The organism is Oceanobacillus sp. J11TS1, assembly GCF_018333215.1.
In the GTDB taxonomy this organism is placed as follows: domain Bacteria; phylum Bacillota; class Bacilli; order Bacillales; family Amphibacillaceae; genus Oceanobacillus.
The window spans coordinates 1-57,671 of the sequence record NZ_BORO01000018.1 but is presented as its reverse complement, the minus strand read 5'-3'; the positions used below and the strand labels follow the sequence as shown (position 1 = coordinate 57,671).

Below are 57,671 nucleotides of genomic sequence, written 5' to 3'. Positions count from 1 at the left end.
GAAATGGCCCTGTATTCTAAAAAAGAGGCACCTACAGGAGTCTAAGTATATTTCCTACGCTCTATTAGCATATTGTTGGCTTCTAGACGATACACTTTCTTTTTTGTTCCACCCTCTAAAAAGGAGGAAAATTATTTCAAATAAACCTGTAAGGAAATCTTGTTATTTGCATTTGACCACACGGTGTTCTCTATTTTTAGGTTGGCGCTAAATTTTTCAATCCATACTTGTTTAGCGTGCAGCAACGCCGTTAATTCAGCTGATGTAAGTAGGATTTCTTCTGTTTGTTCTTTTTTTGGGAACACAAATACAACGGTTACCAAATCTGCTTGATTGGTTGAAGTACGCATTTTATAGCCTCCTTTTTTAGAAGATAAAAATATAACTACTTTCTCTGCATACGTGCCACAAAAACATACCCTAAAGGTTTGGCGTATGCCACGTTTTCTAATATGATATGGAATACGAAAAGCAGTTTAAAAAAGTTTCAATTTATTTCTGTCATTATTTTTATCACGAAACATGGGAAACATTTGTCTAAAAAAGCCAAGGCTGGGAGTTCTGGTTAGTGAACTCCCCTATATTCAAGAGTCTTTAGGGCATGCCCTTCAATTACAACCCGCAGTCAGTCTAAGGAAGAAGCACAAAAACCGCTTAGGCGAAATCCCATTTTACAAAACCATTGCTGCAATAACTCCAAAAATAAATAACGGAATATTATAATGTAAAAATGAAGGTACACAAGTTTCCCATATATGATCATGCTTCCCATCTGCATTTAACCCGGCTGTAGGTCCAAGGGTGCTATCAGAAGCAGGAGAACCTGCATCACCTAATGCTCCTGCTGTTCCAATAAGCGCCGCAGTTGCAAGTGGAGACAAGCCGGCAGCAACACAAATTGGCACATATAGCGCTGCTAAAACGGGTATAGTACCAAACGAAGTTCCAATACCCATCGTGACAAATAATCCGACAAGCAACATACTAACAGCAACAACGAATGGCGATGTGCCAATAATGGACGTTGTCTGTTCAACAAGCTGTTCAATATCTCCTGTTTCCTTTAACACAGAGGCATAACCAGAAGCAACAAGCATCACAAAAGCAATCATCCCCATCATTCCAACCCCATCTTGGACAACCTTTTCACTCTTATTTATTTTCACCACTCTAGTAGCAAAGAGTACAATAATCCCAGCTAGCGCTCCAAGTACAAGCGATTCCGTAATAAGTTGCGTCGTCAACGCTGCGATAATTCCTACGATTGTCATCCACTGGTAGAACCCCCATCTTACTTCTTCTCTCTTTTCATCTTGTGTGGCAGCAACTTCCTTATCAGCCTCATCCGATCCCCTGCCCTGGGAAACACGGTCTTTACGATAAGTGATAAAAATAGCAATAAGCAAACCAGTAATCATTCCCAGGCCTGGTATCAGCATCGATATTGTCACTTGATTTAAACTGATCGGCATATTATTGGCAATCATTTCATCACGAATGATTCCTTGGAAGATTAAGCCGAAACCTATCGGAATTGTCATATATGGTGCTTTAAGTCCGAAAGTCAATGCAGTTGCCACTGCTCTCCTGTCTAATTTAAGCTTATGAAATAGACTTAATAATGGTGGAATTAAAATTGGTATAAACGCAATGTGTACAGGTATCGCATTTTGTGATAAACAAGCAATGCCTGCAATCGACAACACGAGTGCTCTTTTTTTACCTTTAAAAATGGACAGCATCTTATTGACGAGTGTCGTTGTAATCCCTGACAAACCAATCATCACTGCAAATATACCGAGCAAGATATAACTTAACGCTGTATTCGCCTGCCCACCCATCCCGGATATCATCACTTCCACCGCTTCCACCAGTCCCATCCCAGACACTAAACCGGCTGTTAATGCAGCAAGAATAATTGCGAACAAGACATTAACACGCAATAAACTTACAACGACCATAACAATTACACTAATTAAAACTGCATTTGTAAGCATCTCCCAACCTCCCCCCTTTGTTTCCCACTATTTTATTGGGCTATCCTCTTGTTTATGCCTCGTACGAATGAATATTGATAAACCTAATGATAACGCTAACATTTTTTATACTAACCTGAGGGACAACGCTCTTATTCTTAGCTAAACGTTGAGTGCTGTCCCCCTTCCCTCTAGGAAACATAAAACGCTTTCGCAAAGCTACCTGCACTATTTAATGGATTTAACGCTTGATTCACCTTCTCAATATCCTCTGAAAAGATTCTGTCTTTCGTGATACTCGGAACGACATTTCGCATTTCCATCCATTTTTCTCTTAATTTTGGGGATATTTTATCCACTCCTTGATATTCCGCAGCCTGCAAAGCACAAATACATTCAATTGCCAACACGCGCCTTGCATTTTGAATAATCATACTTGCATGCCGTGATGCAGTTGTACCCATACTTACATGGTCCTCTTGGTTTGCAGAAGAAGGGATGGAATCCACACTGGCTGGATGTGCTAATGTTTTATTTTCTGAAACAAGGGATGCTGCTGCATATTGCATAATCATGGCACCAGATTGTAAACCAGGCTCAGGGCTTAAAAAGGCTGGCAATTCATTTAATTGCGGATTCACTAAGCGTTCAATACGGCGTTCTGAGATATTCGCTAGTTCTGCGACGGCAATTTTCATAAAGTCCATAGCAAATGCAATTGGCTGGCCATGAAAGTTCCCACCAGAGATAACTAAATTACCGCCATCAAAAATAAGTGGATTATCTGTTGCTGCATTCATTTCTATCTCCAGTTTTTCTTTCACATAATCAAGTGCTTGCCAGGATGCACCATGTACCTGTGGAATACAACGTAAGGAATAAGCATCTTGTACCCGCTTTTCACCTTGTTGTGTAACCAGCCTGCTACCCTCCAACCATTCACGCATTCTTTCTGCAACATCCATCTGTTGCGGATAGCCCCTTGCTTCATGTACTGCTGGATGAAAAGCATCGATGATTCCTTCCAAACCTTCCATCGTCATGGCAGCTATCCATTCACTATCAAAGGCGAGCTGTTCTGCCTCCATATAATTCACTACTCCTTGTGCAACCATAGCCTGGGTCCCATTTATAAGGGCAAGCCCTTCCTTCGCTTGCAGGACAATTGGATGAATATCTTTAGCCGCCAAAACAAGAGCGGAATCAACCGCATTCCCTGACTCATCAAAAACTTTTCCCTCTCCAATTAACACAAGTGCCAGATGAGCCAGCGGCGCCAAGTCTCCAGACGCACCCAAGGAACCTTGTTGCGGGATAACTGGATGGACCCTTTTATTGATCAGCTCTGCCAATAATTCAACTAAAACGACGCGTACACCTGAAAATCCTTTCAGTAAAGCGTTTAAGCGCAGAACCATCATCGCACGTGAAACAATCTCTGGAAAAGGCTCTCCAATACCACAGGCATGAGAACGGATTAAATTCAACTGCAAGTTTTCTACATTCGCTTGATCAATGATAACGTCACTAAATTTCCCGAAACCTGTATTAATCCCATATACTGTTTCTTTATCTGCTACAATTTGATCGACCGCACATCTGCTGTCATGAACCTTTTGCATACTTTCTCCTGAAATCATAATTTTTTCATTATCCACAAGAATTCTCTTTAATTGATCCATTGTTAAAGAATGACCAGTTAACTCAATCATGGACGATTCCTCCTTTTATAAATAAAAAGGAGGCGATAACGGCATACTTAAGTAAGCCATCATCACCTCCTAACAACTCGTTACTATAGGTCATGAATTTATCACGGAGAAGTGCCCGTAAAACTCCCCTCAAAAAGAGTGAAAATATATTTATTTAGGCCTTAACTCCCTGAATCACTCAACTAATCATTCAGAGGGAGAAAGCCAAAAACCCCCACTGAATGAAGTTTCGTTTTATATTTAATTATTAAATGTGGTTAATACCAAGACCAATCGCTTCATGCTCCAGTCCTTTTATAGGCGCTCCAATTGTCCCGTAAAAAGCGACAGCAATCCACTCTCCTTCCTTTTCTTCTGTATATGGTTTACCGCGCACAACGGCAAAACGAAGGCCTACTGTCCGCATTGTCTCTCCAATTGCCAACTGCCCTCTCGTTACCCCCTCAAGCGCCTCCACAATCGTGTGATATAATGCATGTGTTTCTCGATATATGCCCTCTTCAATTAATTCGCTTCGTTTAACTGCCGTTTCCACTGCGGATATAACCTTTTGCATGTTCATGGAACCTACTTTTCCAAGACATGTATCTACTTCATTAAATAAAGATTCAAAGGAGCTGTATTCACTTTCATCTAACATAGCAAGTAACGTTGCAATTTTTCCAATTCTAATTTTCTGCGACATGTAAGCGCTCCCTTTTTATTTCAAAAATAACCCTAGCCACTACTAACTACCTACAATTATAATCTGAATAGTGGTAATAGTCAATTACTTTTTTCAATTTTAACGACCAGACTTCATTAATGTTTTCTGGCATCCTATTCTAAATTTCCATTTAACCTTCAACTATTCTACAATAATAGATATGCAATTGGTGTTACGATAATAATCGTTAATATGGTACGCTCCATCCAAATGACAATTAGTTTTGGAATACTAATAGGTATTTCAGTAGATAAGATACATGGAATCAAAGCTGAAAAGAAAAGAATCGCTGATACAGACAAGACGGCAATTACAAATTTCGAAATTAATGGCGCATCCGTAATAAGCAATGACGGTAAAAACATTTCGGCAATTTCAGAAGCTGCAGCCTTTGCAGCTAGTAATGGTTCTGGAACTTGCATCATCCATGTAAATGGGTAAAAGATATAACCTACGATATCAAATACAGGGGTATACTCCGCTAGAACTAGCCCTAGCAGACCGACCGACATAATTGACGGTAAAATTGCCATCGTCATGATTAATCCGTCCTTAAAATTAACCCCTATATTTTTTAATATTGCCGGTGATTTATCAGCTACTTCCATCGCTAGTGACCATGCAACTTTTATTCGGTTCTTTTTAATAATTTCTTCTGGCTGTCCTTCTTCAACATAATATGCATGACTCATTTTGTTCAGAGGCCATATCCTTACCGTTATTGCGGTCACAGTGAACGTAACGAATAATGTAACCCAAAAATACGTATTCCACACTTCCATTAAATCAAGGGTATTCGCTATTACCACCATAAAGGTAACAGAAACAGTTGAAAAACCAGTTGCAATAATAGTAGCTTCTTTTATCGTGTACTTCCCTTCTTTAAAAACCCGATTTGTAATTAATAGGCCAATAGAATAGCTTCCAACAAACGAAGCCACTGCATCAATAGCAGATCTTCCTGGTATTTTCCAAATCGGACGCATAACAGGCTGAAGGAGAACCCCAATAAACTCTAATAATCCGTAACTTACAAGCAAAGCAAGAAATACCGCTCCAATCGGCACCAGCACTCCAACCGGAATAACTAACTTTTCAAAAAGATACGGCCCGATATTTGGATCAAATAACCAATTAGGTCCAAAATCAAAAATTAACATCGTTGTAGCCACTGCACCTAGAATCTTAAATAAAGATAAAATGATGTTCACCATATCTTTATTCCAAGTCCGACTTATAAATGGATAGACCGCACCGAAAACAATAATAATAAGAGCATAATAGGGAATAGCAGCGGAAAAAGTAGTCCGTACATAGGTTACAATATGATCAAGCGGAATAGACGACACACCATTTATTGTAACCGGAATAAAAAAAGTGAAAATCCCAATCAAACTAAACACAAAAAACTTCAGCAAGTTATTACTGCGAGATGGTTCAGCCTCCTTAACCGTTACATCTTGTGGAGCATGGTTCACTTTATTCACCTCTTTTATTATTTTTAGACACTGCTTCAAGATGACTATCCCATCATCTTCCCCTTTTACAATATCCCGTTAAAAAGGACAGCATCGTATGGACGGCATTTTTCACCGTTATTTGCCCCACATCTTTTCTCGGGTCTAGACAAACGATATCCATCGCTTTTACTTTCGGATGTTCTCCAGCAATCTGCACAGCATCAAATAATTCTTCTGTATACATGCCGCCTGGCGCTGCAGCTGGTGTCCCAGGACCGTGGACGATATCTAATACATCCATATCCACGGTTAAATAAATGGTGTCTACTTGCTGATTCAACTCTTCTAATGCGCCTTCTATAACTTGTTCTATCCCCTTTTTACGCGCTTGTTTCATGGTCGTATAATGTACGCCTTCTTGATCTGCATAGTCTTTTAATTCCTTTGCGTTGAAGAAGCCATGCAGACCAATGGTTTGTACATGGTCTCCTTTCACCGTACCGCTCTCAATGATATTTCGTATGGGGGTGCCATTGGCAGGACCAAATGTCTCCAAATCGCGCAAATCAAAATGGGAATCGATTTGTAAAATACCAATCGTCTCGTCCGGGTGCGCATCTTTCCAACCCTTTACCAGCATGGCAGTGATGGAATGGTCCCCGCCAACAGTAATCGGTAATGTATGCGGGTGATGACTGCGCATGGCAGCCATCGCCCCTCTTATTTGCCGGTGTGTATATTCGATATCGGTGACATGTTGTTTCACATCCCCTAAATCAATTACCTTTAACGATGCCAAATCCAAATCTTCATCCAAATTATACGTTCCAAACGACTTCCACGCTTGCCGCATCGCATCAGGGTTATCACTGGCTGCTGATGTGCTGATGGAAGATTTGGAAAGGGGAACACCAAGGATTGTTACATCATAATCCGACCAGTTCACCTTTGTATCTCCAACCGTTTCAATCCATTCATGCACTTTTATATCATGCGCTTGATCGGTTTGTTTTGTCCATATCATACTTGGTCTATTTAACATCGGGTATGGATAGTTACTCATTGCAGCTGTCCCCCCGCTACAAGCTGTTTTCCAGATTTTATAACCGTATCGACATGATTCATGCCATATTGATAAGATAACGTTAAATAATTTGGCACATCAAAAATGGTTATATCTGCCTTCTTCCCCGCTTCTAAACTACCTATTTTATCCGCACATCCGATTGCATGGGCTGCATTGATGGTTGTTGCCGTTAAAACTTCTTCCGGTGTCATTTCCATCTTCAGGCAACCTAAATTCATTATAAACGGCAAGGAAATCGTAGGAGACGATCCTGGATTTTGATCCGTTGATAAGGCGACAGCGACCCCTGCATCAATCATTTTCCTGCCCCGAGCAAATTCTGCCATTAAGAAGAATGCGGTACCAGGCAATAAAACACCCACAACTCCCTTCTCCGCCATCGCTTTTATTCCTGCATCGGATGCTTTCAGCAAATGGTCGGCTGAAATAGCCCCAACCTCCGCTGCTAATTCCGCACCAGCATACGGTTCAATCTCATCCGCATGAATCTTTGGAATAAGCCCATGTTCTTTACCAGCTTCAAGTATTCTCTTTGATTGTTCCGGTGTGAAAACGCCGCGCTCACAAAATACATCATTAAATGTAGCTAAGTTTCGTTTTGCCACCTCTGGAATCATTTCTTCAATCACACGTGTTACAAAATTTTCAGGATTCTCTTTTTCGTCCATTGGTACAGCATGTGCACCCATAAAAGTAGAAACGATGTCTACGGCATGATTTTTTTGCAGTTGTTCTGCCACTTCCAGCTGCTTTAATTCATGCTCTAACGTTAATCCATAGCCACTTTTCGCTTCCACAGTTGTCACACCATGTAATAAAAACTTATCTAAACGTTTTTTAGATTCTTCATATAACGCTTCGTGACTTGCTTCTTGTGTGGCACGCGTGGTGGCATGAATTCCTCCGCCTGCCTCCATAATTTCCATATATGTTTTTCCTTGAAGGCGCATGGCATATTCATTCTCACGCGTACCAGCATGGACAAGGTGCGTATGCGGATCAACCAGTCCAGGGGTTACAATTTTTCCAGTCGCGTCAACTTGGGTCGCTGCATTGAGCTGTACTTTATACTTTTCCCGAATTTCCGCATCCGTACCTATATCCACAATCTTCCCGTCTTCAATCCAAATACTTCCGTTTTCAATGACCGTTATTTCCGACATTCGCTCTTTGGTAGCGGGCTTATCAGAGTGTCCAGCCATGGTAATTACTTGATTCGCATTTGAAATATACATCCTTTGTGTCAATGTTTCTGCCTCCCAGTATCAAAAATTTCGTCTGCTGTTTGAATCACTCGACTATAAAACGCCGGTCCCCCGGAAAAGAACTCCCTTTCCTGGGGGATGGGCGATTGATCAAGCTTTATTTGTTTTCTAACATTGGAATATTCACATTCTTTTTACTTGCTGTTTCCTGCGCCAGCTCATAACCTGCATCCGCATGGCGAGCAATTCCCATGCCAGGGTCTGTCGTCAATACACGTTCTAGACGTTTTTCAGCATCCTTCGTACCGTCCGCGACAATGACCATACCGGCATGAAGGGAATACCCCATTCCGACACCGCCTCCATGGTGAACACTGACCCAGCTTGCTCCACCGACACTATTAATTAACGCATTTAATATCGGCCAGTCGGCAACTGCATCACTGCCGTCTTTCATGGATTCTGTTTCCCGGTTAGGAGAAGCGACTGAACCGGAATCAAGATGGTCACGGCCAATAACAATGGGAGCACTTAATTCTCCGCTGGCCACCATATCATTAATGATTTTCCCGAATCTCGCACGCTCTCCGTAGCCAAGCCAGCAAATCCGTGACGGCAGCCCTTGGAAACTCACTTTGTCGCGTGCCATGCGAATCCAATTACATAAATGCGTATTATCGCTAAACTCACGTAAAATAACTTCATCTGTTTTATAGATATCTTCCGGGTCTCCGGATAACGCTACCCAACGGAATGGTCCCTTCCCTTCACAAAATTGCGGGCGGATATAGGCTGGAACGAAACCAGGGAAGTTAAAGGCATTTTCTACTCCTTCGTCTTTTGCTACCTGACGGATGTTATTTCCATAATCAAATGTAACAGCACCCTGCTTTTGCATCTCCAGCATGGCTTCTACATGTTTAGCAATACTTGCTTTGGATAGAATGGTATATTCTTCGCCATCCTTTTCCCGTAAATCCGCAGCTTTTTCAAGCGTAAACCCTTCAGGAACATACCCATTCAGCGGGTCATGTGCCGATGTTTGATCGGTTAACACATCTGGGATAAATCCTTTTTCAATCATTTTTGGTAACATTTCTGCTGCATTTCCTAATAGACCAATAGATAGTGCTTCTTTCTTATCACGCGCTTCGTAAGCAAGACAAATAGCTTCATCAACGTTATCTGTATACGTATCTAAATAGTTCGTTTCGATTCGTCGATTAATTCGATGCAGGTCCACTTCCATCGCAATGCAAACACCGCCATTCAACGTTACAGCGAGCGGTTGCGCACCACCCATCCCCCCAAGTCCAGCAGTTACGGAAATCGTACCAGCTAAATCACCGCCGAAATGCTGTTTTGCACATTCGGCAAACGTTTCATAAGTGCCTTGCAGAATCCCCTGACTCCCAATATAAATCCAGCTCCCCGCCGTCATTTGTCCATACATCATTAACCCTTTTCGGTCCAGCTCCTGAAAATGATCCCAATTGGCCCAAGCCGGTACAAAATTGGAATTCGCAATCAAAACCTTTGGTGCATCTTTATGAGATGGAAAGACAGCTACTGGTTTACCAGATTGAATTAATAACGTCTCGTCCTCTTCCAATGCTTTTAAGGCTTCCACAATCGCATCATAACAATCCCAGTTTCTTGCTGCCCTACCAATGCCGCCATAAACCACTAAATCATCTGGATTTTCTGCTACATCAGGATGAAGGTTATTATTTAACATGCGTAATGCCGCTTCTTGAATCCAGCCCTTCGTGTTTAATTCCGTACCTCTATATTGTTTGACTGCTCTCGATTTCGTCTCTGACATCCTTTATTCACTCCCTGTTTATCTCTTCTGATAATTCTTATTTTATCAACAAGGGCCCGCGGAATATAGATAACCCGCTTTCGAAAAGTGATAAAAATGACAGATTAGGATAACGCAACATGTAAAACGCTTACATTTTATAGTAATAATATTTGATTATGATAAAAATAAACGGTTATTCCCGTTTTTCTTCCTATCTATGAATAGTCCTAGCATTTATTGCCCCCTCCATCCGCGTGGAGTCACTCCCGTATGCGATTTAAACACCCGGCTGAAATAATTCGGATTGCGAAAACCAACAGCGACGGCAATATTTTGAATGGGCTCATCTGTTGACCCAAGCAATTCTTTCGCTTTTTGCAATCGAATATAAGTCAACATATCCCGAAATGATTGATGATACCTTTTGGCTAGAATATGACTCAGGTGCGACGGGCTGCGGCCAACATGTGCAGCTACTTCTGTCAGCGATAGATTTGTATCGTTATAGTGATTTTCCATATAATTAATTGCCGCTTCAATGACATCTGCCTTCGCATATATGTTTTGCTCTTTAACCAATTGAAATAAATAACGAATAAACAAAATAAGTTCTTGAACGATCCGGTAAAGAACAGGACTATATAATATACTTTCAAATATTCGTTTATAATAAGCTTCACTATCTTTATTTTTCAGCCCTTTTCGAAACATAAACCGGCGTATCTGCGCAAGAATACTTGTTAAGCGCGTACGGAGCAGGCCCGGCTCAGGATATGGCGATTGCAGATCAAAAAATTCCTCATACAACCACGTTTTCAGCTTGTCCCCTTGCCCTTCATCTAGCATATAGACCCAATTTCTTTGCTCTTCCACTGTCAAGAAAGGATCGATATCTATCCAATCCTGTATATCTTCTGCATTCAACACTTGCTTGTAACCTGTAAAAAAAGTTGTTTCCATCATCCGAAGCAATTTCATATAAATTTGATGAAGCGAATCGGCACTCCCTGTATGTACAACCATCGCAATAGAATTTCCTTCCGCATGCCCCCATTCTCTTAAAAACCGCTGTGCTTGTTTTAAAGGGGAGGGGAAATCATGTTGAAACACGAGAACAAAGCAATCAGGAGTTGGAAATACCAATGGCTTATAATCAAAATCAAATTGATCGATAAAAGCCCGTAAATCGTCCAGAGTTTCCCGCTGTTCAGCCTCCACTAAATATACCGGGTAAGAAAAAGGAGCATCATCATGCCTAAATAAAGCCTCATATCGAATATCATGTCCGGATTCTGTGTCAGCACCTCGCTCACTAACCGCTGATAGATTTCCAATAGCCTGTTGTAAGGAATGCTTCACACGCGAAGGAGAAATCGGCTTCACCCACAAATCCACAGCCTTCATAGACATCGCCTGCATTGCCCGCTCAAATGTAGCCTCTGCAGTAATTGCGATAACCTGCCCCGCATAACGGTGAATAAATGATTTAACCATCTCCCACTTCTCCGCGGGTACCATGTCTAATTCCATACACAAAATATCAGGAAGTTCATTTTCAAGGGTTGTTAGAACTTCAGTTACTTGATCAGCCAAGCTAATATCCGTTATTGGAAATGAATATTTGGACAGTAACCAACGAATGCCCTCAAGTTCCTCTCGATCGCGATCAGCTATGAATAGTTTATAGATGATAAAGACCTCCCTTAGATAGACTTGTCTGTTTATATATTCTTATTGTATTATAAGCGTCTATTGTTTGATATGATTTTTGATTCTTTGGAGAATAGATTAAATTATTCTGGAAGGTTGAAGAAGGGGGCTCTGAGGTAAGTATCCTAGTATTACGTGGAATTTTGTAAATGAATGAAATAACCTTCTGCAAGATAAAAAATTAATTCATGGCAGTACATAAGCACTTCTGTTGGGCTCAGGTATTAAAAATGTGCACAAGAAAAAACTGCTAAGAGTATTAAAGAAACAATTGTTATAACTGTTTTATAGTTGTTCTGATTGATGAGCAATCCAAATCTCTAAAGAGAGCGTACTAGGTTCATGATTACTCCCGACAGCAAATATGAAAATAGGATTCGGTTTATGAACCAAATCAGTTGAACATCATTTTTCCTCAGCCATTTGAAGCTTTTGTGGTTTTGAACCTTCCATACGTTTGATTATACCCCTTGCCTCTAAATCCAACTTAACCGCAGTACAGTACCAGGATGGAGAACCATCAAAACTAGTGGATAGTTGATGTGCCACTTCACCCATTAATTCCTTAAAAGCAATTGTACCCCTTTCGTCGATAATGTTTAATATGGTTTCTTTTACTATTTCATACTTATAATGATCTATTACTGCACCTTTTTTGGAAGGGTCAGGATTTAATAGTTGAATTTTATTCTCCATCTCTAACACCCCGTTATTGTTTAATACGATTATTTATTAAAAGCAGCCCCTGCCTCTGCAATCACTGCAAGGATGAGAGCTGCTTCTTTAGCCAATCTACCCGTGTATTTTTTGCACACATTCACTTCACAGTATAAATGTAAAATTTTTCTTAACAAAATGCTATCCCATCTCCAGTTTTTTATATATTCATTTAAAATATCTTATCCACACCCAGCTTTAATCCCTTAAAACAAATTGATTCCAGCGTATCTTCCCCTGAATAGAAAAGTGGCTTTCTATATAGGTCATGATTATCTAAAGAATAAACTTCAATAAGTTCATTTTGCGGATCGACTATCCAATATTCCTTTACAAGCGCCTTCTCATATAAATTACGTTTCATCATTTTATCCATTTTTGCACTAGAAGGTGATAGAATTTCGACGATCAAGTCAGGTAAACCGGCACAGCCTTTATCATCTAGTTTATTTTTATCACAAATCACAGAAAGATCTGGCTGGACAACATTAAAAACGTCATTGGCATCTTTCCCTTCAGAGAAAAGCCGAACATCGAATGGCGCTGCAAATACCTGGCATTCTTTTGCTTTAAAAAAGTCCATCAGCTGATAAGATAAGTTCATTGATACTTGTTGATGTTTCGTTGATGGTGCAAGAGACATGCTATATGGAATTCCATCGATAATTTCTATTGGTTCATCATTAGACCAACCTAAATAATCTGAATAGGAAAGTTTCTTATCATATGGTGGAATGCTCATAAGTTTAGCCACCTTTAACCTTTTAGTAAATTATTCCAGATACTTACATTTGATCAAATATTTCATTGGTCCTGCTCAAAGTCCTTAAGCTGAAGTGTATTCAAAATAGGACTGAACTCATTTTTCAATTTTGAATATATCCTCTTTGTTTTCATTGAATTGATTAGCTATATAATTTCTTATTATCTCTTCCGTTACTGTTCCAACTGTGGAGCAGAAGTAACCTCTTTCCCATAAATGCTGTCCCCAATATCTTTTTAGTTCTGGAAATTCATCCTGTAATAACCTTGATGATCTTCCTTTTAGATATTGCATGATTTTACTCGGGGCGATGCTTAGGGAAGCGGATACCGTCTAAAGACGGTGAAGTTAGACCACGCATTTGTAAATTAAATTATTCTGGAAGGTTTAAGAAGGAAGGGGCTCTATGGGAGGTAAGTATCCTAGTATTAAGTGGAATTTTAAAAATGAATGAAATAATGGTAATAACAGTCTGCAGGATAATAGATTAATTCGTGGCAGTGTATGAAAACTTATGTTGGACTCAAGTATTCAAAACGTGCAAAAGAAAAAACTGCTCTTACTCAAACATTAAGAGTTACAATGATCAATTACCGCACCTTTTTTGGAAGGGGCAGGATTTAATAATTGAATTTTATTTCCCATCTCCAACACCCCATTATTGTTTAATATGATTATTTGTTTGAACGAATTAAATGAGCAACAATTAGCCTTAATTGGCTAGACATTATATAAAATTTTATCATAAGCCGTGCTGCATAGCATCTTTTTATAGACATCAGCAGCCACCTGTGAATCTTATTGTGTAAAACTCATAATAATTCGCTTTCACAGAAATACACTGAAAAGAGCACCCTCTCACTATTTAAATTGAATATACTTGTTTGGGTGGATTGGCTGATTTAGTAAGGATATAGAGCCGTTGAAAAAGGTTTTTGATTTTTATTATTTTTTGATAAGGTATAAGGAGTACTGAAAAATCATCACCGACCCGTATCAGCAATGAAACATCTTAGAAAGCAACTCCCGTCTACGAAACGTTTTAAGAATGAGAGTTACTTCTTAAGTTGATTCATGTTTATGTCTTCTTTTTCTGTATCTCGAAAGCCTCTCCCGGAATACTATCGACAAGTTCATTGATCGCAAAGGCAGTGTCGTTTTCTTCCATCTAATTTCTAAATCTAGCGGCAAAACTACTTGATTAATGGTGCAATGTTTAAACATAAGCACACCTCCTAAATTATTGTTTGGTCACTTTAGTTTTATCAAAAGGTGTCCTTTTTGTTTACTAAAATAATGTCAAAAAGGCGTGGGGTCTACACTTTATTAGTATAAGCTCCAACGCCTTCATTTTTATTTACCGGAGTTTTGTCCCAGCCTCTATTTATTTTTACTCACACCTGCTAAAATCGTTAAATTACTTACTCAATATCTGTCGATACATCTGACTCTATAATAGCCATTCTTTCCAGTTTATCAAACTCAGCTAAATAAACACTATATGGAATCGCATGTTTAGCTACCTCAAATTCATAATAAATAATACCAGGCTTATTAACATTGACCTCGATTAAATAAACAAAAGTATTTTTATCTATTGCTAAATCCAGAGCTAACTCACTTAATTCATTATTATATAACATTTCGAAACTTGTAGCAATATTTAGGGATATTTCCTCTATTCTTTGCTTTATTTTTACTTTTTTATCATTGAAATTCCTATTTAAAAATCCCTCTAATCCACCAATATATCCGCCATTTCCAGTACTTGAAATGGTGGCATAATTAACACCAATTCTGGGATAACAATTAACAAAAGACCACTCTCCATGTCCATCCTTCATCAAATGAACTCTTATATCAAATGGATTTCCTTCTTTCGTTCTTGTTTCTATATATCGTTGAACAACAAAAGTTCCTTTTTTAATCATGCTTCTTAAATAATCTGATAAAGAAAATTCACTATGATAGGTTTCTTTATCTCCATCTACTACAAAGTACTCGTTCATTCTAACCTTTTGAATAAAATGTACTCCTTTAGCAAAAGATCCCACCTCCGGTTTAACAATAACTGTTCCATATCTTTCAATAAAACGAAATACATCTCGTGGTTTAGTAACTTTTTGATAGGGAATAATCACATCGTCAACTGATTTAGTTTCTGTTAACTTATCATAAACCTCTAACTTACTGATTGAATTCCCGTAAAATTCATTGGTAAAAGGAATCCCTTCTAATTCTTCATATACGGTATTATGACCTTTTACCCCTCTTAATCTGAGACGATCATAAATGACGTCTGGATAGCCGACTACTTTAGGAATCCATTCTTTATCTTCATAAAAATATCCTTTGATAAACATTTCATCGTAATCTATATCCTTCGGTGAAAAGTAAAAGAAGTCAACATTCTCATATTTTGCTACATAAGCACAAGCAATAGCTAACTCATCTTCCCCTTGTTCCGGTACAAGCATGCCAACACTTGTTTTTTTACTTAGCTCAATCCAAGGTAATTTCGTATTCCTAGCATTAAATTGCCCTTTATTAGTTAATCGTTGCGAGCTATTGGTTAAGTAAATTCCATTTTCTGCAATATACTTTGCATACCCAATAGTATTCACTGCACGTTCTTTCTCATGATAAGTAGATTGTGGTCCCATATTCACTTCATGCAGCCAGAAACGTCCTGTTTTATCAATGGTTATATCTAATCCTAGTTCATCGAGTACTAATCCATATATTTTATCTAAATGCTGTGTTAAATCTAATGATAGTTGTTTCAAATCTTTATTGTACTGTTTTCCTTTTTCTCCAAATTCATTGATTAAAAACGGCTCTAAATCACCTGTTTTACCCCCACGGCTAATATTACTTAGTATACTCTTTTTATTTCCAATACGTGGATATATTTTTGTGATTTGCCATTTTCCTTCTGCATTTTTTTGGACATGGGATCGAATATCAAATGGCTCTCCATTTTTTGTACGAGTTTCAACGTATTGTTGAATCATGTAATGGCGCCCTTTATACAAAGCAATTTCATATACCCAGTTTTTTAATTCCGATTGATTAAATCTAAGTTCCTTTGTATCATCTTGAACAATAAAATGGTTTTTATTTTTTATAATAAAATAAATGTTTAACCCTCGTCTTCCTACAACAGGTTTTAATACGGCTCTTCCATTCTTATTTACAAAGTCCAATACAATGGATTCATCTGTAACCATTTTAAAAGGGACCAATAAATCGGCAAACTTCAAATATTGAAGCATCTTCTTAGGTAGATGCAATTTATTTTCGACACCGAAACTCGTAAAAGGCAATTTTCGTCTTAATTTTCTTTCTGTTAACGTTTGTCTTACCCTCGGAGTAATACCAATATTATGAATAACATTAGGAAAAGAGCTCAAGACAGTTTCCCATGAATTATTTATGTACATATCACCTTTTATTTGTTCTGTTTCAAAGTTTACATCTTCCGAAGAAAAAAATAACAAGTTTGCTTCTTGTTTTTTCGCCTCTTCTACAAGTGCCTTAATTCTAGCTTCAGGGTAGCTTTTTCTTGGATTGTTCTGGTCAAGATAAACACCAATTGTTATTTTCTGATTAGAATGGTCGCCATTACTTTCCTGAAAAATCCTTTTCAGTTTTCTTAATTGTGGCTGTAAAGAAAAACGGGTTATTTCAGATACCTTTGAAAAATTGCTTTTTTCCATTTCCCGAGCAATGAATAATAATGGCTTATTAATTTTTTCTGTTTTTATATCGTCTATTTTTATTTCCGCTCTATTAAGCAAATTATCAATAGTTGTTACTCCTTCTACAATAGAATTAAATATAAATATACTTTGATGGAGCTCTTTTTCCTTAATCAATTTAGAAAAATGATCTGTAGCTTCTAATAGTGTATCAATAATATTATTCAGTTGAAATATTTGTTTTTCTTCTAATTTACGCATTATGAAAACTCCTTTACTATCTACATAGCATACAAAATAGCTATTTATAATATCGGACAAAAAGTCTACTTTATGAAGTTAATCATAAAACAAAAAAAGACCCCGGCAGGGATCTTTTTTAATAATTTTTTCTTATTGAAGCAACTGAAGTACACCTTGAGGAACCTGGTTTGCTTGTGCCAGCATGCTCTGAGCCGCTTGTGAAAGGATATTGTTCTTAGTGAACTCCATCATTTCTTTTGCCATATCAACGTCGCGAATACGAGATTCTGCTGCTGTTAAGTTTTCGGCAGATGTACCTAAGTTATTGATTGTGTGCTCAAGACGGTTTTGCACAGCACCTAATGCAGAACGCTGTCCAGAAACAGTCTCAATTGCACTTTGAATAGTTGTAATGGCTGAATTTGCGCCTTCTTGTGTGCTAAGATCGATATCCTTTATACCTAGTGCTTCTGCACCCATAGCTTCAATTGATAATTGAATGTTTTGTCCTTCATTCGCACCAATATGGAACGTTACTTCTAACTCTCCACCCAAAAGGTTTTGTGTGTTAAATTCAGTTTGATTCGCAATTCTGTCAACTTCGTCTAATAACGCTGTTACTTCTTTTTGAATTTCTGCACGATCTTCATTAGTATTTGTATCGTTAGAAGACTTAACAGCTAGTTCACGAACACGTTGTAAAATATCATGCGTTTCGTTCAAAGCGCCTTCAGCAGTTTGAATTAAAGAAATCAAATTTGTTATCGTAATGGCATTTAATCCACTACTTCTTTATGTTTCCATAAAGTTCAGATCATATCTTCATCCCTGTAGGATGCCCCGCGCTCGTGGGTAGATTATTGGTTATGTATCCTCACTACCTGATCGTTACACCTTCCTAGCTACAGCTTGCTTACAATTCACTAGGCTTGGCTCGGTATTGCCCACCATCCACAACTGCTAGTTTGGTTTGGGGTTCCACCGAGTTCACGGAGTTTTCATCTAAGCATTACTACTTAGAGCGGCATTTCTAGTTTACCGTCTTGTGCGTTTGTAGAAGCTTGCTCTAATCCACGAATTTGTCCACGCATTTTTTCAGAGATTGCTAGACCTGCAGCGTCATCTCCAGCACGGTTGATTTGAAGTCCTGAAGAAAGCTTTTCAAGAGATCCTTGAACTCCGTTTTGGTTTGCTCCCAATTGACGATGTGCATTAAGAGCGGAAATATTGTGATTGATAATCATAATTTCTTACCTCCATGTGTTTGTATTTTTTGAGCCACATCCATGTGATCTCATTTATATTAACCAAATAGGTCAATATCGAAATAAATATTACGCGTTAAGGCCTTAACAAATCATCCCTTAATGATGACTTATTTATTATATCGGCAAGGGGGACAAATTGTTTAAGCTTTTTATAAAGTTTTTTTGATTCTTTTTATGTTTAATTTCTTCTTCCTTCGTTCAATGATAGAGATTTAAATGCCTACCTCTGTTAGCCAATAATGATATTTAGCAGAATAACTACGCACATCACTTCATTATTTGACGGATTTCCCCCGCCAATTTATTCAAACACACATTCCACTACTTCCCCCACTCACAAATTTTATTTCCTCCTCCATTCCTGTTAGAATCGTTCTAAGAGCCTTATGATATCTTTTTATGCCATAACCAACTTCTGTTTGATAATTGGAGAGGGCGTGAGAGTATGTCAGAACTTAATACACTAAACAAGCAGATTGAAGCAAAGCTGAAAGAAATGTATGCCGTATATGAGAGAGATCCAAATGATCCAACTCTACTAAAACTATCACAGTCACTAGATAAATTGCTAAATCAATTAGATCGCTTCTCAAATAAAACGCTTATTCAACGTAATAATAGATAGCTTGAAAATGAATCTACCTGGTAATTGCTACAAATTATGTGTTAACTGCCAAGTTTCCCTATACGTTGGAATAGTAAATACCTATAAATGATATGTATAGAAAGATAAGGCTACAAAACCGATTTAGTTGGTTTGTTGATAACTGAATATGAATTGAGTTTTTGCTAGATGATAAAACGCAGACTTCATAAGAAAAAGAAGGATTTCCCACGGACGGCGGAAACCCTTCTTTTTTCTTTTCTAATACTTATACGTTGCAATTTTCGAGGTTAAATCCTCCGCCATCGCTGATAGAGATTTTGCGGCAGCAGAGATTTCTTCCATCGAAGCTAATTGTTCTTCGGTTGAAGCTGCTACTTCCTCAGAAGATGCAGCATTGTTCCGGGCGATGGAAGCCAGGTCATTTGCTGTTGCGGTGACTTGTTGTACAGCTGCTGACATTTGCTCAGATATGGCCATCACTTCTTCCATTTGTGGTTTGATATCTCCGCTTGAACGGAGGATTTCGCCAAATTTATCGATGGCATCATAAGAAATCTCTAAACCGTTATCTACATCCGTTGTTACTTGAGACATTTTTTCAACGGCATCTTGCACATCGGTTTGAATGCCATGAACAATCGCGCTAATCTCGTTTGCGGATGTTTTCGATTCCTCGGCAAGTTTGCGAACTTCATCAGCAACTACTGCAAACCCTTTTCCATGTTCTCCTGCACGTGCTGCTTCAATCGCTGCATTTAAGGCTAACAAATTGGTTTGCTCCGAAATATCGGTAATTGCCTTCAGAATCGTGTTGACCTCTTTCGAACGTTCCATTAAAGAAGAAATATTTCCATTCGTATTTTCAACCGAAGACTGGATGGATGTCATCTGGTTTAATGTGTCACTTACTGCTTTCCCGCCAACTTCTGCTTGACTGCTCATTTTATTCACAAGCTCCGATACATTTGTCGCGCTATCAACGATTCTTCCAACTCCTGTGGATACTTCTTCTAAAGAGTTTGCACTTTCTTCGGTTCCATTCAGCTGTGTCTCTGAACTTGTGGATACTTCTTGAATAGCTAAAGATACCTGTTCAGATGAACTTGTCATTTGATCCGCATTGGCATTTAATTCCTCTGCAGACGCTGCAACTTGTTGTGCATTGGACTCGACATCACGGATGAGCCTTTTCAAGCTTTGCCGCATTTCATTAAAGGCTGCTCCCAGATCGCCAATTTCATCTTTTGTTTTGACTTCAATAGAACGTGTTAAGTCCCCTGTACTAATAACCTTGGCATTTTCTTTTAATTCCTTAATTGGACGAGTGATGGAACGAATCAAGAATAGGATAATTGCGCTACCGACTAAAAGTGTTGCCACAATAACAATCATTAATGTTGTCCACGTAGATGCTGCTTCCTTTTGAATTTCGCTATAATCAATCGTTCCTGCTAACTTCCACTCTGTTGAACCATTGGTATCAAACACCATAATTTTGGAATTACCATCATACTTATAATTAAAAGTACCTGCATCTGCTTCATATAAATTTTGGTAAAAATCTTCCGTTGCAGCTTCCCCTGCAGTTTGTGTCGGATGATAAATAAAGTTTTGACTATTATCTAATAAAATCGCATACCCATTTTCACCAATGGTTATATTGCCTGCTGTCTGTTGAACAAAATCAATTGATAAATCGATTCCAATGACGCCAGAACCATCCTCTAATGTTCTGGAAAGAGTAACAACCTGTCCTTCTCCAGTTTTACTTGGGTATGGATCAGAGATAATAATTTCTCCTGGAGCTGCCAGTGCCTCCTTGAACCACGGACGCTCATTCAGCTCAAAGCTGGCATCCAATTCTAAAGATGGCTGTGTCACGAGACTTCCATCCTCTGAACCTAGATAGACTTGGACAACCTCTTGATGGAGCCCCTCATATTGGTTTAAAGCGTCTTTTAACGCATTCGCTTCCTCTTCTATCTGCTTAGATTGAAACTGTCCTGATAAAACTTGAAGGTCATATTCCTTTAGAGCAAGAGCACTATCAATGGTTTGATTCATTACTCCAATCGTTTCTTTCACCTGCGCTTTTTGCTGGGTTTCTAGTGTATTCAATGAGCTGTTATATGTAATCATTCCAATGATAATTCCTGGTATGAGTAAAAAGAGAAACAAAGACAGTATTAATTTAAATCGGATTCCTTTGGGTTGAAATAATTTTTTCAAAATAGAAAACTCCTTTTCCACGATGGTAAATTTTTCATATTTCTATTCTTTTATACAGCAAATGTGGTAAGTACGATTCGCTTACCACATTTGCCTTTTTCCATATCTATATATGAAAATTCTCACACGTTCTCTTTATGCTTTAATATTTATATCCATCAATCTTTTTAGCCAAATCCTCCGCCATAACGGACAAAGATTTTGAGGCTGCAGAGATTTCTTCCATTGATGCCAGCTGTTCTTCGGTGGAAGCTGCTACCTCCTCAGAAGATGATGCATTGTTTCGAGCAATCGACGCTAAATCATTGGCTGTCGTGATAACTTGCTCGACAGCTGCTGCCATTTGTTCCGAAATAGCTGTAACTTCTTCCATCTGCGGTTTAATACTTTCACTTGTTCGTAAAATTTCTCCAAACTTATCAATCGCATCATAAGATACATCCAATCCATCGTTTACCGTAGATGTTACGCGTCCCATTTTTTCCACGGCATTTTGTACATCTTCTTGGATTCCTTGAACAATGGTACTGATTTCACCTGCAGATGCTTTCGACTGCTCCGCTAATTTGCGAACCTCATCCGCAACAACAGCAAATCCTTTCCCGTGTTCTCCTGCACGAGCAGCTTCAATTGCTGCATTTAATGCTAGTAGATTTGTCTGTTCGGAAATATTGGTAATCGCACTTAAAATCGTGCTTACTTCTTTAGAACGTTCCAATAAGGAAGTAATATCCCGATTCGTATCTTCTACAGAGGATTGAATCGATGTCATTTGGTTCAATGTATCGCTTACCGCTTGTCCACCAACATTTGCCTGCTCATTCATCTGGTTAACATATTCAGAAACGGTTGTGGAACTCTCCACAATTCTTCCAACTCCTGTAGAAACCTCTTCTAAGGACTGTACGCTATTCTCCGTTCCATTTAATTGATGCTCCGCACTGGATGATACTTCTTGAATAGCTAAAGATACCTGTTCAGATGAACTCGTCATTTGTTCCGCATTTGCATTTAATTCCCCCGCAGATGATGCAACTTGCTCTGCATTCAATTCCACATCACGAATTAGCTGCCTCAGGCTGTTTTGCATCTCGTTAAAGGAGTTTCCTAACTGACCAATCTCATCATTTTTGGTAACTTCAATAGACCCTGTTAAGTCTCCCTTACTAATAACTTGCGCGCTTCTTTTCAGTCTATTAATCGGACGAAGAATCGAACGTATTAAATAATAGTTACACATGCCGCCAATAACAATAGCTGCCAACGTGACAATAATAACTGTTCTCACTACCGAAGCTGCACTTCCTTGAATTTCGCTATAATCGATGGTCCCTGCCAGTTTCCATCCTGTTAACTCATTTGTATCGTATACCATCACTTTAGAGGTATTGTCATATTTATAATTAAAATGCCCAGATGGCTGTTGATATAATTGATGATAGAAATCTTCATCCACCGTATCTCCTGCTTGATTCTCCGGATGATAAATAAAGTTACTGTCCCTATCCAACAAAATCGGATACCCATTTTCTCCAAATTTAATCGAAGCGGCCATCTCTTGAATAAAATCGACCGATAAATCGATTCCAACCACACCGGAGCCATCCGCTAATGATTTAGAGAGTGTTACAACCATCTCTCCATCTAGTGCTTCCGTTTCATAAGGATTTGAGATAATTAATTCACCTGGATTCTCCATGGCTTCTATGTACCAAGAACGATCTCGCGGATCAAAACCATCGGGCAGTTCGGTCTCTGGATGAATGACCAATGTTCCTTCCCCTGAACCAAAATAAACTTTCTCCACTTCTTCATGGAAATGTAAATAGTTACGAACAACGTTGACTAATTCATCATCATCTTGTTCAATCTGATCCCCGCTTGTATTTTCAGCAAATACATCAATATCCCGGCTTTTCAGATCTAATGTATCATCAATTGTCTGATTCATGAACGCGACAATTTCATTTACCTGATGCTGTTGCTGGTCTTCCATCGAATGAACAGAACTATTGTAAGATAAAAAGCCAACTACAATCATCGGGATGACCAATATAGCTGTAAAGGCTACAATCAGCTTTACTCTCACACCGTTTGTTTCTTTTTTATTCTTTTTCATGCTACCCCTCCGTAACTGCCCCTTTTTTAAAATTATCATCTCTCCTTTTATCGGCTCATTTTTTAGAAAATGAATCCTTTTTCCTTATTTCGTAGACTCCCTTCTATTAATTAAGAATCAGATTATAACGAAACGTCTATTTTATCAGGGAAATTTCCCTATACTTATGCCATTCAAAAAATCCGAAGAACCTATTCCATACTTACAAAACGTTTGAATGGGGCTTCGGATTTGTCTTTAACCAATATTTTTTTCTTCATTATGGACAAAGCCTTTGGCAAATAGCTAGTTTATAGACCTTCCTTTTATAATCCAGTTAGCTTACCTGGGTTATACACGCAAAATTCTCTCTAAACCAAAATAAGGTCCTAAGAAATCCATCTTGCAGGAATTCCTAGGGCCATATTCATAAAATAATTACCTCATCAAACAGTGACAGGCTGTTTTTCACTTGGATAGAGTTTAATATCATATCCTTTTTCAATATATACTTTATGCCAAACCATAAAGACAAGCACAGTCCAGATTTTACGGCTGTAATCGCCTTTATTCTGACAATGTTTCTCTAATAAATCGAGCACAAAATCTTTCTTAATATATTGTTCTGTATTACTTTCATGGATTAAATTCACTGCCCAGTCATGCAGCTCGTTTTTCAACCAATGACGCATCGGTACAGGGAATCCCAGTTTTTTACGATTTAATACGTGATCTGGAACGATTCCTTTTGCAGCTTCACGAAGGATGTATTTTGTTGTTCCATTTGCAATTTTTAAATCGACCGGTAGTTCACTTGCCACACGGAAGACCTCTTTATCCAAGAATGGTACGCGAAGCTCTAACGCATTCGCCATGGTCATGCGGTCTGCTTTCAATAAAATGTCGCCGCGCATCCAGGTATGAATATCCACATATTGCATTTGATTAACTAAAGGATATTCATTCGCTTCTTTAAATAAATTGGATGTCACATCTCGGTAAGATAAGGACGGATTATAATGTTGCATCAACTCTTTTAATTGCTCGTCTTCAAACATTTTTGCATTACCGATATAACGCTCGGATAATGGTGTGGTTCCACGTTCTAAGAAGCTTTTCCCGCGTACTCCCTCAGGCAATACATGCGCCACTTTCGCTAACATATGTTTTACTGGCTTTGGAATAGACTGGAATACTTTTAATGATTCCGGTTCGCGATAAATGTTGTATCCGCCAAATAATTCATCTGCGCCTTCACCAGATAGAACGACCTTCACTTGTTTTTTCGCTTCTCTCGCAACAAAGTACAATGGAACACAGGAAGGATCTGCTAACGGATCATCCATATGCCAAATAATTTGTGGAAGATTTTCAATATACTCCTCTGGTGTAACAATATAGGACGTATTATTTACGCCTAATTTCTCCGCAGTCTCCTTGGCCACATCGATTTCAGAATAGCCATCACGTTCAAAGCCCACAGAGAAAGTTTGGATATTTGGATTCATTTGTTTCGCAATGGATGCAATAATAGAGGAATCAATTCCGCCAGAAAGGAAAGATCCTACAGGCACATCACTGCGCATATGTTTTTCTACAGAATCAAAAAGTACATTCTGGATACGTTCGATCCATTGATTTTTTTCCATGATTACCGGTGCAAACGCAGCTTTCCAGAAGCGTTTTATCTGCATTGGCTCGCCATGTTTTTTTGTGAAATAATGACCAGGCTCTAATTTTTTTATGCCGTTTGTTAAAGTATCTGGCTCTGGCACAAATTGGAAACTGAAATACCGTTGAAGTGCTTCTTCATTAATCGCTTCTTCATCACGGAATAAGGTAATACTCTTCCGCTCTGATGCGCAGATAAGCTTGTCTTCTTTCTCTTCATAATAAAATGGTTTTATACCAAATGGATCACGTGCGCCATATAACGTTTCTGTCGTCTTATCCCATACCATAATTCCAAACATACCGCGTAGGTGAGAGAAAGCTTCTTCCTTATATTTTGCAAAAAGCGCTGCAATTACTTCTGTATCAGATTCGGTTTTGAAGGTATATCCCTCTTCCATAAGATCTGCACGTAATTCTTTATAATTATAAATTTCCCCATTAAAAACCAACCAGATTTGGTCATCTTGATAACTTAATGGCTGACTTCCTGCTTCAATATCTATAATACTTAAACGTCGAAAACCAAAGAATACGCCATCCTCTGCGAAGTATCCTTCATCATCCGGTCCACGATGTGTAATTAAGTCATTTCGTTCTTTAAATAATTCTACTTCTTCGTTAGAAAAAGCTAAATGCTGATTAGAAAATAATCCAACAAACCCACACATATATATATTCCCCTTTAATGTATTAAATTAATGTATTAAATAATTCGTTTAGTTAGAAAAACATGCGTATGTAGTTCATCTAAATACCAATCTAATTATATCCTTAACTTTACAATTAATCATCCCATAATTCTTTTTTTTATATTTATTTTTTTCTCAACAGGAAATTTTTCCGAACGCTTCTCCTAAATCTGTGGTTGACAACGCGGATGCAGCTATGCTAGTGACCGCTGATTTTGAATGTTAGTCCATAAAAATGACTAAAATCACCAATAACGGGCAACCTTAAATTAATTATTATTGTTTTGTTTAAAGTCATGGAAACTTGGAAATATATAAATAAGCAAATAAAGAAAGGAATGATATTATGCTAAGTTTTATTTGGAGTTTAATTATTGGAGGAATTATCGGTTGGATAGCTGGCCTTATTGTAAGTAAAGACTTACCAGGTGGAATTATCGGAAATATCCTAGCTGGTTTCATTGGAGCTTGGATTGGCTCTTCTTTATTCGGACAATGGGGACCTGAAATGGGAGGATTCTTTATTATCCCTGCTTTAATTGGTGCCATCATCCTTATTATCATTGTCAGCTTTATTATGCGTATGTTCCGTAAATAGAGCTGCTGCTTATGATACGTAAATGATGAACAAAATGGCGATATTCGCATAGGTTAGGTATATAGCTCATATAGAAAAGAGGAATGCTAATGCAACCTAACCCATATCATGAGTATTCGCATGCAGATGAATATCAAGTGATGGATAATCATCATCCAGAGCAGTCATTTGATATGCCTGCTTCACCATATGGTCCATACCCGAATCAACCGTTTGGCCAGCATGAAGCCCATCAAACCGGTCAGCGCGGATTCTTTTTTCCGTTTATCGGTGGCTTAGCTGGCGGTTTATTGGGAAGTGCGTTCGGACCTAGGCCTGGTTTTTATGGCCCCCCTGGACCACCAGGACCGCCTGGCCCTATGGGACCCATGGGATATTATGGTCCGCCTGGCCCTCCCGGACCGCCGGGACCACCAGGACCACCAGGGTATTATCACAACTACCCATACTCAAATTATTATTAAGAATTTATTTTAAGGGAGACAACGATATAAACCGTATGTCTCCCTTCTCTCTATTATTCTTCTACAAAATCATCACGCAGTGCTTTTATTTCTTCCTCGGTAAGTCCGATTGTTTTTAAGAAACCAGCTGTATCCCCATACTTCTTATATAAAAAGTCCAAAAACTCTTCCATATAAGCAGGCTCACAGCCTAATAAAGTTTTAAATTGATTACGTGTCATGAGCGGTGGACGATGATCAAGTTCCTCATCCGTTATCTTCTTATATTGAGCTGTTAAAGCATAATCTTTCACAATGATATCTCTTGGCACACCTGCTAAATCTAATAACATAGCCGCAAGTACACCCGTCCGATCCTTACCAACTCGGCAATGGAAAAGAACAGGATCCCCTTTATGCTCCAGAAAAATATCCATTATTTCTTTAAATTTCGCCTTACTGCTATCCAACATTACAATATACATTTCCACCAGACTTTTAGGAATTTTTGTGGTGAACGTAGCCGGATCCAGCAAGGGAATGTTATGAAAATCATAAAGTTCTTTATCTTCTTTTTTATATTTTCCTTCCATACTAAAGCGCAAATCAATAATGGTATGAATCCCTTTTTCTTTTTGTAGAAAGGCATGCCCCTCTGGCGTTACATTGTGTAAGGAGTCTGCTCGAAAGTATTTTCCCCACTTTGTTTGCTTGCCATCCTTCGTTGGATAGCCTCCTAAATCACGAAGATTTTGTGTACCTTCTAATTCAAAATATCTTTCTTGGTTAAATAATAATGATTCTATTGTCAATCTTTCGTCTCTCCTCTATTCACAACGCTTTTTCTTACCCTTCTATGATTTTAACATAAATTTTCCTTGTTCTTGGTCCGTCAAACTCACAAAAGTAAACACTCTGCCATGTTCCAAGAATGAGCTGCCCATCTGAAATAATTAATGTTTCACTTGCTCCGACGACTGAGGATTTCATATGGCCATCTGAATTTCCTTCCATGTGAACATACGCTGCTTTATTTGGAAAGGTTTCGTTTAGACCAAGAGATAAGTCACGCCGTACATCTGGATCCGCATTTTCGTTGATTGTAATGGCGCCTGTGGTATGCGGACAATACACAATCATGATTCCATCTTGCACACCGCTTTTTGCTAAAATTTCTTCCAGCTGTTTATCTAAAAAAACAAAGGTCTGCTTCTCATTGGTTTGGATTTGAAATACTTCTGTTTTTGTAGGCATCTTTTTCAACCCTCTTTCCTAGAGATATCCTATAGATTAGCTTAACGGATGAACACCCCATTAACAAACAATTTGGTTTTGTTTGAAACATTATTTGTTTTAAAACGTATGTGATAGAAGAGGATGGAACTTACTTCTACCCAAAAAGGAGGTGACTGTGTTGCGAAAAAGATGTGTGTTTCTCTTCAGCCTTACGCTCCTTATCCTCTCTGCTTGCATGAGCCAAGAGGATACCGTAAAAGAGAAAACGGAAGAAGTCATTTACCAATTGCACGAGGAAGCGTACCAGCAAATAGAACAAGATTTCTTTTCAGAAGCATTGAGAGACAAATACCCTGCCGCTGATCTACAACAATCCTGGGAAGCAAATCGAGGAGATACACCCGAGGAAATAAGCGAAGTTAAGGTTGCTACAAAAGAGGAAGTGACTGTTGCTTCCAGTGAAGTCATTTTTAACGATGCAACCGTTGAAGTTGAAATGCGTTGGGTTGAAGAAAAAGAAGAAACAAAACTAAATAGCTTACGAATTCAGCGGCCGCCTCAAGAATTAACGTTGCCTGATTCCGTAACAGAAGAAGAGATGATCATCGAGGCAGAAGAAGGCTATCCTTTAAAGGCAAAATTAACACTGCCTGCTGATAAAGAAGGGCCTTTTCCAGCAGTCGTCCTTGTTCATGGGTCCGGCCCTAGCAATATGGATGAAGAAATTTTTGCTTACAAACCATTCAAAGATATTGCTTACGGATTAGGAGAAGAAGGTATTGCTGTTCTGCGGTATGATAAGCGCACCTATGCGCATGTAGAAAAAATGATGGAGGATTTCGGAGCTGAACAAACTGTCAATGAAGAAACAATTGATGATGCCGTCGAAGCAGCAACATTGTTGCAAGCAGATGAACGGATTCAAGCCGACCACGTATATATCGGCGGGCACTCCCTCGGTGGAATGCTTGCGCCACGCATTGATGACCAAGCAGGTACAGCAGGGATGATTATTTTAGCCGGACCGCCCCGCCCATTTTGGGAAATCATCTACGACCAACAAGTAAATGCAATCCCTGAAAATCTTAGCGACGAAGCAAAAGAAAAACAAATCGATCAAGCCGATGCATTAAAAGAACTCCTCGCAAGCCTTCAAGATATGCCTAAAGAAGAAGCGATGCGCTATCATTTTGCAGGTATGAGCGGCTACTATTTTCACGAAATGGCTCAATACGACGTCGGCCAACTTGCTCTTGACTCCAAGAAACCGATGTTAATTCTTCAAGGAGAGGCGGATTTTCAAATAAGTGCGGAAAAGGATTTTGCTGCATGGCAAAGCTTGTTTGATAATGAACCGCAAGCAGTATTAAAAAGCTATCCAAATCTTAATCATAGCTTCATTTTGTCACAAGGAGAAAACAAAGGCACCGCTCAAGAATACGAGATTCCCGGCCATGTTGATAAACAAGTGATTTCAGACATAAGTGACTGGATTCACGAGCAAGGAAGGAATAAAGAGAAAGGGGAATAACCATGAAATTAAAAAAGTTAATTATTTTATGTACAACTATTTTATCGATTACTGTCTTAGTAGCTTGCGGAAATTCAGATTCATCCTCTGAAACAGATAATGCAAATAACGAAGAGGATACAACAACCAAGGAAGAAAACAAAGCGCAAGAGGAAAACGCCGATGAGGAAGATACTGTTTCCATAACGCCAGAAGAAGCCTCTAAAACAGCGGAAGAATTTTTAACACTTGTAGCGGATGAAGAATTTGCGCAGGCAGAAGCGCTATTTGATGATAGGATGGCATCTGAAATAACTGCCCAAGATCTAGAAGCGCTTTGGAGTCAGCTTGTTACCGATTTTGGGGAATTTAATGGGTTTGATTATGTGGAGGAACAAGAAATAGATGGCTACCATTCCTTTATTTATGAAAGTTCATTTGGCGAACAGCCGTTTATTTTAAATGTATCCATTAATGGCAAGAATGAAGTAGGCGGATTTTATATTCAATAAGAATACAGACTTCTTGTGTGTTGCGGAAGCTCCTATGAAGAGCTTCCGCACGGTTTGGGAGCTCTTATCAAGCCGTTCTTTTCTCGAACAAGTGTGACTGATTTTTTGAACATCTAATATTCCAAAATGATGCTTCGCTGCAGCGGGGAGAGCAGCTCACCTGGTCTCATACTTTATTTCACGCAGTAGTTTTACGGACGGTGATTCCGTGATAAAATAATATTATGTGAATTTATCGTCTTATCGGCAGGGGGAAAGCTTTTGTTAAATCAATCATTACTTAAGAAAATTATTATCGGTATTTTTATCGTAGCATTAGCCATATTCTTATATTTTTATTTTTCCGTATTTGTTCCAGTCTTATTAGCTTTATTGACAGCCATTATCTTTGAACCACTCGTGAAGCTGTTAGGAAGCGCCTTGAAAACAGAAAAACGGATTTGGCCGGTAACCATTGTTTTTACGACATTCGTTGCAGCAGCATGCGCATTGATTTACATCATGCTTACAAGCACGATCAGCCGCATTATAGAGTGGAGTTATAATGTTCCCAGATATGGAAGTGAGATTCAATCCATTATCAATGAGATTATTTATAAATTTAATGACCTCATTGCAGATTTACCGCAGCGTGATGCGATTATTAGTGAGCTGGAACGTCAATCAGAACGCCTGTTAAATACGGGATATGACCTGGTGGAAGGCATCATCGGCATGCTCGGTTCATGGGTGCAATCTATCCCTAACCTGCTCTTTATTTCTCTTGTCTATTTAATTACTTTCTTCTTATTTAGCCTTGATTTACCGAAACTATTTCAAGCATTTTTCTCTCTTTTCCCAGAAAAAACAGCTACAAAGTTAAAAACTTTCTTCCAACGTTTACGAACGGTTTTCTGGGGATATTGGAAAGCCCAATTTTTATTAAGTGTTATGATTTTTGTGCTTACGTATTTGAGCCTATTATATATCTCCCCTCGATTTGCGCTGTTAATGACCTTTATTATCTGGATTGTGGACATTATTCCGCTCTACGTCGGTCCTGCCCTAATCCTTGTTCCATGGGGCGGACTCATGATGCTGATTGGAGATATTCCAACAGGTATGCAGTTAATGGTACTCGCATTGTTCTTACTCATTATCAGACGGATTACCGAACCAAAAGTACTCGGTGATCAGATGGGACTAGCTGCATTACCAACTGTCTTATCCATGTATTTTGGTTTTGTCTTCTTCGGTGTCCTTGGATTAATTTTTGGACCGTTCGTTGTCAGTGCATTTCAAGCAGCAAATGAGGTTGGCTTATTCCAATTTGTGAAGAAGAAATCGATTGAAAAAGTAGAAGAATAGTGCATTTTAAAGCGAAATGTTACACTTAAAAATCCGAACAGGGTTTCACGCTTTCTTATTTGAAAACGGGAATCCAGTTCGGATTTTTTTACGAGGTTAATCCAATTTTAATCGATCAGTTCATTAAGTGCATAGCCAACGCCATCTTCATCATTGTTTTTCGTCACATGATTTGCGTATTCCTTTACTTTTGGTTCCGCATTCTTCATAGCGATCGCGGTTCCTGCATATTGGAACATCGACACATCATTAAAATTATCTCCAATGGCAACTGTATTTTCCTGTGGAACGTTATAATACGCTGCTAATTCAGCGAATGCATTCCCTTTACTAGCATCCGGATGGGAAATTTCTAATTTTTGATAGCCTGAAGTTGTTAAAGCAATATCCTCCCTGTCCCTCCATTTTTCCTCCAGCTTTTCTAATTCTTCGCGGCGGAAGGTCAGGATAAATAATTTATAAGGCTCTAATTCTGTAACGCCTGCTTCTAAGTAATCATCTACCTCCACGATGCCATACTGGCTATTCTGTATTTGGATAATCTCATTCGCTCTTTCTTTTTCCTCCGGCGTATCAAAGAGGCTTTCCTTTTCTTCTTCAAGGATTTGCTTTTTATTCTTTTCAATATATACGCCGTTATTGGTATAAATTTCATAATATAACTTAGCTTCCGAGACTTTTTCCATTAATTCCACTAACTTGTCCCCAACAAGGATCTGACTGCGGATAATTTCTCCATTTACTTCGGTTAATGCTCCGTTTGCACATATCAACGGAACCTCTAAATCCGACTCAGCCGCAATCGCGCGCATATCATGCAGGGATCTGCCCGAACAAAAGGTCACCATATCTCCATTTGCTTGTCTCTTACGGATAGCCTCTTGATTGGCTTCACTAATTTTGCCATCTTCCCCTAATAATGTACCGTCTAAATCAATTGCAATTAACTTCATCAGCTTCACTTCCTTCCAAGCCCTATTTTATCATATCCCGATACCCCTATAGTTCTTGGAGGGTTCTGCGCCTTTCTTTTTTACGTAACAAAAATGATGGGACCGCACTTGCATGTCCCACCATAAGGGTCAGAAAATATTATAGACCGAATAATGTCGCTACAATCCAGCTGGAGCCGTAGAAAATCATAAATTGAACACCTACTCCTACCCCGAGGAATCGATTCAACAGTCCGCCAACCATCGCCATGGAAAAAGTAACGGCAACACTGATAAGGCCGCCCTCATAAAACGCAAGCAACGTAACGATTCCAATAAACATGGCGATAATCGCTTCTTGGTTGATGTATTTTAAAACGAGCACCGTTGCTTTTCGGGCGAAGTTCATTGAAAATGGATAAGCAAGAACTGCCGCAATAATAATTCCAATAAATCCATACAGAAGAAAGTCCATTGGTTCCATTAATGTATGCAAATTATGAACTGGTTCTGTTGTAAATACAGGCGGTGCATTAAATAATCCTTGTGCCGGCCCAATCGCTACAGGGCTGAGCGGAATTCCGAACGCAACTAGCGGAATAATCGTCTCCGCAATATAAGTGGATTCAGTCACACCATTCATTGTGGAAAGGCTTGTGGTTGATTTCTTATATTGCCCTTTTACACGAGAGCCGATAACTTCTCCCATAAGTGCAGTCATTCCAACAGGACTTAAAGCAAAAGTTAAAGAAGACAAGAAAGACGTTCCGCCGACTGCTGCGGATTGTTTTTTCGTTAACACTTTAAAAGGATTCGGAAAATAGCCAGACCAAGATTTCTTTTCCGGAGCTAATTTATACTCATTTGGCTCATGACGTTGAATCATCAAACGCCCACTCTTGGAGGATGCTAATAAAATATCCGTAAACATCGGCCCAATTGCAATCCCCAGAAAGAAGCTAGTCGATAAACCCGATCCTAAAATGGTTGTGCTGACTAAGTTAAGTCCCTGAACCACCAGCGCAAATGGAATAATTAAAATAATACTTGCCCAGCGTCCTTTGGAAAAATAACCAATAAGAACAGCTGCTAATGTGAAGATAATTCCAGCGTTCTTTTGAAAAAACTCCCCAAACTGACTCAAGAAAACAGCAAATGCTAATGACACAGGAAGAGCAATAAAGGCACCAATAATCCCTCCTGAAATCATTTTTCGTAATGCAATATGCGGCAAGCCGATTCGCCGCATAAAATTGGCATGATCCAACATTGGTGTCGCTGTTGTATCTCCAGGCACTCCCATTAACGCAGTAGGGATTGCATGCGTCAGATGCTTGGAAAGGACTGCCGACATAAAAAATGCGAATACAGCCTCTGGAGGTGCTCCCAATAAAACAACAATTAATGTTGCCGGAACAAGAACAGCAGTCTCATCTGAACCGGAAATCAAACCAATACCGGTAAATATAATCCCCGCAACAACCGCTAATACGATTGATATCAGTAATACATCCATTTTTGTTCATTCTCCTCTTTTCTAGGTTGATAAATGCTTTACATTATTTCTTCTCTTTCGAACGATCCTGCTCCCCCTCATCCGGAATAAACATTTCATAAAATCCTTGTTCTTTCATCTCTTGGATAGTTACCGGATCATTTAAAATGGATTCACGTTCCTCTTCCATATCTAATTGCAGATCCTTATATATTTCGGTTAATTCATTATTGGTAGATGCTGTTTCATTTAATGTTCTTTTTGGCTTAAATAAAAACGTATTAATCACCAAACCTGTCACACTGCCAGCTATACCCAATAGCAGTGAATAAGACTGCACCATTTCTTCTGGAGCAATTCGCGGAAAAATAAGTTCTCTGCCAATAAAAAAGCCAATGAAACTAAACACTACACTAATGAGAATTGTAAAGATTAAATGCTTCCCAACCACAGTATCGCCAATAATTTCAACGTAAGTCTGGGAACTCTTCTGTTCATGTTCCGTCATCTTTTTCAAACACCTTTCTCTATAAAAGTATCGTCTGAATTCATTTGATTGCAGGATGAAATAACCTGATTATACTACACACAAGCTAATTATACTAAATTCTATTACCAGATACTAATTATTTTAATTATGATGGGAATCTGCTTATTTGCTGATACTGCCCGTTTAATATATAGTATAGATTTTAATCAGGTGAGTGGGGGGCTTGGATGGAGCGGTTTTCCTCTGATTTGGAGCGGGTTCTGGCTTGGATGGAGCGCTTTTACCTGATGTTGGAGCGGATTGGTGCTTGGGTGGAGCGCTTTCCCCTGATCTCGAGCGGATCCTGAGTGGAGCGCTTTCCCCTGATTTCGAGCGGATCCTGCCTTGGGTGGAGCGCTTTCCTCTGATTTGGAGCGGATCCGAGCTTGGTTGGAGCGCCTTTCTAGATTTTGGAGCGGGTTCTGGCTTGAGCGGAGCGCCTTCCTTCAAATTGGAGCGGGTCCTGGCTTGAACGGGGGCTTCCCATGGAGCGAGGACTGATCAATCTCAAATTAAAAGCAATACAGATTTCATTTCTAAAATCTGTATTGCTAGAATTCTACTTAGCTACCAACATCACACTATTGCATTACTTTTTCTTTTTGAAAAAATTGAGGGAGATGCTCTTTATGCGCTTCCATCATTTCATCCACAATTTGTTTTGCAATCGCATCACTCGGTGTTAAAGGATTAATCGTTAAAGCAAGGACCGCTTTATTATAATCGCCTGTTACCGCTGCTTCTGCCGCAATACGTTCAAATGACTTAATTTGTTGGACAAGGCCACGGGCAGCAACCGGCAGATCTCCTATAGTTAACGGGATTGGGCCGTCTTTTGTAATAACACAACTGATTTCAACTGCTGATTCATCAGGAATACTGGCAATTGCCCCGCGATTCATTGTGTTTACTGGTTGAATGTCACGTTTGTCGTTGTAAATAGATGTAATCAAGCGAACCGCTGCATCCGAGTAATACGCCCCGCCGCGTTCTTCTAATTGAGGTGGTTTGATATCAAGGTTTTCATCTTTATAGAGCTCGAATAATTCTTTTTCTAATTGTTGAACGACCTCAGCACGCGTACCTTCTGCTTTGGAGCTTTCAAAAGCTTTATCCAACATTTCCTTCGATTTGTAGTAATACATATGGTATGGGCATGTCAAAGCATCTAATGATTGGATAAACGCAGGCTCCCACCCCATTCCATCGATATTCTTAACGAAGCTGCTATTTTCTGGGTCAGATAGTTTTTGGATAACCTCTTCCTTTACACTCTCTCCATCAACATAGACGTCCAGCCCGTAAACCATGTGATTTAGACCGGCAAAATCAATACGGATTCGCGAATGATCGACATCTAATAAATTGGCAATGCCCATTTCCATTCCGATTGGCACATTGCACAATCCTACCACTTTTTTGATATTCGAATAGCGTAGTACGGCTTCAGTTACCATACCAGCCGGATTCGTAAAGTTGATTAACCAAGCATCCGGACACAATTCTTCCATATCCTTACAAATATCTAAAATTACCGGGATGGTTCGTAATCCTTTAAATAATCCGCCAGGCCCATTTGTCTCTTGTCCGAGAACACCATATTTTAATGGAATACTTTCATCTTTTGCACGAGCATCTAGTAATCCTACTCGAAATTGGGTTGTAACAAAATCAGCATCCTTTAAAGCAGCTCTTCTATCGAGTGTTAAATGAACTTCGATTGGAAGGCCTGCTTTTTCAATCATTCTTTTTGCAAGGTTCCCAACGATTTCCAATTTTTCTTTTCCTGCTTCCACATCTACTAACCATAACTCTTGAACCGGGAACTCATCATATCGTTTTATAAATCCTTCTACTAATTCAGGAGTATAACTTGATCCCCCGCCAATTGTTGCAATTTTAATACCTTTTGTCATATGCGTTGCACCCCCAGGTAATTTGTAATTTAACAATCTAAATTTCATAACGAATACATCCATTGTATCCGCATTCAGTATTGGGGTAAATAAACTGCAGTCATCTAGTTTCGAGTAACGTCAGAAGTCATTTGTTTCATAATTGTAACGACATGTATCTTATTACATGGTAATATGAAGCTATAAAACTTTTTAATAAAAGGAGAATTCTACGTAAATGTTTACACAAGATATGATTGCTTCATTTAATGAGCTAGAAACTTCTTTATACAACTATATTAGTCAAAACGCTGATAAAGTCGCTTACATGCGAATCCGCGAACTGGCAGATGAAACCCATGTGTCGACAGCTACAATTTTACGTTTTTGCAGAAAGATAAATTGTGAGGGTTTCTCCGAATTTAAAGTAAAACTTAAAATGCATTTAGAAGGAAATAAAAAGACAGTCTTAAAAGGCTCCCAGCATTCCATTATAGAATTTTTTGAGCGCACGTTAAAAGGGGATATAGAAGAAAATATAAGGAAAGCTGCAAGTCTCGTTACCAAGGCAGATAGTGTCATTTTTATTGGAATAGGAAGCTCCGGGGTGCTTGCTGAATATGGCGCAAGATATTTTTCAAGCTTAGGTAAATTTTCAATGTATATAAAAGATCCGCTCTTCCCCATTCACTCCAAATTACGTTATAACAGCGCAACAATTGCTTTATCCGTTTCAGGAGAAAATAACTTTTCAGTCACGCATCTGAACCAGTTAAAACAAGAAGGAAGCAAGATTATTAGTATCACAAACAATAAACACTCTACCATAGCAAAAATCTCAGATATAAATATTCCCTATTATGTGACGGAGGAATGGTATGAGGGAGCTAACATTACAACACAAGTGCCTGTTCTTTATATTTTAGAGTCGATGGCGCATGAGATGTATAAACTAAATAAATAAGGATTGTTTCTATTAGAAAATGAACAAGGGACAGGTTTCCCCGTCCCTTGTCTTAATTATTACAATTCTTCCCCATTTGATGCAATCACATTTTTATACCAGTCGAAGCTTTTCTTTTTTATACGCTTTAATGTTCCATTTCCTTCATTATCTCGATCAACATAAATAAATCCGTAACGCTTTTTCATTTCACCAGTAGATGCGCTAACGATATCAATTGGTCCCCAGCTTGTATAACCAAGGATGTCGACTCCATCCTCAATAGATTCACTCATTTCGGCAATATGCTGTCTCAGGTAATCAATGCGGTAGTCATCGTTAATTGTTCCATCAGCACTGATTTCATCCTTCGCACCAAGACCATTTTCGACAACAAATAGCGGTTTTTGGTAGCGATCATATAATTGATTTGCTGTAATACGGAAACCTTTGGGGTCAATGGGCCAGCCCCATTCAGATGTTTTCAAATAAGGATTCGTAACTGAACCAAATACATTTCCACTTGTTATATCTTTTAAAACTTCAGGGTCTGTACTTGTTGTTCTACTAGAATAATAGCTGAATCCAATATAATCGACAGTATGGTCTTTTAGTATTTTTTCATCTTCCGGTTCCATCTCTATTGTTAGGTTGTTGTCCTTAAAGAAGCGTTTCGCATAGCCCGGATATTCTCCTCGTGATTGTACATCAATAAAGAAGAACGATTCACGGTCTTTTTCCATTGCGCGATAGATATCATCTGGATTACACGTGTACGGATACGTTTGGCCTGCAGCAAGCATACAGCCGATTTTTGCATCTGGAATAATTTCATGGCATGCTTTAACAGCACGTGCACTTGCTACAAGCTGATGATGCGCAGCTTGATATTTAATCTGTGTTTCATTCTCCCCTTCTGTAAATGCTAATCCAGCTCCAACAAATGGCATATGTAATAACATATTAATTTCATTGAATGTCATCCAGTATTTCACTTTGTTCTTATATCTTGTGAAAATTGTTTTAGCATAGTTTTCGAAAAAGCCAATAAGCTCTCTGTTTCTCCAGCTTCCATACGCTTCAACTAAGTGAACTGGCACATCAAAGTGAGCCATGGTAACGACTGGTTCAATTTGATGTTTTAATAACTCATCAAATAAATCATCGTAAAATTGTAATCCAGCCTCGTTTGGCGTTTCATCATTGCCATTTGGAAAAATACGCGCCCAAGAAATAGAGACACGTAATGCTTTAAAGCCCATTTCCGCAAACAAGGCAATATCCTCTTTATATTGATGGTAAAAGTCAATAGCCTTATGAGACGGATAAAATTCGCCTTCATCCGGTGTAAACGAATCAACTTTGCCAAGTGCAACCTGCCACCGTTTTTCTCCAGTTGGCATTAAATCTACCGTCGTTAAACCTTTCCCATCTTCTAAATATGCACCTTCTACTTGATTGGCAGCTAAAGCGCCACCCCATAAAAATCCTTTTGGAAATCTAGTAACCATCATTTATTCCTCCTAGCTTAATTTGGACATAAGGGCCAATTCCACTTTTTAAGAAAAGCAGAATCGATCCCCATATACCATTACTTTACTTTTAATTCGAATAATAGATCTTGCGCCTTAACTTCTTGTTCGCTAAGTGTTATTAGCTCATAGTTATCCTGATTTGTAACAACAACCGGCGTCGTCAATAAGTATCCTGCTTCCTTAATTGCCTGGGCATCAAATTCAATTAATAATTGCCCTCTTTCGACCCGGCTTCCTTGCTCTGTATGATTCGTAAAATATTTCCCATCTAGTTGTACTGTATCCATACCGATATGAATTAAAATTTCTGCACCCTCTTCTGAGGTAATGCCAATGGCATGATTCGTTGGAAATAGCGCCGAAATCGTGCCAGATACAGGTGAAAATAGTTTGCCTTCAGCAGGTTCCATTGCTACGCCCTGCCCTAATGCTCCTGATGAAAAAGCTGAATCTGCAATATCTGTTAACTTCTTTACAGTTCCATTGAAAGGGCTGCAAATCACTTCATTTTTTACGATTGGAGCAGTAGTGGCTGCTACTGACTGGGTAGCTTCCTCATTTGTTCTGCTTTCGTTTTTGTTTATACCACCGAAGAAGTAAGTTAATACAAAAGCTAAAACAGTACCAACTAAAGCTGCTAAAATTGCGCCGATAACTGACATATCGATGCCCTCTGGTGGAATAAAACTTGGAGTTTGGAATATTCCCAGTCCACCCATTACATGTGCAACACTACCAAAGTACCCTAGCATCGCACCACCGATTGCTGATGAAATAATTGTATAAATAAACGGTGTTTTAAGCGGTAAAGCAATCCCGTACATACCAGGCTCAGTAACACCAAATAATGCCGATATTAAAGCAGGTGCGCTAAGACCCTTGGTTTTTTTATTTCTTGTTTTAATCCATACTGCTGCGATAGCTCCGACCAGTGCAAAGGAATGAACGAAAATTAATGCTAATATCGGATCCCAGCCTTGGGTTACTACGTTGTTAATACCAATCGGCACAATTCCCCAATGGAGGCCAAACATAACAAATACTAACCAAAAACCTCCAACAAACGCGCCAGCAATAATAGGACTTAATTCATAAACCCATAACGTAGTTGTTCCGATTAGCTGACTAGCCCATGTTGCAATCGGTCCAATTACAATAAACGTTAACGGAACAATAATAAGCAACGTAAACATCGGAACAAAAAATGTTTTTATTACAGAAGGAATTACTTTTGCTAAAAAGTTTTCCAATTTTGCTGCAACAAATGTCGATAAAATAATCGGAATAACTGACATCGAGTAAGTCATTAAAATAACTGGGATACCAAAGAATTCGATATATACAGGTGATTCAAACAGCGTCCCTGTAAACAGTGTGTATAAAGGTTCTGCTGAAGCTGGTATTCCTTCTAGTGCCGGATAAACCAAAGCCATCGCAATAACCATACCTAAGAACGGTGTTCCACCAAACTTCTTCATTGCTGTATATCCTAAAAGAATAGGCAGGAAATAGAAAAGTCCATCACCAATGGCATTTAAAATTTGATAGGTTCCACCTTCCGTATCAAGCCATCCGATTGCAACAAATAGTGCGTTAAAACCTTTAATCATACCTGATGCTGCTAATACTCCCAGAATTGGGGTAAAGATGCCGGCAATCATATCAATAAAACGATTTAATAGATTTTCTTTTTCTCCGCCATCTTCTACTGAACCGTTTCCTTCAAAACTACCTTCTGCTACTACTGCTTTATATACATCTGGTACATGGTTGCCAATAACGACTTGATATTGGCCGCCACTTTGTCTAACCGTCACAACACCATCCATATTTTTTAATACCTCTGTATTCGCTTTACTTTCATCTTTCAACTTAAAGCGAAGACGAGTAATACAATGGACAACACTGTGAACGTTTTCTTTTCCGCCGACGTTTTCTATTATGTCTTTAGCTAGTTGTTCATATTTCATTTTTTTCCCTCCAATTTTAATTTATTTTGAACTAGTGCTATTCTTTTCCTTTTTCCACGTAGCTCATATCATCAATGGACTCTAATGTAAATTCTCCATTTTGATACTTCACAATAGAAACACTTGCATTTTGTAGCCCGCCTGTCGGAATTTCAAAATCATCGAAATACGTATCGAGTAAGGCCGATATACTTAATCCATGAGAAACTAGTAAAATATTCCCTGATCCTGTTTGTCCTTTTTCGTTTTCTATCAACTCATCAAAACCAGCTTTTAATCGATCTGTGATTTCCTGATAATCCTCTGCTGGCCAATTAAGTCCTTCTTCATCTCTTCCTTCATCAAGTGCCGCTACACTATTCGCAAATAATTCTGGAGTAAGCGTCTCCATAAATTCCTCTAAGGTAATCCCTTGAGAATCTGCGATATCCTCCCACATTGTATGATTGAGGTCTCCTTCATACGTACCGAAATTAAATTCACGGAACCGTTCATCCGTTTTTAAAGTGAGATCAGAAGATGTTTCATTCTCTTCAATAATAATTTCAGCCGTTTGAATAGCTCGTCCGCTATCACTGCTATAAGCATTTTGGAATTCAATATCCTTTAAGCCGATAGCTGCTTGCGTTACTATTTCTTCGCCAGCCGGTGTTAATACAGCATCTGACCAGCCCTGCACACGATCTGTTGTATTTAACATCGTTTTCCCGTGGCGAACAATATAAATCGTAAGTTCTTCATTTGCGTCATCTTCTGCAGCCTCTGCCCCATTGGCTTTTGTATCTTTATCTGCATCCATGCTTCCTTCTGCTTCTGTACTGCTATTACAAGCAGAAGCGATTATTAATATGAATAATACGGTTAAAATACCCCAAAGCTTTTTCATATCATTTCCCCCTTCAATCTATTTAACAACGCTTTCTATTATTACCGAAGTTTTCATTTATTTTTCTTTCAACACCGTTTCACACAAGCAGTCAAATTTCCTCCTATATCATTATTTTCAAATAAAAAACCTGAACCAATTTGCAGCACATAAAATTATATGTCCTTCAAATCAGTTCAGGTTATGCCCAAAATAGGTAACATTCCTAAGTTTGAATATAAAATTTTTGTTGTTCATTCATTTACAACTATAATCTACCATGCCTTTTATACTAAGTCAATCTTTTTTCTTATTTTTGTTAATTATTAATAAACTATACTTTTACAATTTAATCCTTCTCTACAAAGTGCGCTGTTCTTTCATCGTCAATAACGCCGTCATAATCTAAACCGTAACCATAATCATAACGATTCTCTTCACTGTCCACATATGGCTCCATATCTCGGGAAACGTCTTCAAACTGCGCTTCAACCGTGTCCATATTTTTAGGGAATTGCATTGGCAACAAACCTTTTGGTTCTTGTTTCCCTAAGATAATATCGAATAAGGCATTATCGGATACTTGAAATCCTACAACTATTGCATCCACTTTATCTTCAAATTCAGACATGACGACTGGATTTTTAGCCTTCATAGCAACCACTATCGGAATATCTTTATCTGATTTCTCTACCAATTCTACCGTATTTAATAAGGCATCTAAATCGTACGCATTAGATATTTTTGAAGTATTTCCATAGTAACTTCTATTTTGTTTCGTATCATCATCTAATTGATCCCCGGCAATAGATTCTTGACGAACATTCTCACCGTCTGCTGTATAAGGTCTGTATTGTAGAGACAACGGATAGTAAGTTTCACTATCTTGTTCTATACCTGCAAAAGTAAAGTTACCGCCGTTATCTGGACTCGTCATCCCAACGATTACGAGGTCAACATTATCTAAATTTTCGGGTTGCTCAAAGCCAATAACATTACCTTCTTCATCTAGTACTTCTTCATCCGTGATTACTTCTTTAAAATATTCTTCAGCTGCTTCAACACTCATCGTTGGACCATTAAAGGGTTCACCTGGCCCAAACACACTATCAAAAGGTGTTCTCTTTGTTGAAGGGATATACACCACTTTATCTTTATATTCGCTTAAGTCAGCAGAAGGTTTAATCGTATTTGCTTTATTCTTCAGCATAACAACAGAATCAAGCTGAGCTTGGTAACCTGCTTCGACTTTATCTTCACTTGCTACCTGTTCTTTTGATTGCTCCAGATTTAAGTACGGATCTTCAAATATACCTACTTGAAAGAAGTTACGTACAATTCGTTTTGCACTTGTACGGAATCTTTCATCAGCTGAAATTTCTAGCTCCCCATTTTTATATGCAGCATCCCACATCTCGTACGCAGCTAATACAGGTGCTTTGTCATTATTACCGCCAAACATATCAATACCTGATTTAATCGCTTGAAAATGACGTTCTTCTACCGTTTTATCTTCCATTCCATAAGAAGGTCCCATATAAGAAGTGTCATACCCCACTTCATCAGGATTGTCACTGGTAACACCCCAGTCAGTTACTAGGACGCCATCGTAACCATTATCTTGACGTAAAATATCAACTACTTCAGAGTTGTAAGCTGACGCTAAATATTCATCTCCGTGTAAAGGATTGCCTTCACCGTCTACTTGAATCGAATAGGAGGTCATCATGGATGCTACTTCGCTAGTTTCTCCTGTTAGGTTTAAACCGCCGTCAGTGAAAACATGGACATGTTCTTCATAATTATCACCTGGGAATACAGCATATTTACCTTGGAACAAATGTGATTCACGGCCACCTTCTCCTGCACCATCTCCTGGAAAGTGTTTCAACATAATAGATATAGAATCCTCACCCCAGCCTAAATCATTTCCATCTTCGTCAAAAGTAGATTGGGAATAATTTGTATATGCTTCAGCAAATTCAGTTGCTAACTTACTTCCTTCACCAAACGTCCCATCTACTCGTAACCAGCGGGGTTCAGTTGCTAAATCAATTTGTGACCCTAATGCCATCGTAATCCCTAAACCGCGATATTCTTCCGATGACATCGATGCGAATTGACGCATCACATCAGGATTAAAAGTTGCTGCTAATCCTAAATTTGACGGCCAGCGGGAAATATCATTACCTTCCGCATTGTAAGCTGCATCACTGCCTGCAGTACTTCGTGGGTCAGAACTAAAGTTTACCGGTACGATTGGTTCATCCTCCGAACCCAGATCTTCTACAAAAGCCTGCATTTGGTTAGCCCATTTCACACTCGCCTCAACGTCATTAGGTCCAGCATGCAATATATTACGAAGATCATCATTTTCTAAATATGCTCTTTGGTCGTCCGTTAAACCAGGGGATTGATCAAATTCATGGCTACTAAATAGCATGAGTCCAGCAATTTGATCAATCGATAATGCTTCAGATAATTCTTTTGCACGTGTGTCAGCATCTTCACGCCAGTCTTCAAAGATATCTAAATCACCATTGTTGTTTAAGTCTTTGAAGTACAATGTCTCTCCATCAACTTCTTTCGTTAAAATAGGAATATCACTAGATAATGAAAAACTAATTTTCGGACCATCCTTAGGATTTTCTACTACACCAAACGTCGTTACACCATCTGAAAACTCCTGATAGTCAATTTCGGAAATCTCATGGTGCTCCGAATCCTGATTCGTTTGACTTGGTTCAGCCGACGAATCACTTTTTGTAGTGCTTACACATGCACTTAACAGTAATGGAATGGATAATAACGATAGCGTCTTTTTTAACATCTTCTATTCCCCCTTTTTATTTTTTAGCTCTTCTTCTACAATTCCTTATACGTATTGTTTTTCATTCATCGCTTTCCCACCTTCCTATTCGTTTATTAGAAATAAAAAACCTGAATTAATTTGAAATGCACTTCATATGCATTTCAAATTAATTCAGGTTATGCCCAAAATAGGTAACATTCCTTTTTAGCATTATTAATCTATCTGGTATTAATTCTCTAATTAGATGACAGCGTTTTCTAATAAGTCCAATCAATCCATAGCTTGACCACCAAGAAACCCCAGTCACATCATGATAATTGATTATTCAATTCAAGTCGGTTGGTAATCCTGTGTATATGCAATGTTAAATAGACCTTCTCATCATTAGAAATTTCCCAATTATAATCTGTAGTAATAAAGGTTGCTATTCTTTCTGTACATTCGAATGCCTTCGTGTATTTCTTTTTCACTTGTTCATATAGAAAATCATCATACGTATCATCTGACGCTTCTCTTCGAATAAAACGTATCGCAAAGAAACGAAGATGTGTCAAAAAACGTTCATAGCTAATCGAATTTTCATCTATTTCTATTTTGAAATGGTATTTTATTATATTCAGGATCGCATTAACCATTCTTGTCACTTGTACGGCCGACGCCATATTTTCACCAGAAAGCTGACTATTAACTAAATGCAATGCAATAGATGCCGCTTCATCCTCCGCCAATCTGGCACCTGTTTCTTTTTCAATAATGTCCAGTGCTTTTAAGGCAATTTGAAATTCTTGTTTATAGTACCTGCGAATCTCCCAAAGCAAAGGGTTTTTTAGATCAATTCCATTTTCATGCCTGGAAATGGCAAAGCTCAAATGATCGGTTAATGCGACATATAAATAATCATCCAATTTATACGTTAAATGCGATTTAGCTAATTCAAGAATTTTATAGGATAAATCTAAATAAACTCCAGAAACATCTTTCATTAATTCAGCTAGTTTATTAGCAATTCCTGTATCTTCAAGTATAAACGTTTTTTCTATTTTAGTAGAATCGACAGTATCTCCAGGCTTTTTCTTAAAAGCAAGCCCCTTACCCATAACGACTACTTCCTGATTTTTTTTATTCGTAGTTAATAGAACATTATTATTTAAAACCTGTTTAATTACCATTTAGCTTCCCACCTAAATATAATACTTACGGAGAGTATCGGAAATTAAAAACCTGAATTAGTTAAAATTGCAGAGTAATCCCCTCTACAAGTTTAATTAATTCAGGTTTTGCCTGCCGAACAGTAACAATCCTTAATTCAATTTTATTATATATGATTGCGGTTTCAATTGCAATCTTTCTTTGAATAAATTTTTTGACAAATCAATCAACTAAATGGTACGTCTACTATTCTCTTGATATGTAAAAACAAACCAATAAGGCAGCCCTTTTAAACAGACTGCCTTATTCTTTATAATTTCTTATAGGTATTAACTATATTTTCTATGGTGTAACCATATCTTTCAATCACTTCATCACCAGGAGCAGATGTACCGAATGTATCAATGCTCATTACAATGCCGCTGTCTCCAACATATTCTCTCCACCCAACCTTAGAACCCATTTCCACAGAAACACGTTTTTTAATATTCTTCGGCAGCACACTTTCTTTATAAGCTTCTGATTGTTTTTCAAAACGGTCCCAGGATGGCATACTGATAACATTCACAAAGATACCTTGTTTTTCTAGTTCTTTTTGAGCTTCTACTGCTAAATTGACTTCCGATCCAGCAGCAATTAAAATACCTTCTGCTTCTTGAGCTGCTTTAGAAATAATGTACGCTCCTTTTCTTACCCCTTCCTTAGCAAGCACCGCTGAATTTGGAAGCGTAGGCAAGCCTTGTCTACCAAGCACGAGCATGGTCGGTTGAGATGCGCTTTCTATAGCAAGTTTCCATGCTTCTTTCGTTTCATTTGCATCTGCAGGTCGAATGACAGATAATCTCGGCATTGCTCGGAAAGATGCTAACTGCTCAATTGGCTGATGCGTAGGACCATCTTGGCCAACTGCCACAGAATCATGAGTAAACACATATGTTACCGGAAGCCCCATTAAAGATGCTAAACGAATTGCTGGACGCAGATAATCGGAAAAAACAAAAAATGTACTTACAAACGGACGCAAATGATGAAGCGCTAACCCATTAGCAATTGCACCCATTGCAAATTCACGAACTCCAAAACGTACGTTTCTTCCTTGGTACTGCCTAGCTTTGAAATCTATTTCGTCTTTCAAGCGTGTCTTGGTAGAGGAATCTAAGTCAGCAGACCCGCCAATGAGTTCGGGAAGCCTTTGCGCTAATTTATTCAACGTTTCACCTGAAGCTACACGAGTTGCAAGAGTGTCTCCTGCAGAATATGTTGGAAGGTCTGTATCCCAGCCTTCAGCTAATTCTCCTTCTTTAATACGCTTTAGTTGTTCTGCAAGTTCTGGGTAGTCTGCTTGATAACTTTTAAATAGCTTATTCCAGTTCTTTTCAGCAGACTCTCCTTCCACTTGAATAGTTGCAAAGTCCTTATATACTTCGGCCGGTACATAAAAAGGTTCATATTCCCATCCGTACGCTTTTTTTGTACGTTTAATTTCTTCTTCTCCAAGCGGGTCGCTATGGGCATGATGCGTTCCTTGTAAGTTGGGGGACCCATAGCCGATAGTCGTTTTTATTTCAATGATAGTTGGTCTTTGTGTGTCTTGTTTTGCCTCTTCAATCGCTTTTGATATTTCATCCACGTTATTTCCATCCTCAACCCTAAGGTACTGCCAATGCACAGATTCGAATCGTTTTTGGATATCCTCGGAAAAAGAAATATCTAAATCGCCATCTAAGCTAATATCATTGGAATCATAAAGAATAATAAGTTTATCTAATTGTAGATGCCCAGCAAGAGAGATTGCTTCATAGGAAACACCTTCCATTAAATCGCCATCTCCACAAATTGTATACGTATAATGATCCACCATTTGATAGTTAGGTTTGTTATAAACTTCAGCTAAATGTTTTTCGGCCATGGCCATCCCAACGCTAACTGGAATTCCTTGACCTAAAGGACCTGTAGTTGCTTCCACTCCAGGCGTAATTCCGTATTCTGGATGTCCAGGTGTTTTACTTCCCCACTGCCTAGTCTTCTTCAAATCATCTAGCGTAATAGGAAACCCAGATAAATGTAATAAATTATAGAGGAGGTTAGAACCATGACCTGCTGAGAGCACGAATCTATCCCGGTTAAACCAATTTGGATTTTTCGGATTAATGCTTAGGTGTTTCTTCCACAGTGTATAAGCCATTGTTGCTGCTCCCATTGGCATTCCCGCATGTCCGTGCTTAGCTGCCTCAACACTATCAATTGTTAATGTTCTAATCGTATTAATGGATAATTCAGAAATAGTGAATTCTTTTGCTTTTGTCGTCATAAACATCTGCCTCCAATATGATATTGACTACGGAATAAAACAAATACTCTATCGGCTATATCCATTTGAATCTAGCCTTTTCTTCAACCTGCTTTTTGATTTTCTGTTTGGCTTTTATTTTTCTTTTTCCATGGAATCATCATAAGAAGCAGGATGACTGCCAAGCTAACCGAAATCGCAATTGGACCTGCATAATTTGCTAGACTTCCAAAGAAGATACCAGATACACCGAAGTCCGCATCAGAAAATGTTGTATTCGTAAATCCAAGGTCTCCAAGTACCGGCATGAGGAATATTGGCAAGAAGGAAATTATAATCCCGTTTACAAATGCTCCTGCAACGGAACCTTTAAACCCTCCAGTAGCATTTCCGAATACACCAGCTGCAGCTCCTGTAAAGAAGTGAGGGACAACACCAGGAAGAATAATCACACCTCCTAGGAAAATCATCACAACCATACTTGCAATCCCGCCTAGAAAACTAGCAAAGAATCCAATTAATACTGCATTGGGTGCATATGTGAAAATAATCGGCACATCCAACGCTGGTTTTGCGTTTGGAACAAGTTTTGTAGAGATACCTTTAAATGCTGGCACAATTTCAGCTAAAACAAGTCGTACACCTGAAAGAATTACGAATACCCCAGCAGCAAACGTACCTGCCTGAATTAAGGAGAATACGAAGAAGTTTGTACCGTCGCTTAACTCCGCTTCAATAAATGTCGGTCCAGCAAAGAAAGCTACAATTAAATACATCACTATCATGGTTAAAGCGATACTTACTGTACTATCACGTAAGAAACCTAAACCATTCGGAAACTTGATATTCTCCGTAGAAGTTTCTTTGCTTCCTTTGAATAACTTTCCAACTAAACCACTCGCAGCATAACCAACCGCACTAAAGTGACCTAATGCAACATTATCATTCCCTGTTAATTGACGCATAAAAGGCTGCAGAATTGCTGGGGACAATGTCATCACAATCCCTAATGCAACTGATCCAGTTGCAATTAATCCAACTGTATTGAAACCAGCAACTGCCATAATTACAGCCAGCATACACGCTAAGTAAAGTGTATGGTGTCCTGTTAGGAAAATATATTTAAATCTAGTAAAACGTGCAATTAAGATATTGACAATCATCCCAAAGAACATGATAAGTGCTGTTGTCGTTCCGTATTCTGTTAATGCCAAAGCAACAATCGCTTCGTTATTTGGTACAACCCCGGACACATTAAATGCTTCTTCAAACATTGCTCCAAATGGGGCTAGGGAGCCAGACAGAATCCCCGCACCCGCTGCAATAACTAGGAAACCGACAAAAGTTTTCGTGGTTCCCTTTACCGTATCCGCAATCTTTTTCTTCTGTGCAATCAAACCAATTAAAGCAATAAATGCTACAAGAATTGCCGGTTCACTTAAAATATCGATTAACGCAGTCATCGTAAAACCTCCCTTTTAATTGAGTTGTGTTTTGTTTTACAGATAGCCTTTTTCTCGTACAACCTGCTCAACTTTTTCACGAAGTTCATCCATGTCAATGATGCTTTCTAATACAACAACTTCTCCTAAATGACTGCCTCCATCGGCAATATCCTTTGCTAGGAAAAATACATCAGCATCCCCCGGTGTTGCAGAACTTAAATCAGAATGAGCAACCTCTACTCCGCTTACACCTAGCTCTTGAAGAATCTGATTAATGTTCATCTCTACCATAAAACTTGTACCTAACCCTGAACCGCAAACTGTTAAAATTTTCATAATACCTTCTCCCCTTCATTAATAATGGATACAATTTCGTCTACTGAATCTGTTTCTTTCAAACGTTTGATGAATGAAGCATTGCCTAATATTTTGGTTAATTGAGCTAGAGCCTTTAGGTGTGCTTCATTATCAACCGCGGCCAAACAGATAAATAAATCAATTTGATGATCTTTTTTTCCTAATAAAGCAGTTGGTTTTTTTAGCTTAAGCAGGGACATTCCCAACTTGTTCACACCGTTTTCTGGCCTGGCATGCGGGATACCTACGCCTTTTCCAACGTGAATATAAGTTCCTAATTCTTTTACGTTATTAATCATGGCGTCTACATAAGATTCTTGAATAACGTTTTGTTCCAGCAACGGAATAGATGCTTTACGAATCGCTTCATCCCACTCATATTCTTTGTCTGTCAATTGAATCATGTCCTCAGTTAATAACTCGGATAACATAGGTTTATACACCCCTTTCTGATTGCTTGTCGTATAAAATAATTGAACAAGATTACCATATAGCTTTTCTTCGTCATTCACTCTCGCATGTTTTTTGATAACCGTCATAATCTCGTCAATCATCAAATGCCTTGAATGACTCGACAAATTAGGGAACTGCTTATAAACCGATTGGAGTAAATGTTTTTTCTCCACTTGGGTCAACAAAGGCTTCACAACGAATGTCGGTTTAGAAGATTCCACGGCTATCGTTGAAAATACGAGATCATAATTTTCCTCTGATATATCAGCGAACTGATCACCATTAAACACATCTGAAAAATAAATTTCTGGAAATAATTCTTTCAGCTGAGAAGCGAGCATCATGGAAGAACTAATTCCATTTGCACAAACAATCAATCCAGTAACCCGGCCGATTTCCATTGTATTTTGACGGTCTATGATACTTCCAAAATGCATCGTAAAAAATCCGATTTCGTCATCACTAATTTCTTTTTTTGTCCAGCTCGCAAGTGGCGATAAGGAACGTTTCACGAATTGGAATAACTCGGGATACTCTGCTTGGATTGTAGTCGATAATGGATTATGAAAAGGAATTTCAAACAAAATCCGAAAAAATGCAGGCACCAGATGTTTAAATAAGCTTTCTTTCAAGAGCTGCTTATTTTTCACAGGTAGCAGGGTATTCCTTTCAAATTCCTCAATAATCTCTTCTGATAAGGTTAAGAGCTCCGGATTATCTACCCACTGAATTCGTTCGATTGCTGTTAATAGTAAAATCGTGACGAGATAAATTTCTTCAGGTGCTCTCCTCTTTCCATATAGCTGATTTGTTAGAAGTGTCGCCATTTGAAAGAGTGATTGTTTCTCCAATAGTTCCTTCTCTTTATCCGAAAAGAACAGCTCTTCTTTTTCCCCAGCCTGAAAGAATGTAAAATAATAAATCAATTCAATCTTTCTTGTTTTTACTAATTGCACTCCGCAACTTGCCAGCCAACCTTTCAATAAATCATTTGTCTGGTTTAGGAATTCTTCTTGATTCCATGACCTTAAAATATAAATAATAAATTCCTCGCCCATGGATTGACTTAGCAATTGATGAATACATGAAATCACCCTTCTTCGCTTCTCCATCGCATCACCTTCAATACAATAGCCTTCATTTCGACTGTACCTGAAGGTTAATCCCTTCTCCTGACAAAACTTCTTTAACCTGCGTACATCATTTAATGCGGTATTCTTACTTACATGAAACAGAGATTGTAAGTGGAAATTAGATACAGGCTCTTTCCGGATATAGACATAAAGATAAATCATGTAAAGTCGATTGTCCTCCGAAAAATTAAATCTTCTTATACTTCTGCCGGAATGTAATTTTTCCCTTAAAACTTCTTTGGCTTCATCCGAAATCCGAAATCGCTGATGACTGATTTTCAACTTTGGTATGTTAATTTCCTCCAAAATCCCGTTTACCTTCTCAAAATCATACATCAGCTGCCGTTCGGATAATTTTAACTGCTGCATTAATTCTTGCTTTGTGATTTGCTCATGTTTCATGATTTCTTCAATTAATCGAATTGAGCGCTGATCCAACAATTTTCACTCACCTCTTAACTTTATTTTAAAACGCTTACAACACTGATACAACACCATTTAGGCACAACTTATGAAGCGTTGTAATACATAGATTGTGCTTTCCTTTTTTCGCCAATAGGAAAGCACAATCTATACAACAAAAGCCAGGTTCGCATGCCCTAGCTTTTATCACTAAAATTATTAAATTAATCTCACTCGTCACTACGATAAACTACTAGTTAGCTATCATTTCCTCTACGTATGCGATACAATCATTTTTGCATTCCCTTTCAAAGAAAAATTCTTCACGCTATATGGCAGGATAAAATTTGCCCCCTTTTCAATCGAGAAGGCTTTTCCATTTACAATAATCTCCAGTTTCCCTTTTATCACGCTAACCTGTAAGAAATCTTTGTCTTGCTCCAACATTACATGGCCTCTTAAATCCCAATGGTATACAGTAAAATATGTATCCTCAATAAGTTTTCTGGCGGTTAGGTCTTCTGTGGTTTCCTGAAGTGTTCCTATGCTAGCGCCTTCATGCGGGACGGTCGTCACTTCAGCAGCTTGTCTAAGATGTAATTCTCTTGTATTTCCATCCGCATCTGTTCGGTCATAATCATAGACACGATAGGTAATGTCGGAGCTTTGCTGTGTCTCTAAAATAACAACTCCCGCCCCAATCGCATGAATCGTTCCACTTGGCACGTAAACAAAATCACCTGCTGTTACTGGTACACGTTTTAATAATGTATCCCACGCGCCATTTTCCATTGCATGCTTTAATTCTTCACGGCTCTTAGCATGATGACCTAGAACTAATTCAGCATCTTCCTCTGCATCTAGCACATACCAGCATTCTGTTTTCCCATAAGGGACTCCCTCTTTCTCTTTTGCGTAGATATCATCCGGGTGAACTTGCACAGAAAGATTTTCATTTGCATCTAAAATCTTTACAAGAAGCGGATACATTTCCGTTGTCTCTTCTGCTCTATTAAATAATTCTTTATGTTCATTCCATGCGTCTTCAAGCGTGCTGCCTTCCAACGGACCGTTCTTAATTTTACTTGGCCCATTTGGATGAGCAGAAATAACCCATGCTTCCCCCGTGCGTTCATAGGGTGTCGAATAATTAAAATCCGTACGAAGTTTATTTCCTCCCCAAATTCTTTCTTGAAAAACAGGTTCTAAAAAAATAGGTTCGTTATACATGTGAATCCTCCTCGGAAAATTATTTTACGCTATCCTAAAATTAACTTTACTATATTGAAAAGGTCTCTGCATCTTAGGGATAAGAGATTCCTCTCCGGTTTTGAGCAAAACTCTCTCATGTTTCGTAGGAAAACAAATGCTACTGAAACAATACGAATTTGTTATCGCCACTCCATAAGCATCCCCGTCTTATCATCAGCATGCTTCAGCCGCGGATACTTTTGAAAATATTCATCTGTTTCCTCCTGTTCAACCACATGATGAAGTAAACTTTCCACACCATATTGAAAGGCAAAATCTGCAGTTTCCTTCCACACATCTTTATCGACTCTGTGCAGCTGCAATCCATCTGTAAGTAATAATACTTTCTTCACTTGATGCATCGGAATTCGCCCATAGGTTACATATTCGATCGCCTCTTTCGTACCGTCAATAATGCTATAACCATCTATCGTGTTCATTTTCATCCGGTTAGCTACAAGTGTAGGTATAATCTTCTCTTTCTCTTCTTGATAAATCTCTTGAAAAGCCTCCCCGCTGACTTTTTGATTGGTCCGCTCGGCAATCGAACCGTATAAATTAGAAATCGCCTTCTGATCCAGCCGCATAACATGGTCATAGGTGAGCATTTGCGTCTCTCCACTTTGATAAGCTACAAAAATCATACAGTCTCCAGACTGAATATACTCCATATAGGTTTCATGAAGTTGTACAGCTGCAATCCCGCATGTACTGCGTTTTTCTTTGGCAACTGCCCCTATTTCTTTTCCCGTTTCCCGCTTCGTTTTCTCTGCCAAATCTGCGTTTCCTTTACAAAGCGTATCCATTAAGCAGTCATCTGGATTTCCTAAATAAAACCGCTTCCGAATCGTTTCTGCAGCTACTTTCCCTGGCAGACCTCCCAAACCTGTTGCTCCATCAATAACCGCAAACCGTTTTTTATCCGAAATTTCTACATAAGCATCTTCATTTGTCGGATTACTCCCTTGCTTGTACACCTTTGAAACTTGGACCATTAAGGCTTCCCCGCTTTCTATTTTAAATAGCTGCTATCTATTTACTCGTATATTATTAGCATAACATGCGCTGGCGTCTTTCTATCGACTTGATTTATGTATAAAAAAACTACCATCCGATAATGAAATCAGATGATAGTTTTCCACTTACTTATTTTGCTTCTTTCGTTATTATTTTACCGTCTGTTCCTACTCTCTTAATAAACAGTGCTAGAATAAACGCTAAAGCAATAATTAACAAGGAAATAAAGAAAGAGAAATTGATTCCATGAAGCATTGCCTCATTCATTATTTCAGCTTGCATTTGTTCCGCCGCTGCACCTGTTGGCACTTGCGATGGGTCAATATTTTTCATGGCTTCCTCAGCCAGTGCTTCTGCCTTTGCATTTGTCCGGCTATTCATCACGGTAATCAATAATGCCGAACCAATTGCCCCGGATACTTGCTGTAATGTATTGCTCATCGCTGTTCCATGTGGATTTTGATCCATTGGCAATTGATTTAATCCATTCGTCATTACCGGCATCATAACCATCGACATTCCGAATGAGCGGATAGCAAAAATCACCATTAGCGATGTGATTGTAATTTTCATATCTAATTGTGTAAAGAAATAGGTGGTCACACCGGTAATAATAAGCCCGATAACAGTTAGCGTACGAGCTCCAAATTTATCAAATAACCGACCAGTAATTGGCGACATAATCCCCATCACCAGTGCACCAGGAAGCATTAATAATCCCGCTTCAAAAGGCGTAAAGCCTCGGATTGTCTGCACATACAATGGAATTAAAATCATTCCGGAAAAGAGCGCCATTGCTAATACAACGGAAATTGCAGACGATAAAGCAAACATTGGATAACGGAAAATACGGAACTCCAGCATTGGATCTTTCATACGTAATTGGCGAAGGATAAGTGCAACCACACCAATTACCCCGACAATTAAAGTAATATATACGGATGGATGATCCCATCCTTTATCTCCTGCTGAACTAAATCCATATAATAAACCGCCAAAACCAAAGCTGGATAAAATAATGGAAATGACATCGAGTTTAATCGCTCGCTGCGGCGTAACGTTTTTCAACTTGAAGATGCCTATTAATAAAGAAATAATGGAAATCGGGAAAACAATATAAAATAGCGTTCTCCAATCATAATGTTCTACAATCCATCCTGATAATGTCGGACCAATCGCCGGTGCTACAATCATGACCAGACCGAATGTCCCCATTGCCGTACCGCGTTTTTCAATTGGAAAAGCAGTCAGCATCACATTCATTAGGAGCGGCATCATTACCGCAGAACCAGCTGCCTGGATTAACCTTGCAGTTAATAGAATTGAAAAGGTTGGTGAAATAGCAGCTAATAAAGTACCTAATGTAAATAAAGTCATTGCGGTTAAAAATAGTTTTCTATTCGTAAATCGCTGAATTAAAAAAGCACTTGCCGGGATAAGAATCCCATTGACAAGCATATAACCATTTGTTAGCCATTGAACGGATGTCGGTTTGACCTCAAATTCTTCCATAATAGAAGGCAAGGCAACATTTAATAAAGTTTCATTTAAAATCGCTACAAATGCCCCAATAAATAAAATGACAATCATGCCATAAGGCGGTTGTTTATGCATATCTTGAATATCTGTTGTCATCGAGGACCCTCTCTTTCTTTCGTAAAATATATTATCTAAGCAGAGGCTAAAGAAACATTCTTATTTATAAAAACAAACATTCTCTCTTAGGACTTCATTATTTTATACCCCAAGTATAATAATTGCAACAAAAAACTTCTTATTATCTCAAAATGTTGATTTACCGGCAGATATGAACTACTATAAATATTGTACTTACATTCTATTTTCAGAAAATCCATAAAAAGGGACGGTCTTATGAACAAAAAAAAGAAACAAATTGTCGAAGCTGCACAAACACTTTTTATTAAAAAAGGTTTCCCTGCAACATCGATTCAAGATATTTTAGAAGCAGCCAATATATCCAAAGGCACCTTCTATAACTATTTTTCCTCAAAAACGGAATGTTTAATGGCCATTCTGACGTTTATTAAAGAGGAAGTAATCTATAATCGACAACAGTTGTCCCTGGGAAAAACTAGCTCTGACAGACATGTTTTTGTTCAACAGATTGCAGCTCGTTTTCATATTGATAAAAAACATAACTTAATGGCATTATTTGCTTCTCTAGCCAGTTCCGATACAGCACATCAAGAGTTAAAGGATTTTTTAAACCAACAATACTTGGAAGAAATCACTTGGATGGCAGAGCGTATTTGTGAGGTATTTGGAGAAGAAAGACGTCAACACGCCTATGATAATGCAGCAGTCTGCTTCGGCGCGATCCATTTGACCTCAAAAATATTAATGGATATTGGTAAAACGGAAATTCCAATCGAAGATACGATTTATTTTTCCCTCCGCCAAATCGAGCAAATGAATGCACATCCGCCATTTTTAAAAGCAGATTATTTCCTGCCTTATCATCATGAGAAGAATTATAAAGAAAAAGACGTCAAAACGTTATTACACCAAACACTAACAGATATTGACTCCAGTGTAAAAAAGCTTCAAAATGAAAAGCTATCCTATTACCAAGCATTTTTATTGGAGCAGCTGGAATCAAATGAGCCCAATCTATTTTTAATGGAGAGCGTCATTGCTTCCTATCAAAACGCCTTGCATGGCACTAAATTGGAGGATAAAGGAAAATATATTCAAATACTATTTACTCAATTAATAGCAGAAGTGTGAGAACATCTAAATCTCACGCTTCTTTTTTAATACACAAAGCCGAATCCACAGCTATCATCCCCACAAATAGAAATACTATTTCATATATTTCAATGTTGCATCTCATTTACAAAACCTTTACAGATGATATAGACTATTATAAGAGTGCATGATGGTCCTTTAGGGAAGGTGGTGAAAACGTGAAAAAAATATGCGCTTTACTTGCTATTTCTCTGCTTTTCTTCTTAATCGCATGTTCCGGAAAGGCAAGCGAAGAAGAAGTTATTGAAAATGTGTTGCATTCCCCGCGTGAAGTCAATCAGTATTCAGCAACGTTTGAAATTGATACAACCGACCTAGTAAAAACTGTGCGTGAAAATAGAGAAGTAATTTTGACAGAAGATCCTATTGCTAAGCACGAAATTTTAACAATGGAAGCAGATGGGAATAAAACAACGATGAACACCTACCGTGTAGATAATGAAATCTATACACAAGAGGCTGACGACAGCCCTTGGGTAAAAAGAGAAGCAGCAGAAGATGAATCGCTATTTGAACCTTCCTATAAAGACGTTGTTTCTGTTCTAGAAAGTGTAATCGACTATGCTGAATTTAATTCAGAGGGCGGAACTTATACCTTTCGTTTTGACGGCTTTGAACGTGAAATTTATGAAGCTTTTGAAGGTCCATTCAACATCCTGCTAGGCGGTGCAGATATCGCTGATGAGGATATGTCTTTGGACTTTACGTTTGAAGTGGACAAGTCCAATTACTATATTGAGAATTTAGAATACAACCTCTCTGTTGAAAATGAAACAGGCCAGGTAGATATAAATATTCGTGTAGCGTATGACAATATGAATGATATCGATGAAATAGAGGTGCCCGAGGAAGTAATAGAAGAAGCTTCTTAATGGCTGAATTTTATTTACCCGAATCGAATTAGGATTCTAAAGCCACGCCTTTCATAAATAAATAAACATGCAAAGAGGCTGGGACATAACTAGCCAAAAATAAAAAAGATGGATTTCACATTGAGTTCTGATGTGAAATCCATCTTTTTTGAAATCATTTATAAGTAGATACATAAAAAAGCGGCTAGAGGCAGTGTATCTTCTCAGATTCACTGCCATTAAGGCGAATCCCAATTCATTTTTCACTTTGGTTTTTCCT

43 protein-coding genes and 3 pseudogenes are annotated in these 57,671 nt (G+C 38.5%); 9 read left to right on the top strand and 37 right to left on the bottom strand.

The features are described from left to right. Positions 1-131: 131 nt before the first annotated feature. The 15 genes and pseudogenes from KI343_RS13770 to KI343_RS13700 all read right to left on the bottom strand — a co-directional run bounded on the left by KI343_RS13770 (position 132) and on the right by KI343_RS13700 (position 18,331). A complete protein-coding gene (locus tag KI343_RS13770) occupies positions 132-350 on the bottom strand; it encodes a hypothetical protein (protein ID WP_212926999.1) in 219 nt (72 codons plus the stop codon). Positions 351-671: 321 nt separating this feature from the next. Then, entirely contained in the window at positions 672-1,997 is a 1,326-nt protein-coding gene (locus KI343_RS13765; protein WP_212926998.1) for a Na+/H+ antiporter family protein, read from the bottom strand. Positions 1,998-2,167: 170 nt separating this feature from the next. Then, positions 2,168-3,688, bottom strand: coding sequence for a histidine ammonia-lyase (gene hutH / locus KI343_RS13760; RefSeq protein WP_212926997.1), 1,521 nt, complete (start codon positions 3,686-3,688; stop codon positions 2,168-2,170). A 247-nt stretch (positions 3,689-3,935) separates the two neighbouring features. Then, on the bottom strand, positions 3,936-4,373 hold the full coding sequence (gene hutP / locus KI343_RS13755) for a histidine utilization transcription antiterminator HutP (RefSeq protein ID WP_212926996.1): 438 nt from the start codon (positions 4,371-4,373) through the stop codon (positions 3,936-3,938). Positions 4,374-4,540: 167 nt separating this feature from the next. After that, entirely contained in the window at positions 4,541-5,812 is a 1,272-nt protein-coding gene (locus KI343_RS13750; RefSeq protein WP_374705442.1) for a YjiH family protein, read from the bottom strand. Between the two features lie 112 nt (positions 5,813-5,924). Beyond that, positions 5,925-6,917, bottom strand: coding sequence for an agmatinase family protein (locus KI343_RS13745; protein ID WP_212926994.1), 993 nt, complete (start codon positions 6,915-6,917; stop codon positions 5,925-5,927). Then, the gene (gene hutI, locus KI343_RS13740; protein WP_212927015.1) at positions 6,914-8,176 is read right to left on the bottom strand and encodes an imidazolonepropionase; all 1,263 of its coding nucleotides are present in this window, start codon (positions 8,174-8,176) and stop codon (positions 6,914-6,916) included. Before hutI ends, KI343_RS13745 begins: the two co-directional genes overlap by 4 nt. 127 nt (positions 8,177-8,303) lie before the next feature. After that, positions 8,304-9,971 (bottom strand): urocanate hydratase, encoded by a 1,668-nt coding sequence (gene hutU, locus KI343_RS13735; RefSeq protein WP_212926993.1) that lies wholly within the window; start codon positions 9,969-9,971, stop codon positions 8,304-8,306. Between the two features lie 216 nt (positions 9,972-10,187). Beyond that, positions 10,188-11,627: a helix-turn-helix domain-containing protein gene (locus KI343_RS13730; RefSeq protein WP_374705441.1), complete on the bottom strand. Its 1,440-nt coding sequence runs from the start codon at positions 11,625-11,627 to the stop codon at positions 10,188-10,190. Positions 11,628-12,068: 441 nt separating this feature from the next. Further along, positions 12,069-12,359 carry a DUF6958 family protein gene (locus tag KI343_RS13725; protein ID WP_212926991.1) on the bottom strand — a complete coding sequence of 97 codons (291 nt, stop codon included), beginning with the start codon at positions 12,357-12,359 and terminating at the stop codon, positions 12,069-12,071. A gap of 193 nt (positions 12,360-12,552) precedes the next feature. Then, the gene (locus tag KI343_RS13720) at positions 12,553-13,122 is read right to left on the bottom strand and encodes a Uma2 family endonuclease (RefSeq protein WP_212926990.1); all 570 of its coding nucleotides are present in this window, start codon (positions 13,120-13,122) and stop codon (positions 12,553-12,555) included. A 117-nt stretch (positions 13,123-13,239) separates the two neighbouring features. After that, positions 13,240-13,461: pseudogene (gene tnpA / locus KI343_RS13715) on the bottom strand (IS200/IS605 family transposase); the annotation flags it as partial. Positions 13,462-14,564: 1,103 nt separating this feature from the next. Further along, positions 14,565-17,105, bottom strand: a complete 2,541-nt coding sequence (locus KI343_RS13710) for a YheC/YheD family protein (RefSeq protein ID WP_212926988.1) — start codon at positions 17,103-17,105, stop codon at positions 14,565-14,567. Between the two features lie 132 nt (positions 17,106-17,237). Beyond that, positions 17,238-17,840, bottom strand: a pseudogene (locus KI343_RS13705) (flagellin); the annotation flags it as partial. Between the two features lie 263 nt (positions 17,841-18,103). Further along, on the bottom strand, positions 18,104-18,331 hold the full coding sequence (locus KI343_RS13700) for a flagellin N-terminal helical domain-containing protein (protein WP_374705440.1): 228 nt from the start codon (positions 18,329-18,331) through the stop codon (positions 18,104-18,106). Between the two features lie 469 nt (positions 18,332-18,800). Here KI343_RS13700 and KI343_RS13695 point away from each other — a divergent pair, with 469 nt between their 5' ends. Further along, positions 18,801-18,980, top strand: a complete 180-nt coding sequence (locus tag KI343_RS13695; protein WP_212926987.1) for an aspartyl-phosphate phosphatase Spo0E family protein — start codon at positions 18,801-18,803, stop codon at positions 18,978-18,980. A 240-nt stretch (positions 18,981-19,220) separates the two neighbouring features. On the opposite strand, the gene KI343_RS13690 is transcribed toward KI343_RS13695, so the two are convergent. The 3 genes from KI343_RS13690 to asnB all read right to left on the bottom strand — a co-directional run bounded on the left by KI343_RS13690 (position 19,221) and on the right by asnB (position 25,631). Next, the gene (locus tag KI343_RS13690) at positions 19,221-21,191 is read right to left on the bottom strand and encodes a methyl-accepting chemotaxis protein (protein ID WP_244856953.1); all 1,971 of its coding nucleotides are present in this window, start codon (positions 21,189-21,191) and stop codon (positions 19,221-19,223) included. Between the two features lie 142 nt (positions 21,192-21,333). Next, positions 21,334-23,310, bottom strand: a complete 1,977-nt coding sequence (locus KI343_RS13685) for a methyl-accepting chemotaxis protein (RefSeq protein WP_212926986.1) — start codon at positions 23,308-23,310, stop codon at positions 21,334-21,336. Positions 23,311-23,735: 425 nt separating this feature from the next. Further along, the gene (asnB, locus tag KI343_RS13680) at positions 23,736-25,631 is read right to left on the bottom strand and encodes an asparagine synthase (glutamine-hydrolyzing) (RefSeq protein WP_212926985.1); all 1,896 of its coding nucleotides are present in this window, start codon (positions 25,629-25,631) and stop codon (positions 23,736-23,738) included. Between the two features lie 367 nt (positions 25,632-25,998). On the opposite strand from asnB, the gene KI343_RS13675 reads away from it, so the two are divergent. Both KI343_RS13675 and KI343_RS13670 read left to right on the top strand, forming a co-directional pair. Then, positions 25,999-26,250 (top strand): GlsB/YeaQ/YmgE family stress response membrane protein, encoded by a 252-nt coding sequence (locus tag KI343_RS13675; RefSeq protein WP_212926984.1) that lies wholly within the window; start codon positions 25,999-26,001, stop codon positions 26,248-26,250. 89 nt (positions 26,251-26,339) lie between these two features. Then, positions 26,340-26,714 carry a hypothetical protein gene (locus tag KI343_RS13670; protein ID WP_244856951.1) on the top strand — a complete coding sequence of 125 codons (375 nt, stop codon included), beginning with the start codon at positions 26,340-26,342 and terminating at the stop codon, positions 26,712-26,714. Between the two features lie 53 nt (positions 26,715-26,767). On the opposite strand, the gene KI343_RS13665 is transcribed toward KI343_RS13670, so the two are convergent. Then, entirely contained in the window at positions 26,768-27,505 is a 738-nt protein-coding gene (locus KI343_RS13665; protein WP_244856950.1) for a tyrosine-protein phosphatase, read from the bottom strand. Between the two features lie 34 nt (positions 27,506-27,539). Beyond that, on the bottom strand, positions 27,540-27,947 hold the full coding sequence (locus KI343_RS13660) for a secondary thiamine-phosphate synthase enzyme YjbQ (RefSeq protein ID WP_212926983.1): 408 nt from the start codon (positions 27,945-27,947) through the stop codon (positions 27,540-27,542). Positions 27,948-28,107: 160 nt separating this feature from the next. Between KI343_RS13660 and KI343_RS13655 the strand changes: the two genes are divergently transcribed. The 3 genes from KI343_RS13655 to ytvI all read left to right on the top strand — a co-directional run bounded on the left by KI343_RS13655 (position 28,108) and on the right by ytvI (position 31,298). Then, on the top strand, positions 28,108-29,460 hold the full coding sequence (locus tag KI343_RS13655; protein WP_212926982.1) for an alpha/beta hydrolase: 1,353 nt from the start codon (positions 28,108-28,110) through the stop codon (positions 29,458-29,460). Between the two features lie 2 nt (positions 29,461-29,462). After that, positions 29,463-29,951 carry a DUF3887 domain-containing protein gene (locus KI343_RS13650; RefSeq protein ID WP_212926981.1) on the top strand — a complete coding sequence of 163 codons (489 nt, stop codon included), beginning with the start codon at positions 29,463-29,465 and terminating at the stop codon, positions 29,949-29,951. A 261-nt stretch (positions 29,952-30,212) separates the two neighbouring features. After that, positions 30,213-31,298, top strand: coding sequence for a sporulation integral membrane protein YtvI (gene ytvI, locus KI343_RS13645; protein ID WP_212926980.1), 1,086 nt, complete (start codon positions 30,213-30,215; stop codon positions 31,296-31,298). Positions 31,299-31,405: 107 nt separating this feature from the next. On the opposite strand, the gene KI343_RS13640 is transcribed toward ytvI, so the two are convergent. The 4 genes from KI343_RS13640 to KI343_RS13625 form a co-directional block, all read right to left on the bottom strand. Next, on the bottom strand, positions 31,406-32,251 hold the full coding sequence (locus KI343_RS13640; RefSeq protein WP_212926979.1) for a Cof-type HAD-IIB family hydrolase: 846 nt from the start codon (positions 32,249-32,251) through the stop codon (positions 31,406-31,408). 139 nt (positions 32,252-32,390) lie between these two features. Beyond that, positions 32,391-33,746 carry a tripartite tricarboxylate transporter permease gene (locus tag KI343_RS13635; RefSeq protein WP_212926978.1) on the bottom strand — a complete coding sequence of 452 codons (1,356 nt, stop codon included), beginning with the start codon at positions 33,744-33,746 and terminating at the stop codon, positions 32,391-32,393. Positions 33,747-33,789: 43 nt separating this feature from the next. Next, a complete protein-coding gene (locus KI343_RS13630) occupies positions 33,790-34,233 on the bottom strand; it encodes a hypothetical protein (RefSeq protein ID WP_212926977.1) in 444 nt (147 codons plus the stop codon). 602 nt (positions 34,234-34,835) lie between these two features. Next, positions 34,836-36,170, bottom strand: coding sequence for a 6-phospho-beta-glucosidase (locus KI343_RS13625; RefSeq protein WP_212927010.1), 1,335 nt, complete (start codon positions 36,168-36,170; stop codon positions 34,836-34,838). Between the two features lie 217 nt (positions 36,171-36,387). Here KI343_RS13625 and KI343_RS13620 point away from each other — a divergent pair, with 217 nt between their 5' ends. Continuing rightward, complete coding sequence (locus KI343_RS13620) at positions 36,388-37,113, top strand: MurR/RpiR family transcriptional regulator (protein ID WP_212926976.1); 726 nt, start codon at positions 36,388-36,390, stop codon at positions 37,111-37,113. 59 nt (positions 37,114-37,172) lie between these two features. On the opposite strand, the gene KI343_RS13615 is transcribed toward KI343_RS13620, so the two are convergent. The 12 genes from KI343_RS13615 to KI343_RS13560 form a co-directional block, all read right to left on the bottom strand. Next, positions 37,173-38,606, bottom strand: a complete 1,434-nt coding sequence (locus KI343_RS13615; protein WP_212926975.1) for a 6-phospho-beta-glucosidase — start codon at positions 38,604-38,606, stop codon at positions 37,173-37,175. Positions 38,607-38,683: 77 nt separating this feature from the next. Beyond that, positions 38,684-40,597, bottom strand: coding sequence for a beta-glucoside-specific PTS transporter subunit IIABC (locus KI343_RS13610; RefSeq protein ID WP_212926974.1), 1,914 nt, complete (start codon positions 40,595-40,597; stop codon positions 38,684-38,686). Between the two features lie 37 nt (positions 40,598-40,634). Then, the gene (locus tag KI343_RS13605; protein WP_212926973.1) at positions 40,635-41,483 is read right to left on the bottom strand and encodes a histidine phosphatase family protein; all 849 of its coding nucleotides are present in this window, start codon (positions 41,481-41,483) and stop codon (positions 40,635-40,637) included. A 328-nt stretch (positions 41,484-41,811) separates the two neighbouring features. Then, positions 41,812-44,292, bottom strand: a complete 2,481-nt coding sequence (locus tag KI343_RS13600) for a glycoside hydrolase family 3 N-terminal domain-containing protein (protein ID WP_212926972.1) — start codon at positions 44,290-44,292, stop codon at positions 41,812-41,814. A gap of 290 nt (positions 44,293-44,582) precedes the next feature. Next, entirely contained in the window at positions 44,583-45,443 is an 861-nt protein-coding gene (licT, locus tag KI343_RS13595; protein ID WP_212926971.1) for a BglG family transcription antiterminator LicT, read from the bottom strand. A gap of 290 nt (positions 45,444-45,733) precedes the next feature. Further along, positions 45,734-47,734, bottom strand: coding sequence for a transketolase (tkt, locus tag KI343_RS13590; RefSeq protein WP_212926970.1), 2,001 nt, complete (start codon positions 47,732-47,734; stop codon positions 45,734-45,736). 83 nt (positions 47,735-47,817) lie between these two features. Further along, positions 47,818-49,176 (bottom strand): PTS ascorbate transporter subunit IIC, encoded by a 1,359-nt coding sequence (locus KI343_RS13585; RefSeq protein WP_212926969.1) that lies wholly within the window; start codon positions 49,174-49,176, stop codon positions 47,818-47,820. Positions 49,177-49,212: 36 nt separating this feature from the next. Beyond that, positions 49,213-49,494, bottom strand: coding sequence for a PTS sugar transporter subunit IIB (locus tag KI343_RS13580; RefSeq protein ID WP_212926968.1), 282 nt, complete (start codon positions 49,492-49,494; stop codon positions 49,213-49,215). Then, a complete protein-coding gene (locus KI343_RS13575; protein WP_212926967.1) occupies positions 49,491-51,542 on the bottom strand; it encodes a BglG family transcription antiterminator in 2,052 nt (683 codons plus the stop codon). Before KI343_RS13575 ends, KI343_RS13580 begins: the two co-directional genes overlap by 4 nt. Before the next feature lie 234 nt (positions 51,543-51,776). Continuing rightward, on the bottom strand, positions 51,777-52,733 hold the full coding sequence (manA, locus tag KI343_RS13570) for a mannose-6-phosphate isomerase, class I (protein ID WP_212926966.1): 957 nt from the start codon (positions 52,731-52,733) through the stop codon (positions 51,777-51,779). Between the two features lie 161 nt (positions 52,734-52,894). Continuing rightward, complete coding sequence (locus KI343_RS13565) at positions 52,895-53,749, bottom strand: PP2C family serine/threonine-protein phosphatase (protein WP_212926965.1); 855 nt, start codon at positions 53,747-53,749, stop codon at positions 52,895-52,897. A 151-nt stretch (positions 53,750-53,900) separates the two neighbouring features. Continuing rightward, the gene (locus KI343_RS13560; RefSeq protein ID WP_212926964.1) at positions 53,901-55,406 is read right to left on the bottom strand and encodes a DHA2 family efflux MFS transporter permease subunit; all 1,506 of its coding nucleotides are present in this window, start codon (positions 55,404-55,406) and stop codon (positions 53,901-53,903) included. 237 nt (positions 55,407-55,643) lie between these two features. Between KI343_RS13560 and KI343_RS13555 the strand changes: the two genes are divergently transcribed. Next, on the top strand, positions 55,644-56,519 hold the full coding sequence (locus KI343_RS13555; protein ID WP_212926963.1) for a TetR/AcrR family transcriptional regulator: 876 nt from the start codon (positions 55,644-55,646) through the stop codon (positions 56,517-56,519). 179 nt (positions 56,520-56,698) lie between these two features. After that, positions 56,699-57,412: a DUF6612 family protein gene (locus KI343_RS13550; RefSeq protein ID WP_212926962.1), complete on the top strand. Its 714-nt coding sequence runs from the start codon at positions 56,699-56,701 to the stop codon at positions 57,410-57,412. Positions 57,413-57,463: 51 nt separating this feature from the next. On the opposite strand, the pseudogene KI343_RS20635 reads toward KI343_RS13550, so the two are convergent. Then, positions 57,464-57,671, bottom strand: a pseudogene (locus tag KI343_RS20635) (IS5/IS1182 family transposase); the annotation flags it as partial.

Bases quoted from the DNA above. Each gene is read 5' to 3' on its own strand.
- KI343_RS13770 (WP_212926999.1), bottom strand. From the start codon at position 350: ATGCGTACTTCAACCAATCAAGCAGATTTGGTAACCGTTGTATTTGTG.
- KI343_RS13765 (WP_212926998.1), bottom strand. From the start codon at position 1,997: ATGCTTACAAATGCAGTTTTAATTAGTGTAATTGTTATGGTCGTTGTA.
- hutH (WP_212926997.1), bottom strand. From the start codon at position 3,688: ATGATTGAGTTAACTGGTCATTCTTTAACAATGGATCAATTAAAGAGA.
- hutP (WP_212926996.1), bottom strand. From the start codon at position 4,373: ATGTCGCAGAAAATTAGAATTGGAAAAATTGCAACGTTACTTGCTATG.
- KI343_RS13745 (WP_212926994.1), bottom strand. From the start codon at position 6,917: ATGAGTAACTATCCATACCCGATGTTAAATAGACCAAGTATGATATGG.
- hutI (WP_212927015.1), bottom strand. From the start codon at position 8,176: ATGTATATTTCAAATGCGAATCAAGTAATTACCATGGCTGGACACTCT.
- hutU (WP_212926993.1), bottom strand. From the start codon at position 9,971: ATGTCAGAGACGAAATCGAGAGCAGTCAAACAATATAGAGGTACGGAA.
- KI343_RS13725 (WP_212926991.1), bottom strand. From the start codon at position 12,359: ATGGAGAATAAAATTCAACTATTAAATCCTGACCCTTCCAAAAAAGGT.
- KI343_RS13720 (WP_212926990.1), bottom strand. From the start codon at position 13,122: ATGAGCATTCCACCATATGATAAGAAACTTTCCTATTCAGATTATTTA.
- KI343_RS13710 (WP_212926988.1), bottom strand. From the start codon at position 17,105: ATGCGTAAATTAGAAGAAAAACAAATATTTCAACTGAATAATATTATT.
- KI343_RS13700 (WP_374705440.1), bottom strand. From the start codon at position 18,331: ATGATTATCAATCACAATATTTCCGCTCTTAATGCACATCGTCAATTG.
- KI343_RS13695 (WP_212926987.1), top strand. From the start codon at position 18,801: ATGTCAGAACTTAATACACTAAACAAGCAGATTGAAGCAAAGCTGAAA.
- KI343_RS13685 (WP_212926986.1), bottom strand. From the start codon at position 23,310: ATGAAAAAGAATAAAAAAGAAACAAACGGTGTGAGAGTAAAGCTGATT.
- asnB (WP_212926985.1), bottom strand. From the start codon at position 25,631: ATGTGTGGGTTTGTTGGATTATTTTCTAATCAGCATTTAGCTTTTTCT.
- KI343_RS13675 (WP_212926984.1), top strand. From the start codon at position 25,999: ATGCTAAGTTTTATTTGGAGTTTAATTATTGGAGGAATTATCGGTTGG.
- KI343_RS13670 (WP_244856951.1), top strand. From the start codon at position 26,340: ATGCAACCTAACCCATATCATGAGTATTCGCATGCAGATGAATATCAA.
- KI343_RS13660 (WP_212926983.1), bottom strand. From the start codon at position 27,947: ATGCCTACAAAAACAGAAGTATTTCAAATCCAAACCAATGAGAAGCAG.
- KI343_RS13650 (WP_212926981.1), top strand. From the start codon at position 29,463: ATGAAATTAAAAAAGTTAATTATTTTATGTACAACTATTTTATCGATT.
- KI343_RS13640 (WP_212926979.1), bottom strand. From the start codon at position 32,251: ATGAAGTTAATTGCAATTGATTTAGACGGTACATTATTAGGGGAAGAT.
- KI343_RS13635 (WP_212926978.1), bottom strand. From the start codon at position 33,746: ATGGATGTATTACTGATATCAATCGTATTAGCGGTTGTTGCGGGGATT.
- KI343_RS13630 (WP_212926977.1), bottom strand. From the start codon at position 34,233: ATGACGGAACATGAACAGAAGAGTTCCCAGACTTACGTTGAAATTATT.
- KI343_RS13625 (WP_212927010.1), bottom strand. From the start codon at position 36,170: ATGACAAAAGGTATTAAAATTGCAACAATTGGCGGGGGATCAAGTTAT.
- KI343_RS13620 (WP_212926976.1), top strand. From the start codon at position 36,388: ATGTTTACACAAGATATGATTGCTTCATTTAATGAGCTAGAAACTTCT.
- KI343_RS13615 (WP_212926975.1), bottom strand. From the start codon at position 38,606: ATGATGGTTACTAGATTTCCAAAAGGATTTTTATGGGGTGGCGCTTTA.
- KI343_RS13610 (WP_212926974.1), bottom strand. From the start codon at position 40,597: ATGAAATATGAACAACTAGCTAAAGACATAATAGAAAACGTCGGCGGA.
- KI343_RS13605 (WP_212926973.1), bottom strand. From the start codon at position 41,483: ATGAAAAAGCTTTGGGGTATTTTAACCGTATTATTCATATTAATAATC.
- KI343_RS13600 (WP_212926972.1), bottom strand. From the start codon at position 44,292: ATGTTAAAAAAGACGCTATCGTTATTATCCATTCCATTACTGTTAAGT.
- licT (WP_212926971.1), bottom strand. From the start codon at position 45,443: ATGGTAATTAAACAGGTTTTAAATAATAATGTTCTATTAACTACGAAT.
- tkt (WP_212926970.1), bottom strand. From the start codon at position 47,734: ATGACGACAAAAGCAAAAGAATTCACTATTTCTGAATTATCCATTAAT.
- KI343_RS13585 (WP_212926969.1), bottom strand. From the start codon at position 49,176: ATGACTGCGTTAATCGATATTTTAAGTGAACCGGCAATTCTTGTAGCA.
- KI343_RS13580 (WP_212926968.1), bottom strand. From the start codon at position 49,494: ATGAAAATTTTAACAGTTTGCGGTTCAGGGTTAGGTACAAGTTTTATG.
- manA (WP_212926966.1), bottom strand. From the start codon at position 52,733: ATGTATAACGAACCTATTTTTTTAGAACCTGTTTTTCAAGAAAGAATT.
- KI343_RS13565 (WP_212926965.1), bottom strand. From the start codon at position 53,749: ATGGTCCAAGTTTCAAAGGTGTACAAGCAAGGGAGTAATCCGACAAAT.
- KI343_RS13560 (WP_212926964.1), bottom strand. From the start codon at position 55,406: ATGACAACAGATATTCAAGATATGCATAAACAACCGCCTTATGGCATG.
- KI343_RS13555 (WP_212926963.1), top strand. From the start codon at position 55,644: ATGAACAAAAAAAAGAAACAAATTGTCGAAGCTGCACAAACACTTTTT.